Source organism: Desulfonauticus sp., from assembly GCF_055126295.1.
In genome coordinates this window covers 1-57,406 of the sequence record NZ_JBSRHE010000012.1, presented here as the reverse complement: position 1 = coordinate 57,406, position 57,406 = coordinate 1, and the positions used below count along the sequence as shown (strand labels likewise).

General features: G+C 37.5%; 56 protein-coding genes and 2 pseudogenes (1 of these 58 cut by a window edge). 33 read left to right on the top strand and 25 right to left on the bottom strand.

All coding sequences use genetic code 11. The features are described from left to right. A protein-coding gene (gene hydE / locus ACTCIM_RS08295) for a [FeFe] hydrogenase H-cluster radical SAM maturase HydE (protein ID WP_472314955.1) crosses the window boundary here: on the top strand, positions 1-546 show its 3' portion. It extends 492 nt beyond the left edge of the window; the window shows 546 of its 1,038 coding nt (coding positions 493-1,038); the start codon falls outside the window, past its left edge; it ends in the stop codon at positions 544-546. Between the two features lie 45 nt (positions 547-591). On the opposite strand, the gene ACTCIM_RS08290 is transcribed toward hydE, so the two are convergent. The 6 genes from ACTCIM_RS08290 to ACTCIM_RS08265 are packed head-to-tail and all read right to left on the bottom strand — an operon-like array spanning position 592 to position 4,636. After that, positions 592-1,149, bottom strand: coding sequence for a TIM44-like domain-containing protein (locus ACTCIM_RS08290; RefSeq protein WP_472314954.1), 558 nt, complete (start codon positions 1,147-1,149; stop codon positions 592-594). Between the two features lie 18 nt (positions 1,150-1,167). Continuing rightward, positions 1,168-1,887, bottom strand: a complete 720-nt coding sequence (locus ACTCIM_RS08285; protein ID WP_472314952.1) for an energy-coupling factor ABC transporter ATP-binding protein — start codon at positions 1,885-1,887, stop codon at positions 1,168-1,170. Continuing rightward, complete coding sequence (locus tag ACTCIM_RS08280; protein WP_472314951.1) at positions 1,888-2,619, bottom strand: energy-coupling factor transporter transmembrane component T family protein; 732 nt, start codon at positions 2,617-2,619, stop codon at positions 1,888-1,890. It abuts the gene before it with no gap. Continuing rightward, entirely contained in the window at positions 2,609-3,226 is a 618-nt protein-coding gene (locus tag ACTCIM_RS08275) for a hypothetical protein (RefSeq protein WP_472314949.1), read from the bottom strand. Before ACTCIM_RS08275 ends, ACTCIM_RS08280 begins: the two co-directional genes overlap by 11 nt. A 1-nt stretch (position 3,227) precedes the next feature. Then, complete coding sequence (gene cbiM / locus ACTCIM_RS08270) at positions 3,228-3,824, bottom strand: cobalt transporter CbiM (protein ID WP_472314947.1); 597 nt, start codon at positions 3,822-3,824, stop codon at positions 3,228-3,230. A 56-nt stretch (positions 3,825-3,880) separates the two neighbouring features. Next, on the bottom strand, positions 3,881-4,636 hold the full coding sequence (locus tag ACTCIM_RS08265; RefSeq protein WP_472314946.1) for a DUF4198 domain-containing protein: 756 nt from the start codon (positions 4,634-4,636) through the stop codon (positions 3,881-3,883). A gap of 269 nt (positions 4,637-4,905) precedes the next feature. Here ACTCIM_RS08265 and ACTCIM_RS08260 point away from each other — a divergent pair, with 269 nt between their 5' ends. The 11 genes from ACTCIM_RS08260 to thpR are packed head-to-tail and all read left to right on the top strand — an operon-like array spanning position 4,906 to position 14,900. Then, positions 4,906-6,546: a YeiH family protein gene (locus ACTCIM_RS08260; protein WP_464279475.1), complete on the top strand. Its 1,641-nt coding sequence runs from the start codon at positions 4,906-4,908 to the stop codon at positions 6,544-6,546. 21 nt (positions 6,547-6,567) lie between these two features. Continuing rightward, a complete protein-coding gene (locus tag ACTCIM_RS08255; RefSeq protein WP_464279476.1) occupies positions 6,568-6,723 on the top strand; it encodes a hypothetical protein in 156 nt (51 codons plus the stop codon). 60 nt (positions 6,724-6,783) lie between these two features. Then, complete coding sequence (locus tag ACTCIM_RS08250; RefSeq protein ID WP_464279477.1) at positions 6,784-7,236, top strand: universal stress protein; 453 nt, start codon at positions 6,784-6,786, stop codon at positions 7,234-7,236. A gap of 17 nt (positions 7,237-7,253) precedes the next feature. Further along, positions 7,254-7,781 carry a hypothetical protein gene (locus ACTCIM_RS08245; protein ID WP_464279478.1) on the top strand — a complete coding sequence of 176 codons (528 nt, stop codon included), beginning with the start codon at positions 7,254-7,256 and terminating at the stop codon, positions 7,779-7,781. Positions 7,782-7,783: 2 nt separating this feature from the next. After that, the gene (locus tag ACTCIM_RS08240) at positions 7,784-8,095 is read left to right on the top strand and encodes a hypothetical protein (RefSeq protein ID WP_029968212.1); all 312 of its coding nucleotides are present in this window, start codon (positions 7,784-7,786) and stop codon (positions 8,093-8,095) included. Beyond that, entirely contained in the window at positions 8,096-9,409 is a 1,314-nt protein-coding gene (locus ACTCIM_RS08235) for a protein kinase domain-containing protein (RefSeq protein ID WP_472314944.1), read from the top strand. It begins immediately after the preceding gene. Further along, entirely contained in the window at positions 9,409-10,119 is a 711-nt protein-coding gene (locus ACTCIM_RS08230; RefSeq protein WP_464279479.1) for a metallophosphoesterase family protein, read from the top strand. Before ACTCIM_RS08235 ends, ACTCIM_RS08230 begins: the two co-directional genes overlap by 1 nt. A gap of 51 nt (positions 10,120-10,170) precedes the next feature. Next, positions 10,171-12,474 (top strand): c-type heme family protein, encoded by a 2,304-nt coding sequence (locus tag ACTCIM_RS08225; RefSeq protein ID WP_472314942.1) that lies wholly within the window; start codon positions 10,171-10,173, stop codon positions 12,472-12,474. A gap of 5 nt (positions 12,475-12,479) precedes the next feature. After that, a complete protein-coding gene (locus ACTCIM_RS08220; RefSeq protein ID WP_029968680.1) occupies positions 12,480-13,856 on the top strand; it encodes a sigma-54-dependent transcriptional regulator in 1,377 nt (458 codons plus the stop codon). Further along, complete coding sequence (locus ACTCIM_RS08215) at positions 13,849-14,343, top strand: CinA family protein (protein ID WP_472314941.1); 495 nt, start codon at positions 13,849-13,851, stop codon at positions 14,341-14,343. Before ACTCIM_RS08220 ends, ACTCIM_RS08215 begins: the two co-directional genes overlap by 8 nt. Positions 14,344-14,348: 5 nt before the next feature. Next, entirely contained in the window at positions 14,349-14,900 is a 552-nt protein-coding gene (gene thpR / locus ACTCIM_RS08210) for an RNA 2',3'-cyclic phosphodiesterase (RefSeq protein ID WP_029968685.1), read from the top strand. Here thpR and ACTCIM_RS08205 read toward each other — a convergent pair. Beyond that, positions 14,897-15,325 carry a hypothetical protein gene (locus ACTCIM_RS08205; RefSeq protein WP_472314939.1) on the bottom strand — a complete coding sequence of 143 codons (429 nt, stop codon included), beginning with the start codon at positions 15,323-15,325 and terminating at the stop codon, positions 14,897-14,899. The genes thpR and ACTCIM_RS08205 overlap by 4 nt on opposite strands. Positions 15,326-15,374: 49 nt before the next feature. On the opposite strand from ACTCIM_RS08205, the gene ACTCIM_RS08200 reads away from it, so the two are divergent. The 8 genes and pseudogenes from ACTCIM_RS08200 to ACTCIM_RS08165 all read left to right on the top strand — a co-directional run bounded on the left by ACTCIM_RS08200 (position 15,375) and on the right by ACTCIM_RS08165 (position 24,617). Next, complete coding sequence (locus ACTCIM_RS08200; RefSeq protein ID WP_029968695.1) at positions 15,375-16,040, top strand: L-threonylcarbamoyladenylate synthase; 666 nt, start codon at positions 15,375-15,377, stop codon at positions 16,038-16,040. Positions 16,041-16,443: 403 nt separating this feature from the next. Continuing rightward, positions 16,444-20,058: a PEP/pyruvate-binding domain-containing protein gene (locus tag ACTCIM_RS08195; protein WP_472314938.1), complete on the top strand. Its 3,615-nt coding sequence runs from the start codon at positions 16,444-16,446 to the stop codon at positions 20,056-20,058. Between the two features lie 105 nt (positions 20,059-20,163). Continuing rightward, on the top strand, positions 20,164-20,601 hold the full coding sequence (locus tag ACTCIM_RS08190; RefSeq protein ID WP_472314936.1) for an MOSC domain-containing protein: 438 nt from the start codon (positions 20,164-20,166) through the stop codon (positions 20,599-20,601). A gap of 27 nt (positions 20,602-20,628) precedes the next feature. Continuing rightward, positions 20,629-21,099, top strand: a complete 471-nt coding sequence (locus ACTCIM_RS08185; protein WP_472314935.1) for an HAD family hydrolase — start codon at positions 20,629-20,631, stop codon at positions 21,097-21,099. A gap of 198 nt (positions 21,100-21,297) precedes the next feature. Beyond that, positions 21,298-22,134 (top strand): annotated as a pseudogene (locus tag ACTCIM_RS08180) (phosphate ABC transporter substrate-binding protein). 20 nt (positions 22,135-22,154) lie between these two features. Further along, complete coding sequence (locus tag ACTCIM_RS08175) at positions 22,155-23,012, top strand: PstC family ABC transporter permease (protein WP_472314933.1); 858 nt, start codon at positions 22,155-22,157, stop codon at positions 23,010-23,012. Further along, positions 22,993-23,868 (top strand): PstA family ABC transporter permease, encoded by an 876-nt coding sequence (locus ACTCIM_RS08170; RefSeq protein WP_472314932.1) that lies wholly within the window; start codon positions 22,993-22,995, stop codon positions 23,866-23,868. Before ACTCIM_RS08175 ends, ACTCIM_RS08170 begins: the two co-directional genes overlap by 20 nt. Further along, positions 23,865-24,617 carry a phosphate ABC transporter ATP-binding protein gene (locus tag ACTCIM_RS08165; RefSeq protein WP_472314930.1) on the top strand — a complete coding sequence of 251 codons (753 nt, stop codon included), beginning with the start codon at positions 23,865-23,867 and terminating at the stop codon, positions 24,615-24,617. The genes ACTCIM_RS08170 and ACTCIM_RS08165 overlap by 4 nt, the downstream gene beginning before the upstream one ends. Positions 24,618-24,636: 19 nt before the next feature. Here the strand turns inward: ACTCIM_RS08165 and ACTCIM_RS08160 are convergent, their stop codons facing one another. Beyond that, positions 24,637-26,343, bottom strand: a complete 1,707-nt coding sequence (locus ACTCIM_RS08160) for a YcaO-like family protein (protein WP_472314928.1) — start codon at positions 26,341-26,343, stop codon at positions 24,637-24,639. Positions 26,344-27,007: 664 nt separating this feature from the next. Between ACTCIM_RS08160 and ACTCIM_RS08155 the strand changes: the two genes are divergently transcribed. The 3 genes from ACTCIM_RS08155 (at position 27,008) to ACTCIM_RS08145 (ending at position 29,634) form a co-directional block, all read left to right on the top strand. Continuing rightward, complete coding sequence (locus ACTCIM_RS08155) at positions 27,008-27,241, top strand: N-6 DNA methylase (RefSeq protein ID WP_472314970.1); 234 nt, start codon at positions 27,008-27,010, stop codon at positions 27,239-27,241. Continuing rightward, positions 27,234-28,661, top strand: a complete 1,428-nt coding sequence (locus tag ACTCIM_RS08150) for an RNA-binding domain-containing protein (protein WP_472314926.1) — start codon at positions 27,234-27,236, stop codon at positions 28,659-28,661. Before ACTCIM_RS08155 ends, ACTCIM_RS08150 begins: the two co-directional genes overlap by 8 nt. Positions 28,662-28,932: 271 nt before the next feature. Beyond that, positions 28,933-29,634, top strand: a complete 702-nt coding sequence (locus tag ACTCIM_RS08145) for an ATP-binding protein (protein ID WP_472314925.1) — start codon at positions 28,933-28,935, stop codon at positions 29,632-29,634. Positions 29,635-30,212: 578 nt separating this feature from the next. On the opposite strand, the gene ACTCIM_RS08140 is transcribed toward ACTCIM_RS08145, so the two are convergent. The 3 genes from ACTCIM_RS08140 to ACTCIM_RS08130 form a co-directional block, all read right to left on the bottom strand. Beyond that, positions 30,213-31,142 carry a spermine/spermidine synthase domain-containing protein gene (locus ACTCIM_RS08140; protein ID WP_472314924.1) on the bottom strand — a complete coding sequence of 310 codons (930 nt, stop codon included), beginning with the start codon at positions 31,140-31,142 and terminating at the stop codon, positions 30,213-30,215. Next, positions 31,121-31,543, bottom strand: coding sequence for an adenosylmethionine decarboxylase (gene speD, locus ACTCIM_RS08135; protein ID WP_472314923.1), 423 nt, complete (start codon positions 31,541-31,543; stop codon positions 31,121-31,123). The genes ACTCIM_RS08140 and speD overlap by 22 nt, the downstream gene beginning before the upstream one ends. Before the next feature lie 334 nt (positions 31,544-31,877). Then, entirely contained in the window at positions 31,878-32,666 is a 789-nt protein-coding gene (locus tag ACTCIM_RS08130; RefSeq protein WP_472314921.1) for a CsgG/HfaB family protein, read from the bottom strand. Between the two features lie 287 nt (positions 32,667-32,953). Between ACTCIM_RS08130 and mutT the strand changes: the two genes are divergently transcribed. Then, positions 32,954-33,340 carry an 8-oxo-dGTP diphosphatase MutT gene (gene mutT, locus ACTCIM_RS08125; RefSeq protein WP_464279497.1) on the top strand — a complete coding sequence of 129 codons (387 nt, stop codon included), beginning with the start codon at positions 32,954-32,956 and terminating at the stop codon, positions 33,338-33,340. A 39-nt stretch (positions 33,341-33,379) separates the two neighbouring features. Next, positions 33,380-34,585: a type II secretion system F family protein gene (locus ACTCIM_RS08120; protein ID WP_464279498.1), complete on the top strand. Its 1,206-nt coding sequence runs from the start codon at positions 33,380-33,382 to the stop codon at positions 34,583-34,585. A 329-nt stretch (positions 34,586-34,914) separates the two neighbouring features. On the opposite strand, the gene ACTCIM_RS08115 is transcribed toward ACTCIM_RS08120, so the two are convergent. Together ACTCIM_RS08115 and ACTCIM_RS08110 are read right to left on the bottom strand one after the other, a co-directional pair. Then, complete coding sequence (locus tag ACTCIM_RS08115; RefSeq protein WP_472314919.1) at positions 34,915-35,415, bottom strand: DUF6414 family protein; 501 nt, start codon at positions 35,413-35,415, stop codon at positions 34,915-34,917. Between the two features lie 2 nt (positions 35,416-35,417). Beyond that, positions 35,418-36,086 (bottom strand): DUF5714 domain-containing protein, encoded by a 669-nt coding sequence (locus ACTCIM_RS08110; RefSeq protein ID WP_472314918.1) that lies wholly within the window; start codon positions 36,084-36,086, stop codon positions 35,418-35,420. Positions 36,087-37,026: 940 nt separating this feature from the next. Between ACTCIM_RS08110 and ACTCIM_RS08105 the strand changes: the two genes are divergently transcribed. After that, positions 37,027-37,413 carry a tyrosine-type recombinase/integrase gene (locus ACTCIM_RS08105; protein ID WP_472314916.1) on the top strand — a complete coding sequence of 129 codons (387 nt, stop codon included), beginning with the start codon at positions 37,027-37,029 and terminating at the stop codon, positions 37,411-37,413. Positions 37,414-37,484: 71 nt separating this feature from the next. Here the strand turns inward: ACTCIM_RS08105 and vapC are convergent, their stop codons facing one another. From vapC to ACTCIM_RS08070, 7 genes and pseudogenes are all read right to left on the bottom strand, one after another. Continuing rightward, positions 37,485-37,874, bottom strand: a complete 390-nt coding sequence (vapC, locus tag ACTCIM_RS08100; RefSeq protein WP_472314915.1) for a type II toxin-antitoxin system tRNA(fMet)-specific endonuclease VapC — start codon at positions 37,872-37,874, stop codon at positions 37,485-37,487. A gap of 10 nt (positions 37,875-37,884) precedes the next feature. Further along, positions 37,885-38,112 (bottom strand): antitoxin, encoded by a 228-nt coding sequence (locus ACTCIM_RS08095; RefSeq protein ID WP_472314914.1) that lies wholly within the window; start codon positions 38,110-38,112, stop codon positions 37,885-37,887. Positions 38,113-38,503: 391 nt separating this feature from the next. Beyond that, positions 38,504-39,091 (bottom strand): DJ-1/PfpI/YhbO family deglycase/protease, encoded by a 588-nt coding sequence (locus ACTCIM_RS08090; RefSeq protein ID WP_029969608.1) that lies wholly within the window; start codon positions 39,089-39,091, stop codon positions 38,504-38,506. A gap of 21 nt (positions 39,092-39,112) precedes the next feature. After that, the gene (locus ACTCIM_RS08085; RefSeq protein ID WP_472314912.1) at positions 39,113-40,465 is read right to left on the bottom strand and encodes an aminopeptidase; all 1,353 of its coding nucleotides are present in this window, start codon (positions 40,463-40,465) and stop codon (positions 39,113-39,115) included. A gap of 4 nt (positions 40,466-40,469) precedes the next feature. Beyond that, positions 40,470-41,442 (bottom strand): annotated as a pseudogene (locus ACTCIM_RS08080) (UDP-glucuronic acid decarboxylase family protein). A gap of 10 nt (positions 41,443-41,452) precedes the next feature. Continuing rightward, entirely contained in the window at positions 41,453-42,841 is a 1,389-nt protein-coding gene (gene selA / locus ACTCIM_RS08075) for an L-seryl-tRNA(Sec) selenium transferase (RefSeq protein ID WP_029969598.1), read from the bottom strand. Positions 42,842-42,883: 42 nt separating this feature from the next. Continuing rightward, positions 42,884-44,071, bottom strand: a complete 1,188-nt coding sequence (locus ACTCIM_RS08070; protein ID WP_472314910.1) for a bifunctional folylpolyglutamate synthase/dihydrofolate synthase — start codon at positions 44,069-44,071, stop codon at positions 42,884-42,886. Between the two features lie 229 nt (positions 44,072-44,300). Here ACTCIM_RS08070 and ACTCIM_RS08065 point away from each other — a divergent pair, with 229 nt between their 5' ends. The 5 genes from ACTCIM_RS08065 to ACTCIM_RS08045 all read left to right on the top strand — a co-directional run bounded on the left by ACTCIM_RS08065 (position 44,301) and on the right by ACTCIM_RS08045 (position 49,490). After that, positions 44,301-45,824 carry a glutamate synthase-related protein gene (locus ACTCIM_RS08065; protein WP_472314908.1) on the top strand — a complete coding sequence of 508 codons (1,524 nt, stop codon included), beginning with the start codon at positions 44,301-44,303 and terminating at the stop codon, positions 45,822-45,824. 7 nt (positions 45,825-45,831) lie between these two features. Further along, complete coding sequence (locus ACTCIM_RS08060) at positions 45,832-46,272, top strand: 4Fe-4S dicluster domain-containing protein (RefSeq protein ID WP_029969592.1); 441 nt, start codon at positions 45,832-45,834, stop codon at positions 46,270-46,272. 17 nt (positions 46,273-46,289) lie between these two features. After that, entirely contained in the window at positions 46,290-47,573 is a 1,284-nt protein-coding gene (locus ACTCIM_RS08055) for an NAD(P)/FAD-dependent oxidoreductase (protein WP_029969589.1), read from the top strand. 79 nt (positions 47,574-47,652) lie between these two features. Continuing rightward, positions 47,653-48,723, top strand: coding sequence for a class II glutamine amidotransferase (locus ACTCIM_RS08050; RefSeq protein WP_472314969.1), 1,071 nt, complete (start codon positions 47,653-47,655; stop codon positions 48,721-48,723). Between the two features lie 17 nt (positions 48,724-48,740). Continuing rightward, positions 48,741-49,490, top strand: a complete 750-nt coding sequence (locus ACTCIM_RS08045; RefSeq protein WP_029969585.1) for a GltB/FmdC/FwdC-like GXGXG domain-containing protein — start codon at positions 48,741-48,743, stop codon at positions 49,488-49,490. A gap of 75 nt (positions 49,491-49,565) precedes the next feature. On the opposite strand, the gene tmcB is transcribed toward ACTCIM_RS08045, so the two are convergent. From tmcB to acs, 5 genes are read right to left on the bottom strand one after another with little or no spacing between them, the layout of a single operon-like run. Next, positions 49,566-50,882, bottom strand: a complete 1,317-nt coding sequence (gene tmcB / locus ACTCIM_RS08040) for an electron transfer complex ferredoxin TmcB (protein WP_472314907.1) — start codon at positions 50,880-50,882, stop codon at positions 49,566-49,568. Between the two features lie 11 nt (positions 50,883-50,893). Then, a complete protein-coding gene (locus ACTCIM_RS08035; RefSeq protein ID WP_464279509.1) occupies positions 50,894-51,559 on the bottom strand; it encodes a hypothetical protein in 666 nt (221 codons plus the stop codon). After that, entirely contained in the window at positions 51,560-52,819 is a 1,260-nt protein-coding gene (gene tmcD, locus ACTCIM_RS08030; protein WP_472314906.1) for an electron transfer complex subunit TmcD, read from the bottom strand. A 19-nt stretch (positions 52,820-52,838) separates the two neighbouring features. Then, positions 52,839-53,909: a phosphotransacetylase family protein gene (locus ACTCIM_RS08025; RefSeq protein ID WP_472314904.1), complete on the bottom strand. Its 1,071-nt coding sequence runs from the start codon at positions 53,907-53,909 to the stop codon at positions 52,839-52,841. A gap of 21 nt (positions 53,910-53,930) precedes the next feature. Further along, the gene (acs, locus tag ACTCIM_RS08020) at positions 53,931-56,033 is read right to left on the bottom strand and encodes an acetate--CoA ligase alpha subunit (protein WP_472314903.1); all 2,103 of its coding nucleotides are present in this window, start codon (positions 56,031-56,033) and stop codon (positions 53,931-53,933) included. Between the two features lie 272 nt (positions 56,034-56,305). On the opposite strand from acs, the gene ACTCIM_RS08015 reads away from it, so the two are divergent. Together ACTCIM_RS08015 and ACTCIM_RS08010 are read left to right on the top strand one after the other, a co-directional pair. After that, complete coding sequence (locus ACTCIM_RS08015; RefSeq protein WP_464279512.1) at positions 56,306-56,890, top strand: FAD-dependent oxidoreductase; 585 nt, start codon at positions 56,306-56,308, stop codon at positions 56,888-56,890. A gap of 30 nt (positions 56,891-56,920) precedes the next feature. Further along, positions 56,921-57,406: 4Fe-4S binding protein (locus ACTCIM_RS08010; protein ID WP_472314902.1), on the top strand; the 486-nt coding region annotated here is incomplete at its 3' end.

Genomic DNA, 57,406 nt, shown 5'->3' with positions numbered 1-57,406 from the left:
AGGTTTTTATTAAAGCATGAAACAATAAATAATGCTCTTTTTAGTTGGTTAAAGCCAGATACTTCCTTGGAGAAAAGGCTTCGTTGTTTAAACTGGTTGAAGGAATTTGGTTATGAAGTAGGTGTTGGTTGTATTGTTGGTATTCCTAGACAAAAGTTGGAACAGTTCATTGACGAATTACTTTTTTTACAAGATTTTAAACCTCAAATGGTAGGCCATGGTCCTTTTATTCCCCATCCTCATACTCCTTTGGCTACCTTTCCTTCAGGATCGGCGCTATTAACTCTTAAAATGCTTGCCTTAACAAGGATAGTGCTTTCAGATGCTAATCTTCCTATAAGCACAGCTTTAAGTGTTTTAGCCCCTGAGTTAAGGATAAAAGCTTTTTTAGCAGGGGCTAATGTTTTTATGCCAGACTTAACTCCAATAACATATAAGCGTTATTATGATCTTTATCCTGGAAAGGGAGAATATCAGCCTGATTTAGAAAATTTACTTAATAGGCTTCAAAAAGTCGGCTTAAAAACAGATTTAGTGGAAAGTTAAAAGATTGTTTAGTTATTGCCAGGTATGGGCTTAAATTTTTTGTACTTAATTTGCCAATACTTCCAACTCCATAAGTTTCCAGGTAGAGTTGGCTATCTTGGAGTGACGAGAGAATTTCCAGAGTTCTTCTTGGGTTTTGGGGTGAGGGTCTGTGTTTTCTTGTAAGAGTACCTGAAAAAGGACAGTGGCTACTTCCTTTTCCCCTATGTTTCTTATTTCTTTTACAGAAGCTTCTAGTTTTAAAATTTTGGGTGGAGAACTTGGTGGGTATTTGGATAATTGGGCATAAAGCTGATTAAAAAGTTCTGGGGTAAGCAGGTCTTGTAATAAATTCCAATCCTGTCTGCTTAGGCTTTCGCTTATCTTCAGGTAAGCCAGTTTAGCTCCTTTTAAAAATTCCTCTTCCCTGCTAAGGGCGGAAGTAGGAGTAGTGGCAGGTGTGCTGCGCAGTCTTGCCCAGAGTTCTTCTACCTCTTGAGTACTTAGCGGAGAGGAGGAGTCATTTTTTTCAGGGGATTTTATGAATTTAATAAAAAAGTAGATGGCCAAGCCTATTAAAAAAATATCTAAAATATTTAAAAAAGAAGGACCACCTGGGTACATTTTTACTCCTTTTAGGGGTTATTTGTGGGTATGATAGACATAGCCCAAGGGATGAGCATGCTCGTGTTTGTGTAATACCACAGAAGGATCATAAATGATTTTTTTATCTTTTAAAATAAGTTGCTTGTCTGTAGTCCTGGCCAAAAAGTCATAATCATGGGAAATAATTAAATAGGCTAGCTCCAGATTGTTTAAGATTTCAATGAGCTTGTCTCTGGAATTTTCATCCAGGCCTACAGTGGGTTCATCTAAGATGAGCATCTGGGGTTCCATGGAAAGCACTGTGGCAATGGAGACAATTTTTTTTTCTCCTCCAGAAAGATTAAAGGTGTTTCTGGAAGCTAACCTTTCTATATTGAGTTGTTTTAATGTCTTTTTTGCTTTTTCCAGGGCCTGTTCTGGCTTGAGTCCCTGGTTTAGAGGACCAAAGGCTACGTCTTCCAGGACTGTGGGAAATATGAGTTGGTCATCTGCATTTTGAAACACAAAACCAATTTTGCTTCTTATTTTTTGAAAATCCTTTTCTTCTTTGCATACCTGCCCCAAAACTTCTATTTCTCCCTGCCAGGGCTGGATAAGGCCTGTGATTAAAAAGGCCAAAGTGGTCTTACCTGCTCCATTGGGGCCAATAAGGCCAATTTTTTCCTGAGGAAAAAGTTGCAGGTTTATCTCTTGTAAAAGAGGCTTTTCCCTTTTGTAGCCAAAGGAGATATTTTTTAGACTGACTAATGGTTTCATCTAGGTTAGCTGCAGATATAAAAGTAAAAGAAAATTTAACCCTGAAAAAAGGGAAAAGTAAAGGTCTTTTTGCGTGAATTTAGGGGAATAAAGAGAGGGAAACTTTCCCTGGAACCCTCTTAGCACTAATGCCTTATGGACCCTATCTCCTCGTTCGTAGGCCTTAAGCAAGATAAGCCCTAAGAGATAGGCATAGGTTTTATAGGTAAAGAGATTGGTTTTGGGTTTAAAGCCTCTTATTTTTAGACTGCGTAAGAGTTTGTCCTTTTCCTCTTTGAGTAAAAAAAGATAGCGATAGGCCAGGAGAAAAAGATAGACCAGTTTTTCGGATATTTTTAGAGATTGTAATCCAGAGGCTAGTTGGGAAGGGGACAAACTTAAAAGTAAGCAGATAAAAATGAGCATCAACAGGTTGGCTTTTAAAGTAATTAGCAGGCAGAACTTTACTCCAGCAAGGGTATAGGCGTATTTCCCCAGGGAAAATAAAGCTTTGCCCTGAAGACTAAAGGGGATAATTAACCAAAAAAATAGGAGAAAAAAATTAACAGGCTTTAATTTTTTTAAAATTTCTTTGCAGGAAAAGGGAGTAAGTACAATATAAAAGAGAACAATAAACAAGCTGGCCAAAAGGGGTAGAAAGCTTTTTTGAGCAGCTAGAAAAAAGGCATACACCAGACTCCAGAGGATGACAGTTCTGGGGTCAAGTTGAGCGATGGCCAGGTTATTTTTCATTTTTTTTAGCTAAAAAATAAAAACTTATCCCCATTAAACCTAAAATATAGCCAAGTCCAGCTAGAATGTCTGGAAGGGAAATTTTTCTTTCCTGGAGTAAAGTGAGTTTTTCCAATACAGGATGTAGTTTTTTATCCATTATTTTGGAAATCAGCATTTCTAGTTCTTGTTTATCCACACTGGTAGCAGAAGCAGGGGTGGAGGTATTGCTTTCCCAGGGTAGAGAGGTGTTAGAGCCAGTGTTTTCTTTACTTGAAATCTCTGAACTCTCTGCGTTTAGGTCAGAATAAGGGATAGTCCAGGTATTTCTATGTCCCATTCCAGCTAAAACTTCTGCTTCTAAGTCTTTTTTCCTGGCTAGAATATCTTGGGTAATTTCAAAGGACGCTTTTCCTTCTAGGTCTGTTTTTTTACTGGCTAAAGTTTTTTGCGTCTCAGCTTCCTTTAGATTAATGGTGCCATGTTTTACTTTGTCTCCAGAAGGGTAGTTGGCCTCACAAGATATTTTTTTGCCTTCCACAAAGCAGAATATATTTACTCTATGAGCACTTGCCAGTGCAGTGAAACCAAGGATTAAAATAATGGTAAAAATAGCTTTCTTTAACATTTTAGCTTTTACTCCCCAAGTTGTTTAAAATAAGTTCTGGTTTGGTTTTAAAAATAAAAAGTAAGGTAAAATACCCTATAATGGTTTCAATAATAGCTATAGGTAGATGGGCTATTAAGATAAGCTTTGCTACTTGCAAAAAAGCTTCTCCTGAAAAACTCAAGACTAAAGCTGCAATAACTCCACTTCCCAAAACAGCAAAACCGCTTAAAATTCCTCCCCAAAGGCTTGAGGGTTTTAATTTAAAAATAACTCCAGCTAAAATAGCTGGCAGGGACATAAGTAAGGTATTTATGCCCAGGACAGTAATCCCTCCAAATTGGAATAAAATTGCCTGTAAAAAAAGGCTAATAAAAAGTGTAGGAAGGGCTAAACTTCCCAAAAGTACTCCAATAAGGCCATTTAAAAGCAAATGCACACTAGATGGCCCTAGAGGTACATGAATAAGAGAGGCTACAAAAAAGACAGCTGCCAAAAGAGCCATTTTGGGGACATCATTGGCAGAAAGTTTTTTCAGGGTCCAAAAAAGCCCTCCACCCGTGTATATCCAACCACTTAAAAGCACTGGAAAACTCAAAATGCCTTCTGAAATATGCATATTTCTTTCCTAAATTTTTTAAGGAAGGGACATAGCCCTTCCTTAAGGTTTAATTATTATTTTCCAAAAGGGGCAAAATAGAGCCACAAAACAGCACCCAATTCCACATCCTTTCCCTTTAACTTATAATCAGCTGTATTTAAAGCAGAAAATCCCCACCATCCAGGTGCTGGGGGAGTATAGGTGAAAATACCGTTTTTATCTGTTTTTACCACCTGGGTGATGTAGTATTCTCCAGGGGCTTTTACTTTTTGTTTCTGGTTAAAAAATTCTACTTCTACTTCACAGTTGGCTACAGGTTTACCCTTTAAAAGTACCTGACCCTGAAAAGTATTGCCTGCATATAGACCAAAGGGACGGGTTAAAGGAATGATTTCCGTAGGTAAACCTATAGCTTCATCCCAGCCTTCTTCTGCTCCATAAGCAGCTACATAAGTTTTGGTGTAGTGAAGGATATAGATGTCTTCAGCTGGTTCAAAATAGGGAACTGGAGAGCTAAAAAATTGATATACTCCAGGCCTTTTTAGAGTATAGCTGCTGGTCCAGGCCTTATGACCTAAATAGGTGAAGGGTTTGAGGGTGGCAGTTAAATTTTCTTTTTTGCCTGCCACAACCACTCCAAATTCTTGAGGCTTTTCCATGTCCATGCCTTTCATTTCCATGGGATGAATAAAACCAATAAGTAAGTTTAAGTTCTTGTCCTTACTGCTTTCAGCTGTGTTTTCAGAAGGAATAACCAGACCAAAATGGGCAAAAGCAGAAAGAGGGATTAAGAGTACCACTAAAGTTAAAAAAAATTTTACTAAGCGCATAAAAGATAACCTCCTTTTTAATATTGTAGCAACAAGTGTTATTAAACATAAAATAGTGAGAAGTGTCAAGGGTAAGGTGATTTAAATGGGGTTTTAACTATAACCTTTTTGAGAAAATTGCTAAAAATCCTTTTCCTGGTGTTAACTTTAGTTAGCACCCAAAAAGGGGTGTTTTGATTTTTTTTATTTATATCAGATAGTTAAGTGGTTAGCGAGGTTGGTATGTATATTGAAAGGGGTGGCTCACAAAATTAAAAAGGAGGTTTTTTATGGCTAGTGGAGATGTGAGTAGACCTAGCAATACACCCTTGTGGGTGTTGAGTGTGATCTTGTTGTGTTATGCTGGTATGGTTAAGCTTGGAGTTTTTGATGGAGTGGCCAAACTTTTCCATACCCACAAGTCCTTAGACCTTCAGTTTATTTTGAGCTTGATTGCTGGGGGTGTTGGTTTCGTAGCTGCCTTTTTAAGGCAAGTTAGAATGGGCAAGCCCCAAACCAATTTTGATAAGTTTGTCCTGGAAACCATTCCTGGAATTTTATTTATTTTACTTTTGGCCATGTTTATTCGCTGGTATCTAGAGCCAGTAGTTATTATTCTAAGTAAAAACATAGAACCTGTTATTGGTTTTAGTATCTATAAAATTTTAAATTTAAACTATGTAGTTTTGGGTATTTTGGTTGGTATTATTGTTACCAATACCTGGGGCATTCCTGTTTTTGCTGCTTCTGGAGTAAAGACAGCCAGGTTTGTCCTAAAAATGGGAGTTATCCTTTTAGGTGCCCGTTATTCTTTTGCTGAGTTGGCCAAGCTGGGTATGGTTTCTGTTTGGATGATTGGCTTCTTTGTTTTGGGAACAGTATTTTTGGTACTTTGGTTGGGTGGTATTTTTAAACAACCCAAATCTATGACTGGTGTACTTTCTGCTGGTATGGGGGTTTGTGGAGTATCTGCCACTGTTGCTTGTGCTCCTGTAGTAAGAGCAAAAAGTTCTGAAATGGCTTATACCATTGGAACCATTTTAGGGTGGGGTGTGTTGTGTATGTTCGCCTTTCCCACCATTGGTAAGATTGCTGGAATGAATCCTACTCAATTTGGTGCCTGGGCTGGAACAGGTATCTTAAACTCTGCACAGGTAGCTGCTGCAGCTTTGGCCTTTAATGCAGTGGATATTCATACCCTTAAGGTCGCTGAAATTTTTAACATCACCAGAGTACTCTTTTTGCCCATTATTGTGCTTATTTTAGCTGCTTGGTATGGAAAATCCAATGGAACAAAACTTTCTTTTAAAGAAGTTGTTATTGATAAATTCCCCATTTTTGTTTTAGGCTTTTTGTTGTTGTTCTTTTTGTCTTCTATTGGCCTTTTTAGTCCTCCAAGCCACTATAAAGGAAAATATTTAGATTTTTCTTACAATAAAAGAACTGAGATAACCCCTGCTGAATTAGCCGTTGTAGGAGAGGCTTTAAACAAGGGCATTCCTGGGCTCAGTGCTGAAGAGTTAGCAGCTTTACAAGACTTATACAAACAAAGACAAATTGCAGGTGACTTTGAAGTTAGAGACAATAAAAAGCTTTTTGACTCTCAGGCCAGAAAAAGAATGGAAGCCTTAGAGTCTATTTTGGCTAAGGCTAAGGCTGGTCAAGTTGCTATTTCCAAGGAACTAAAGAGTGCTATTTCCCACGCAGTAAAACAAGTACATAAAAAATCTAAAACTATTGTAGTACTTACAGATGCCATGATTTGGTTCTTTGCCTATGGTTTAATTGGACTTGGTATGCAAATTACTAAGAAAGCTTTAAGTCAGGCAGGTGGATGGCCCTTGGTAATAGGAGCTATCTCTGGTACAGCTAAAGCTGTACTTTCCTTTATTGTGGTTATGTGGTTTGTAAAGGATGTAGTTTTAAATTAATAAACCAAAGGAGTTACAGATATGGCTGAGAATATAAACCATGTAGATGAGCAAAAAAAGATGGAGGAAAGAGCTCTTTCTGTTTTTGCCAGTGAAAGGAATGAAGATCTGGTGGCTTTGGGCCTGGTTTTAATAGTTGTTCTCTTGGTCTTGATTTTTACTAAGTGGTTGGCCTAAATCGCCTTAGGCAGGGTGAGTTGCCTCACCCTGCCTATATCTTTTTAAAAAGGATAAGTTATGTTTAACAGAATTTTATTAGCTACTCATGGAACTCTAGGAGCTCAAAAAGCAGAAGATTTTGTTTTAAAATATTTACAAGAAGATAATTCTGTTGAATTAGTAATTCTTAGTATCATTAACAAAGATTGGCAATTTATGATGGGAGATGATTGGTTAAATACTTCTGCAACCAGGAACAAATTTGCTTCCTATGTAGAACAAGAAATTAATGAAGAGATAGATCTTCTTTGGCAGAGACTTAAAAATAAGTTTAAATCTTTTAAGGTTAATTATACCAGAAAAGTAGGCAGTTTGGAAGAAGCAATTAAAGAAGCAGCTCTGGAAAATAAAGTTGAAGCAATAGTTATTGGCAGCAGGCAAAAAAAAAGATCCCCAGGTTTTAAAGCTAGGCTGGACTATAAAAAACTCCAGGACAATTTACCCTGTCCTTTAATCATAATTCCAGGATAGTTGGGAGTATAGTTAAGATGGACTTTTTATCTCCCCATATCTGGCATAAAACTAATTTAACTTGGACTACCAATATTTATTCTAGTTTTTCTCCTTTTGTGCTTGCCAGTTTAAATCCACACTGGGAATTGGAGCAAAAAGAGAAGAATTTGTTTTATGTAAAAGATTTACTTACAGAAAAAGAATATGAAGCTAAGATAAATATAAGTCTATGGCCAGAGAAGTTTGAATTGGAATTGGAAAATTTGGTTAAAATAGAAGGTCAAAAACAGAATAATAAATTGGAAATAAGATACATCCCTTATGTTGATGATGAACTTTTTTTAAAGAATTTTAGTTATTGGATTTTAAGTATTAGAGAATATTACAGATTGTTTACGCAAATAAATATATTTAATAAAGTTTGGCTCTGGCTTATGAAAAGCATTTGGTTAAAGATGTCTCCAAAACAGAGGAGAATTAGTCATTTAATTATTAAAGCAACTTTTGTTGAAATTATTCTAATCGCAGCTCTTATTATAGGATATTTTTATTTTGGGAGGTAATTATGTTATCTAAAGGTAGATTGTATAACTTCTTACGTCATTTTATTATCTGTTTTGGTGGATTGTTTTATGGATTTTCTCCTTTATTTTTTTTATATCAATGTTTTGGTTTATTTTTTGAGCTTCCAGGAGTGTTTTTGCATAAAATAACTACACCTACGGGACAGTGGTGGATAGAAATTAATTTTAAGCATCAAGTATTTATATCTTTTTGGATATTTTTGTTTTTGATTTCTTTTATTTATGCTTTGTTCAATTTAAATAATTTTAGACCTTATGCAGACTCTAAGATAAAAAGTTTACCAGGATTTTAAATGTGGGTTCCCTTTAAGGAAATTAAATTTCCATCAGATATTAAGGTAGAGAATAATAGTTTTTTAGGAAAATATTTAGTAAAAAATAAAATTTATAGAGGAGTTAATTCTGATTTATATTTGTTAGAAAAAAAAGGTAAGTTTTATGTTTTAAAAACTCAAAATAATTTAGATATAGATGGTTTTCTAGCTTGGCAAAATGAAGCCAGATTTATCAATTTTAAAGATGATAATAGATTTATATTTCCCTTAGAAGAAAATAACCTAGGACTTATCTTTAAATATTATCCACTGAAAGATTTAAGATGGTTGATTAAAGATAAAAATATAGGCTTAGCTCAGAAATTAAAATTTCTTGCTTCTTTTTTGTATTTGATAAGTTGTCTACATACTTTAGGTATAGTCCATCATGATTTAAAGCCTGAAAATATTTTGTGGAATCCCCAGAATAATGAAATTAAATTGTTGGATTTTGGTTTTGCTTGGCTAGAAGGAAGAGATGATTTTTGGAAGGATACCAACTTACCTAAAGGCACTCCCGACTATATTGCTCCTGAATGTTTGAAAGGCATAAGAGGTTTAAAGAGTAGTGATGTATTTTCCTTTGGAGTGCTTGCCTATGAATTTTTAACAGGTAATCTTCCCTTTATTAAGGCCAAGTCAACTTTGGGAACCAGTTTAAGAAAGTGGCAAAAAATTAAGCCTCTTTCTCAATATGACTTAGAGTTATCTCCCAAGCTAATAGAAGTAGTTGAGGGTTGCTTAAAGGAAGATTATAAACAAAGACCCGAGATACTGGAAGTAGCAGAAGCTTTTTCTCAGTTTTCCCCATATGACCTGCTTGCAGATAAAGAAGTTTTTACTTGTAAATTACAGGCCGGGGGTGACCCGTTAGTGCGCAAAGGATATCTAGAAGGAAAGCCCCTGGTTTGCTGCTTTGTGCGACCTGATAGCCGTTTGTCTTTATTGCTGGAAAAGGGAAAAGCTTTGGCTCAAGAAGGATATGGGGTACTTTTTATTTCCTTTATTCCAGAAACCCTTACTGAATTTGAAAAGGAAGAGTTTAAAGCCAAACTTTTTGGAAAATTAGCTGGTTTTCTACCTCTTTTAAGACAAGAAAAGCTTTGCTTTGGTATTAGGCTCTGGAGCACTCCTACTTATACCAATGCTGCTTTGGAGGTTTTAAGAAAATATGAACCTAAAGTAATTTTGCTGGGAAAATCTAAGCGAGGAAATATTAGTAGTTTTTTTAAGCCTGGGTTGAATAAAAAAATAGGTAAGAGTGAGTTTGCATCTAATTTACTAGTGATTTGATGAAAATTTTAATTTTTGGGGACTTACACGCCAATTTTGCCGCCCTAAAAGAGGTTTTTACTTTTTATAAAGAAGTGAAACCTGATAGGGTTTATTTTTTAGGAGATTTGGTGGGATATGGCACTGAGCCAAAGGAGTGTTTGGATTTTACTTTAGAATGGAAAAATATTAATTTAATCCAAGGCAATCATGACCGAGCAGTTGCTGGAGATTTTATTGGTTTAGATAGATACTCTTCCTTTGCCTTTAATTCTTTGTTATGGACTCAAGAGGTGCTAGAAGATTACTATAAAAAATTTTTAAATTCACTCCCTCTGACTCTTACTTATGAAGATATGGGCTTTGTTCACTCCTCTTTTTTAAATCCTAAAAAATTTCCTTATATTAAAACCAATATAAGAGCTTGGTATGAACTTTTTAGAACAAAGCAAAAAATAATTTTCACTGGACATACCCATAAAGTGAAAATATGGGAGAAATATGGCTATAAAATTAAATTTTTGGGAAAAATTCAGCCAGAAAGCAAAATCTTTTTAAATAAGAAAAATAAGTACTTAGTTCAATGTGGTAGTTCTGGGTTTCAGATTGGATTTTCTGATGTGTTTGTTTTTGATGTTAAAGAATATAGTTTACAATTTTTTAAACTTAGATACAAAGCTAAGAGAAATAAAAATATTAATTTTAATATAGAAGTTCCTACTTTAATTTAAATGAAGTTAAGTTTGCAATCTAAATTTTTCTTAGGAGTTGCTTCCTTCTGTTTGTTTCTGTCTATCATTTTTATTTTAACTTTATATTTTCATATGAAAAATATAGCTTTAGAAGAGGTTAAGGATAAAGCTAATTTAACTATTAGCTATGTAGAAGCTACACAAAAATATGTAAGGTCAGTTTTGCGTCCTAAAATGTTTAATATACTAGGAAGTAATCAATTTATTATAGAAGCTATGTCTTCTTCTTATATAACTAGAAAAATAGCAGAAAATTTTAATCCCCAAACTGGATATTTTTATAGAAGAGTATCTATAAATGCCAGAAATAAGAAATACGAAGCCAATGATTTTGAGCGGAAATTAATCGCAGAATTTAAAACAAACAAACTTAAGGAATGGGAAGGAATAAGAGAAATTGATCATTCTAGCTATTATCTTGTAGTTAGACCTGTTATTTTTGAAAAAAGTTGTCTTAAATGCCATGGCTTGCCTTCGAAAGCTCCTTTGGAACTTATTAAAAAGTATGGAGATAAGGGTGGATTTTATAGAAAGGAAGGAGAGATTGGAGGAGCTGTAGTTGTTGGTTTGGCTATAGATGATATTATGAATAATATTAAAGATGTAACTATTGGCTATATATTTATTTATTCATCTATTTTTTTAATATTTGCTTTTTTAGTTTCTATTTATTTTAGACAAATAATTATTGTTAACTTTAACAAGATAACCTCTATTTTTAAGAAACTTTTTGTTGAGGCTAATATTCAGAACAATACAAAGACAGATTTTAGAGACGAAGTAGAAGAAATGGTTTACAATATTGAAGTTATGGCTACTGAAATATATAAAGCAAGAGAAAAATTAAGGGAGTATGCCAATACTTTAGAGGATATGGTAAAAATTAGAACTAAAAAATTAGAAGAAGAGATAATTTCTAGGAAAAAAGATATAGAGTTATTTATTAAGTTTGTGGATGTACTTAGTAAAAGTAGATCCAATGAAGATTTAATCTTCAATATTTTAAAAGCTATAGCTGATAGAATGCAAATTGAAGAAGCTGCTTATGTTTGTATGCTTTATTCTAATAAAAAAATGGTATGGTCTAAAACAAATAAAGATATTAAATTCTCTTTACTACCTATAGAAAATTTAAAAGAAGACACTATAGTTCTAGAAGATGGGTGGATTTATATTTTAGTCCACTCTCAAGACAGGAGATGGGGGACTCTAGTTATTCCAGAAACCAAGTATGCTACTCAAAATAAAGACGTCTTAATTGCCCTTGGAAAACAGATGGGTATGGCTTTGGAAAGTATTCAGTCTGTAAATGAACTTATTTATCAATATAAAACCCTTCAGTCTTTATTTGATGGTATTGCTGATCCTCTATTTTTAATAGATGAAAATAAAAATATTATTATTCAAAACATTGCATCGTTAAATCTGGATAAGAAAATAAAAAAAGATTTTTGGAAATTATTTTTGAATTCAGAAAAGATAAAAAAGGAATTGGACAAACCCTTAACTAACGGAACTTCATCTACTATAAAATGGAATGTAGATAACCTATTTTTTGAAGTAAGTATGTACCCATTGATAGAAGATCAGCATGGACTAAAAAGGATGATTATTTATATTAGAGATATAAGCAAAGAAGTAAAGATGCAAGAACAAATTAGAAGAACAGAAAAATTATCAGCAGTAGGTAAGTTAGCTGCAGGTCTTGCCCATGAAATTAATAATCCTCTAGGAGTAATTTTATGTTATGTTGATTTACTTCGTGAAAGCATTGTAGATGAACAGGGTAAAAAGGATTTAGAAGTCATAGAAAAACATACCAAACAGGCTCAAAAGATCTTAAAGGATTTGCTTAATTTTGCCAGGCCCAAGAGTTATTTTGGTGTGTGTAATTTAGAAGAATTACTTAAAAATATAAGTGAGGTTTTTAAGGTACAGGCCAAGAAAAAAGAAATTGATTTTCAGGTAGAGATAAAATCTAAATTACCACTTTTAAAATATGATAGTTCTATTTTAGAGCAAATATTTACTAATTTAATACTTAATGCCTTTGATGTAGTAGAAGAAAAACAAGGGAAGGTAAAAATTTCTGTGGATGTTAAAGAAGAATTTGTAGTTATTGAGGTGAGAGACAATGGACCTGGCATTCCAGACACAATTGCCAATTTTATCTTTGATCCATTTTTTACTACAAAAGAGGTGGGCAAGGGAACAGGCTTGGGTTTAGCTGTGGTTTATGGGCTTGTGGAAGAGTTGAAGGGGAAGATAGAATTTTTTAATGATAAGGGAGCGGTATTTGTAATTTATCTTCCTTTAAATACAAGTGAGGACTAAAGGAAATGAATAATATATCTGTTCTGTTAGTGGATGATGAAAAAGATTTTGTAGATGGTTTGGTTAGAATTATTAATCGTTATTTTAAGGTGAGGTGTTTTAAGGCCTATTCTGCTCAGGATGCCCTGGAAATTATAGATAACAACAATATAAATATTGTGCTCACAGACCTTAGAATGCCTGGTTTAAGTGGCTTAGATTTAGTTAAAAAAATTCAGAGTAGAAATAAAGATATTACCTGTCTGGTACTCACAGCCTATGGCAGTATTGAAAGCGCAGTGGAAGCCATGCGAGCAGGTGCTTATGATTTTTTGACCAAACCCATTTCTCCTGAACAATTAAAACTGGTTTTGGGCAAGGTTTTAGAAAGAAGCAAGATTTTAGAGGAAAATAGAAGGTTAAGGAAAAAAGTTTTTGCTTCTTGTTTAGGTGGGGAGATTGTAGGCGAGAGTAAGGCCATTCAAACTCTAAAAGAACAGATTTTAGCTGTTGCTGAGACTGATTTTACAGTGCTCATTCGGGGAGAATCTGGCACAGGAAAAGAATTGGTGGCCAGAAAAATTCATGAATTAAGCAAAAGAGGAAAAGAAAACTTATTTACAGTGAACTGCCCGGCTATTCCAACTACCCTTTTAGAGAGTGAACTTTTTGGTCATGTAAAAGGAGCTTTTACTGGTGCCCAGCAAAATTACGAAGGATTACTTAAAAGAGCAGACGGAAGTACAGTGCTTTTAGATGAAATTGGAGATATTGGCCTGGAGGTTCAGGCCAAATTGCTTAGATTTTTACAGGAAAAGGAAATAAAACCTGTGGGAGGCAGTAAAAGTTTTCAAGTAGATGTGCGAATTTTGGCCTCTACCAATCAGCCTTTAGAAGAAAAGATAAAAGAGGGTACTTTTAGAGAGGACCTTTTTTATCGTTTAAATGTGCTGGAAATAAGAGTTCCTGCCCTAAGGGAAAGAAGAGAGGATATTCCCCTTTTGGCTACCTATTTTGTGCAAAGGACCTGCACAGAATTACAGTTGGAAGAAAAGGAGCTTTCGCCAGAAGTCCTCACTTACCTGACCAACAGAGATTGGCCAGGCAATGTGAGAGAGCTGCAAAACTTTGTACGGCGACTGGTGGTTTTTTCTAAGAATAAACTTATTTCTGCTGAGGTGGTTAATCTGGTAGAGATGGATACCAAACTGGATAAGGAAGATATACTTCCTTATAAGGCCTATAAAAAGAAGGTACTGGATGATTTTACCAGAACTTACTTTCAAAAGGTATTGGAAAAGACCAGAGGGAATATTTCCCAGGCTGCTAGATTGAGCGGGATTGAACGGGTAAGTTTGCAAAAGATAATTAAAAGAGTGGGATTAAAGGTTTCTGATGAATAAGCAAAATATAACTATGGACCAGGAAAAAGTGTTAAAGTTAGCCAGCTATTTACAGAGCAATGGTTTAAAACTGGGAGTGGCAGAATCCTGTACTGGAGGACTCCTTGCTCATACTCTAACAAATGTCTCAGGTAGCTCTTCATGGTTTATGGGAGGTGTTGTGGCCTATGCCAACTCAGTAAAAGAAAAGGTACTGGGGGTCTCTGCCCATACCTTAGAAAAATTTGGGGCAGTAAGTACAGAGTGTGTGCTGGAGATGGTAAGAGGAGTGGCAAATCTTTTAGAGGTAGAGGTGGCGGTTGCCATTTCTGGAATAGCTGGCCCCACTGGAGGCACACTTGAAAAGCCTGTTGGCACTGTGTTTCAAGCCTACTTGGTAGGAGATAAGCTTTGGTCCAAAAAATTTTTGTTTTCAGGTTCAAGATATGAAATAAAAGTCCAGAGCGTGCAAAAGGCCTTGGAAGAACTTATTGGATATTGGGAGTAAAGAATATGCGAGTTTTTTTAGGCTTGCCCCTAAATACTTACTGGCTGGAAGAAATAAAAAAGATTCAAGCTGAGTGGAAACACAAGTTTCGTTCCAGAATTTCCTGGCCTGCACCGGGTAATCATCATATTACTTTAAAGTTTTTAGGGGAAGTGGAAGAGGAAAAAATAGCAGCTATTAAAGAAGTGCTTTCTGCTTTAAATTTTCCCAGGTTTGAACTTGAGTGGGAAGGTTTGGGATTTTTTTATGCTCAAAAACAAGTAAGGGTGATGTGGCTGGGCTTTAAAGTTCATCCAGTGTTAAGTGAGTTGGTAGAAAAGCTGGAAAAAGAGTTTTTAGCCCTGGGTTTTCCTCCAGAAAGGAGAAAGTTTGTTGCCCATTTGACTTTGGGAAGAGTTAAAAAATTTGAACCCCAGGACCCCTGGACGAATTTTAAGAAAAATTTGGAACAAAAGAGCTGGGCCCCTTATCCTGTGGAGAAAGTAGTCCTCTGGCAATCTTTCTTAAGACCACAGGGCCCCTTGTATAAACCTTTATTTTCTAAAGAAGCCTTTTAAGTGTAATCACCTCTGTTGATTTTTATTTCTTCTGTAGTGGTTAATACTTCCAGCTCGTTTAAGATGTCCTTAAGAGGTGAGGGCTGGTTTAGGTAATCTCCGCTGTTTTTAAGGTGCTGAACCTTTTCTTTAAGGGTGCTTAAAAGCCCATAGATTTCTTTGAGGTTGGCTTGTTCACTGTTGAGTTTCTGGGCATAATCTTCCCATAAATTTAAGAGGTTATCCATTTCTTGCATAAAGTTAAACTTAAGATTATTTAAGTTAAGGTTGAGAGGGGTAATAGAGGATACTGGCTTGGCCTGCGCAGAAGAACTGCTTTCCACCAGTTCCTTTTCTAAAAACTGGGCAAAGTCAGTTTTACTTTGCTGTTTGTTTTTTTCCTGATTGGCAATGAGGTGATTTTGGTATTCTCCTTTGATTTTCATCGAATACTCCTTAAAGTAGGTAGGCAAAATTTTCCTTTTTTTATTTACTATGTCAAATAATAGCAATAACCTTACCAGAGTAAAAATTTTACCTCCAGAGAAAATAGAAGAAGCAGCTAGCAGGCTCAAGGCTGGGGAAATAGGCCTTATTCCTACAGAGACCTTTTGGGGGCTAAGCACCAATCCTTTTATTTTAAATTCTGTTTTACGTCTTTTTGCCATAAAAAAAAGACCCTTGAACAAAACCGTGCCCCTTATGGCCTCTAGTATAGAGCAGGTAAAAGAAGTTGCTTTTTTGGATAAAAAGATAGAGCCTCTGGCCAGGGACTTTTGGCCAGGTCCCTTATCCTTGCTTTTAAAAAGTTCTTTGGACTTTCCTTGTCCTCAGGTTAAAAATGAAAAAAAAGAGATTTGTATTCGAGTAAGTTCCCATCTTCAAGCCAGAGAACTTGCTTCTCTGGTTAATTTACCTTTAGTTGCCACCAGCGCCAATTTAAGTGGAGAGCCGCCTCAAATTAGGTGGCAGCAAATATCTTTGAGTGTACTTAATAAAGTGGATTTTATTTTAGATACTCCTTTATTACCTGCAGGAGGCAAAGCTTCTACAATTCTTCGCCTTGAGGATAAAAACATTCACTTTGTCCGCAAAGGAGCTTTACCTGAAAAAGAAATTTGGGCCAGGTGGGAAGAGTTAAAAAAATTGAACCTTCTTTAAACTTTTTTTTCCTGAATTTCTTATTTTTCAATTTTCTCCTTTTTTAGAGTATAAAAATTTTAACTAAATATTTTTTTCAGTTTAAATTTTATTTTTTTAACTATCTATAATTATTGTATATTCCTGCTTAAGAAAAAGTGGCCTATTAATTGCTAGGAAAATAATAAGTTCCTCCTTTTGATAAAGCCAGGTCCTTGAAGAGAGGATAACTTCAGGGACCTGGTTTTATTTTTTCTAAAGATAATTTTTTGAGTTTTGTTCTGGTCTAAAAGTAATCTTTTTAGTTAATTTTAAAGTTTTCTTAAAGAAAAAAGCGTTTTTTCCTTTGTTGACGAGGTGTAGCTTTTAAGTTTAATATGCTAAAGAGTTAGCACTTAATTAAATCAATTTTAGGGGAGAGGAAATGGGAAAAAAAGGAGATAAGGGGGAGGTTAAAGAGGCCAAAGAGGTAAAAGTAAAAGAAAAATCTACTTTGCAAGTTGAGGTCTCTACTTCTGAAATAGAAGCTTTAAAGCAGAAGTTGGTGCTTACAGGTGAAGAAATTAAAAAGATTGGCGTGGAAGCTGAACTTTTGGTTGGAGGTAAAAATTATAACACTGCTATTATTAGCACCATTGAAAATGTAAGAGCTCCTCAGTTTAGAGCTATTTCTTCTGTTGCCTTTCATAAACTCTTGGATGAGACCAAAGTCAATGCTTCTGTGATTAGAAGGGTTGTGGATAAAGAATATGATGCTATAGATTGGAATGACAGTGAAGTAAACAAGGATCCAGAGTTTTTGCGTAAGTTTGTCCGCAACCTGGCCAAAAAGATAAAAGAACATCCTGAGCGCAATGCTTCTCAGGTTAAACTGCGTACTTTTATTAACAATGTGGTAGATGGTTTTGCTACTTCTCCCGAAGGAATAGATCAACTGCGTAAACGCTCTGTAATGGTTCAGGTAGCTATTTTATCCGTAGATTTGCCCAAGGAGGTAGAAGAGGAAGTTCGACAGGCTTATAGAGATATTTGCAAAGAAGCTGGAGAAGAAAATGTGCCTGTAGCTGTGCGTTCTTCTGCTGCAGGAGAGGATAGTCGTAAAAAGGCTTTTGCTGGTCTTCAGGATACTTATTTGAATATTGTAGGGGAAAATGAGGTTGTTGAGGCCTATCACTGGGATTGTGCTTCTGCTTATAATCTGCGCAGCATGACCTATAGGCGAGAAGCTATTCTGGATGCCCTGGCTAAAGCTGAAGCCACAGGAGATGAAAATCTTGCCTTGGAGGCCAAAAAGGAATGGGCCATTGAAAATACCTCTCTTTCTGTATGTATCATGCGAATGATTAACCCGGTGGTCTCAGGTACTGCCTTTAGTGCAGATACTGCCACTGGCTGTAGAGGTACTGATCGTAAAGACCTGGTTTCCATTGATGCCAGTTATGGTCTTGGAGAAGCTGTTGTAAGTGGTATGGTTACTCCTGACAAATTTTATGTTTTTCAACGAGATGATGGCGAAGAAGTGGTTATTCGCTTCATGGGATTTAAAGATAAAAAGATAGTGTATGATGAAAGTGGTAGTGGAACCAAGGTGGTAAAAGTGCCTGAAGATATGGCTTGCCGTTGGGCCTTGTCTTTGGCTCAGGCTGAGATGGTAGCCAAAGGCGTTAGAGCCATTAGCAAGGCCTATGGCGGCATGATTATGGACACTGAATTTTGTATAGATGAATATGATAGATTGTGGTTTGTACAGGCCAGGCCAGAAACTCGCTGGAATGAAGAACTGGAAAAACATCCTCACACCATTTTTATGCGTCGTTTAGAAGTGGACCCCAAGTTTTTAAATAATGTGGAAGTGATTTTAGAAGGTAATGGCGCATCTAGAGGAGCTGGTCAGGGCGTGGTGAAGTTCTTACGCTCTGCTTTAGAACTCAATAAAATTGCCAAAGGTGATGTATTGGCTGCAGAGCGAACAGATCCGGACATGGTTCCAGGGATGCGAATAGCTTCAGCTATTTTGGCTGATGCTGGTGGAGATACCAGTCATGCTGCTATCACTTCCAGAGAACTGGGTATACCTGCTATTATTGGAATTCAGCGTCTGGAGGTCCTGCGTTCTTTAGATGGCCAGGAAGTTACTGTAGATGCCTCAAGAGGCAAGGTGTATAGAGGCCTTATCCCCTTAGTGGAAGTAGGTGGAGAGATTGATACCAGCAAGTTGCCTGCGACCAAGACTAAAGTAGGTCTTATCCTGGCTGATGTGGGCCAGGCCATGTTTTTATCCAGGTTAAGGGAAGTGGAAGACTTTGAAGTGGGCCTTTTAAGAGCAGAGTTTATGCTGGGCAATATTGGAGTTCATCCCCTGGCCCTGGAAGCCTATGATCAGGGAAGACTTAATGGAATTGTCCAGAAAAAATTAGAAGAACTGGAAAATAGATTAACTAAAATTATTAAAGAACAGTTAGCCAGTGGTATTGTAAGTCTGGATTTAAAATTGCGGAAGTATGTGGGCATAATTACTGGTCTTAAACAAAAAGTTAAAGAACTAAATGAAATAGAAGGTGGCAAAGGCACAGAAGAAGTGCTGGCCATTCATCGCCAAATTAGGGAACTGGATCACAAATGGGATCAATACCTGGACAAGGCCACCAAGTACTTAGACCTTTTAAAAACTTCCACAGACTTAAAAGAGCATATAGCTGCTATTTTAGGATATAAGGAAGAATTGGTTACTTTAGTGGGTAAAGAACCCGAGATGGAGCAGAGAAGACAGGAGATTAAAGAGGAAGTAGAAGAGATTTATCAAAAAATAAAAAGCGATCCTTATGTACTGGAAGTGCAGGAAAAAATCAGGTCCTTGCGAGAGGAGATTGCACTTAAAAGTGGTCTTAAAAAAGAAATGGATGAGATACGGGAGCTTCCCTCTAAGATTAAATCCATACTCAAGGCAAAAGGATACAGGACAGGTAAGGAACTATACGTGCAAACCCTGGCTCAGGGATTGGCCCTTTTTGCCATGGCCTTTTATGGAAAACCCATTGTTTACAGAACCACTGACTATAAGAGTAATGAATATCGCAACCTGGTGGGAGGAAGTCTTTTTGAAGAGCACGAAGACAATCCCATGTTGGGGTATAGAGGAGTTTCCAGGGGAATTCATGACTGGGAACTAGAGGCCTTTAAACTGGCCAGAGGTGCTTATGGCGGCAAGAACCTTCAACTTATGCTTCCCTTTGTGCGCACCTTAGAAGAAGCTAGAAGTATGAAACGCTATTTGGCTGATGTGCATCAGCTAAAGTCTGGAGAAGATGGCTTAAAACTTATTTTAATGTCTGAAATTCCCAGTAATGCCATTTTGGCTAAACAATTTATTCAGGAATTTGATGGCTTTTCCATTGGTTCCAATGACATGACCCAGTTGGTTTTGGGCACAGATAGAGACAATGCCAGATTAAGACATATTTATGATGAAGAAGATCCTGCAGTGGTATGGGCTATTTTAGTGACCATTTTTACTGGGCAAAAATATGGCAAAAAAGTTGGTTTTTGTGGTCAGGGCGTATCTAATAGTAAAATTATTAGAGGCCTGGTCTGTATTGCAGGTATTGTTTCTGCTTCAGTAGTACCTGATACTTATGCTCAAACCAAATTTGATATTGCTGAGGTTGAAAAAGAAAATATTGAACTGGAAAATCTGGGTAACTGGCTGAAAGAGCAGCATCTGGCCAGATTAAGAGGCTTACTCAAAGAAAATGGCTATGAGCATATTGTAAAAAAATGTCCGGAAGCCAAGGACCTTTTGGAATGGTACGAAGGAGAGCTGGCCAGATTGCATGAGCAGGTACATTCCAACCTGGGTGATGAGAAAGAAGGCTTTTATCGGCAAGAGCTGGATAAGTTTAGAAGGACTTTTCATAAGCCAGTTATTTACGCCAATTGGGATTGGAACAGGACAGTCTTGGATGCCTTGCATCAGGCAGGTTTTAGTTCCTTTGAAGAGCAGAAAAAAGCCCTGGAAGAACAACGCCAGAAGGTTTGGTAGGGTTGAAGGGATAAAGCAGTCTTTTCAAGAGGAGGAAAGAGGTAAGTCTTTCCTCCTCTTTTATTTTATTTAGGTTTCAGTTTGCTTGAAAAAAGGAGTGATTTTATGCTTAAGGGAAAAATAGTGGCTATTTCTATAGCTTCTCAAAAGGGAGTTAAAAAGGAAAATGTGCAGGAAGCCTTGCTTAAAGAAGAGCATGGATTGGTAGGAGATGCCCACGCTGGTCCCTGGCATAGACAGGTTAGCTTGTTGGCTTTGGAAAGTATTGAAAAAATGCATCGCAAATTACCCCAGTTAAAGCCTGGAGATTTTGCTGAAAATATAACTACCTTAGGATTGGATCTAACTTCACTACCCCTGGGCAGTAAGCTTAAAATTGGGGAAGTGCTTCTGGAAGTAACTCAGATTGGGAAAAAGTGTCATCAAAAATGTAATATTTTTTATTCAGTTGGCTTTTGTGTCATGCCCAAGGAAGGAATTTTTGCCAAGGTATTAAACGGTGGAACAATTAAAGTAGGTGATTGTATAGAGGTTTTATCTTAGTTGCATTTATATAACAAAGAGGAAAATATGCTGGTTTTAGATATTCCAGGAAGAGAGAAACTGGTTTTAGAGCACTTAATAACAGATTATAATGGAACTATTGCCCTGGATGGCAAAGTTATTCCAGGTGTTATTGAATTGTTTAAAATTTTGTCTAAGGATTTAAAGATACATATTATTACTGCAGATACCCATAACAACGTTAGTTCCCAGTTTAAAGGCCTGGATTTTACAATTCATATTATTGATAAGAAAAATCAAGACTTGGAAAAGTTAAAGTATATTGAAAAAATTGGGCGTGAAAAATGTGTATGTTTTGGGAATGGAGCAAATGATTGTCTTATGTTGGAAAAATCTGCTCTGGGTATAGCAGTTTTACAAAAAGAAGGTCTTTGTTCTTCCCTTTTATTTACAAGTAAAATAGTTGTATCCAATATACTGGATGGTTTAGAGCTTTTATTAAATCCCTTAAGATTGGTAGCTACTTTGAGAATATAGTTTTTTACAACTAGTTGTTTCTTAACCCTTAAAATTTCCCCTTCTTATTTAGCAGTTTTCCTTCCTCACCTCTTCCTATTGATAAACATAATCAAAAACAACAAAAAGTATTATTAAATAGAATTAGATGTTTAGGTTTTATTTGGATATCTAATAAATATTTTTTATAACTATTTATTATTAAGGAGGGGACTGGTCATGAAAAGGATTTTGTCTTGTTTAGTATTGGTACTGGGTTTTTTTGTTTTTAGTAGTTATGCTTTGGCTGAGAGTGATTATTTAAAACCTTTTAAAGGCCTTAAGGGTACAATTGATATTGCTGGTGGTACTGCTCATATACCGGTAATGAAAGAGGCAGCTAAAAGGATTATGAGTTATAATCCTGAGATTAGGATTTCAGTAACAGGAGGTGGTTCTGGAGTTGGAGTGCAAAAGGTTGGAGAGGGCTTGGTAGATATTGGCAATACCGGTAGGGCTCTAAGCGCTGAAGAGATAAAAAAATATGGACTTAAGTCTTTTCCCTTTGCCATAGATGGGGTGGCCGTGTGTGTGCATCCTGATAATCCTGTAACTTCTCTTACTTCCAAACAGATTCAAGAAATATTTGCTGGTAAAATTCAAAATTGGAAAGAGGTTGGCGGCAAAGATAATCCTATCCATCTTTACACCAGAGATGAAGCCAGTGGCACTAGAGCTGTGTTTTGGAAAAAGCTTTTACAAAAAGGAGTTATTGCTCAAAAAGCCAATATTATTCCTTCCAATGGGGCTATGAAAATAGCCATATCCAGAGATGAAAATGCAATAGGCTATTTAAGTATTGGGCATATTGATAATACTGTAAAACCCCTTGAAATTGATGGAGTTTATCCTTCTTAGGAAAATGCTAAGAACGGTGTGTATAAGGTGGTACGTAAACTTTACATGAATACCAAGGGTGAGCCCAATAAACTGGTTAAAACCTTTATTGACTATATTTTATCCAAAGAAGGAGCAGAGATTGTCCAAAAGTATGGTTTTATTCCTTTAAGTAAGTAAAAGGTAAAAGAGTAAGAAAAATGCCAGGGAGTAAGGCAGACCAGAGATTTATTTTTTGCTTAAAGTTGTGCGCTATTTTTTGTGCAGGGGTAGTAATGGCTATTTTGGGGTTTCTGCTTTACTTTACCTGGCCCATTATTCAAAGAGGAGAAATAGTTGCGGTTTTTTCCCTGCACTGGCAGCCCTATCAGGGTCAATTTGGCATCATTCCTATGCTTATTGGCTCTTTATGTCTTGCCTTTTTGTCCATGCTAATTGCCTATCCCTTGGGGATAGGCATAAGCCTTTTTGTGTGTGGCTTGGGCCCGAGGTTTTTAACTAAACCCATATCCAGGCTTGTGCAGTTTATGGCTGGAGTTCCTACAGTGGTCTATGGTTTTGTGGCTGCCTTTTCTTTAGTACCCTTTTTACGCAAAAGCTTTCCCTACGGTACTGGATTTTGTCTCTTAGCTGCTTCTCTTACTTTGGCCTTGCTTTTACTTCCTACCATTGTTCTTGTCTTAATTACAGGCTTAAAACCTTTACAAGATAGGTTAAGACTTACTTACCTTGGACTTGGCTTAAATACCAAACAGGCTTTGCTACATATAGTTTTACCTTCTACTAAAGGTTGTTTTTTAGCTGCAGGAATACTGGGGTTTGGACGAGCTTTGGGAGATACTTTAATTTCTCTTATGTTAGCAGGCAATGCTCCTCAAATTCCTTCTTCTTGGTTTGATTCCATTCGCACCTTAACTGCCCACATTGCCCTGGTAGTGGCTACAGATAGTCAAAGTGCTGCCTATAATTCTGTGTTTACAGCAGGTTTAATTTTATTTTTGGTTTCTTTAAGTACTAATCTTATACTTTATTATCTTCATGGAAAAACAAAAAATTAAGTTAAAAGAGATATTGTTTACTGCGCTTTCTTGGTGTGGCCTTGGCTATCTTTTGTCTGGCTTGGCTATCTTGGGTTATTTTTTAGCTACTAAAGGAATCCTGGCCTTAAATAAATCACTTTTTTGGGGAGATGCTCCCATTTATCTGGCAATTGTGGGTAAATATCCTGTTTGGGATGGTATCTGGCCAGCTATGGTAGGTACTTTTATGCTTGTTTTTATTTCTACTTTAATCTCTGTTCCTTTGGGAATTGGTTGTGGAATTTACTTAACCTTTTTTTTAAAAGGAAGATTAAAAGCTATCTTTAATTTTTGCCTGGATCTTTTAGCTGGCATTCCTTCTATTGTAATGGGACTTTTTGGTTTTGTTTTGATTTTATTTTTGCGCAGGACTATTTTCCCCAGAGCCAATACTTCTCTTTTATTGGCAGGGTTTTGTCTGGCTTTACTGGTTTTGCCTTATATTATTCGAACTACACAAAATGCGTTTTTGTCCTTAAGCGAAGAACAAAGGCTTATAGGACCAAGCCTGGGCTTTTCTTATTGGCAAAATTTTTGGTTTGTTTTACTGCCCCAGGCAAGCAAAGGAATTTTAAGCGGAATTATTTTGGCTATGGGCAGAACTGCAGAAGATACTGCAGTCATACTTTTAACTGGAGTAGTGGCCAATGCTGGCATGTTTCAAGGATTAACCGATAAGTTTGAAGCCCTTCCCTTTTATATTTATTACACAGCAGCTGAATTTCGTAGCCCAGAAGATTTGCAAAAGGGTTTTGCCAGTTGTATTATTTTACTGATCTTAACTTCCATGTTGTTTCTGCTGGCCAATACTTTACAACGCTGGATAAAAAAATGAATCTTGAGCCTATTGTAACAGTAAAAGACTTATCTATAGAGTTTAATAGAAAGCAGATAGTTAAAAATATAAATCTCAAACTTTATCCTAATAGGATAAATGTATTTATAGGAGCATCTGGAAGTGGCAAAACCACTTTTCTTAGGAGTTTGAATAGGTTAAATGAAGAACTTGGAGCTAAAACATCTGGTAGGGTAATAATAAAATTTAAGAATAAAAAAATAGATATATACAATTTGAAAACAGATGTTAGTTTGTTGCGCAGAAAAATAGGTATGGTTTTTCAAGTACCCAATTTACTGCCAGGCTCTATTGCTGATAATATCTTGTTGCCTTTAAAACTTTTATTTCCTTATGATAAAGAGACAAGAGAAAGGCAACTACTGGATTCTTTAAAAAAAGTACATTTATTAGAAGAAGTAAAGGACCGCCTACATATGGAGGCGAGTATTCTTTCTGGAGGGCAGCAACAAAGACTTTGCTTGGCCAGAACTCTGGCTTTAAAACCAGAAATACTTTTACTAGACGAGCCAACTGCTTCTCTGGATTTTCAATCTTCGAAAAGGATAGAAGAACTTATTTTAGAGTTAAAACAAAATTATACTTTGTTAGTAGTTTCCCATAGTCTATCTCAAGCCAGAAGATTGGCCGATTGCTTGTTTTTGTTTAAAGAAGGTAAGATTGTAGCAGAGTATCAGGATAAGAAGGCCATTGAATCTGGTTTCGCAGAGTTGCTGGAGATGTTTTAAAGCTCTGGTAAAGATATTTTTACTCTATTAAATCCTTTTTACTTAATTTTAAATATTGTTCCCACATTCTGGGCTTAATTGTAGTGGTTTCATCAAAACTCAACAAAGATTCAAAACCAGGAATTATAGCTTTTACTACAGGTAAACCTATATCTTGTCTGGTCAGATTTACATATATGGGATGATAACCATTGGCAGTAAGTAGATATTCCAATTGATATAGATTGGCTTCTATACTTCCCAGGCAATAGTTGGGAAACTCTTCCAGGGTCTTTCCCTTGAGATTTGCAGGCCAGTTTTTGGTTTTAGGACCATGGGGAAAGGGGTAAGGTACTTCTGTAAGGGCAGCAACAAGGGCTTTTTGGGCATCTAAATTGGCACCTGTACCTTTAAAGATTTCACCCTCTAAAGTTTCTACAAAGGCCTTGTAACAGGGTATTCCCAGTTCAGTGGTTAAGTCTTGAAAGGTCACCTGGATTCCCGCTTGCTCCAGTTTGCTCAATAACTTGGTAAAAGGAGTTGATGCACTTTTTTGAGGATTCAGGCGAAAACATTTTTGAGGAAGGTAAAAGCCCAGGGCTTCAGAGTCCCTTTCTATTACTTCTAATAAGGCAGCCAATTTAGCCTGGGCTAGAGTAGCTCCAGCTGCCAGACCTGTGGAGCCCAATCCATCAAAGAGGTCTATTTCATCTAAGTTACTGAAGAGATAGACCACCTGAAGAGGAACTAAAATCTTTTCTCTTTGCTCTGGCCTAAGGACCTGCTCTCCATAAATCCAGTGCAGAGGTTCTTCCTGGTAAGTAAAATCCAGACCTAATTTTTGAGGTGAAAGACAGTTAAGCCCTTGTTTTTTAAGGTTAGAATAAGTCCCAATATAGATTGGCTTAGATTCTTTTAAGTCCAGGACTTGATTATCCTTTATGCTGGCAAAAGAAGAAAACCTTTCCACTATCTCCATATAAAGTCCTACCCTGGCTTGATCCAGGTTAAATCCTCTACCATAGCTGGTTTGCAAAGAATTAAGAGAATAGTTTAGAGATGGAGTATTAACCTGACGCATTAGTTTCCACTGTCTAAGCAACCCAATGGGGCTTAAGGAGCTTTGGTGGCGCATTTCAATGCTAGCAAAGATGTTTTTGCTCTGGAGGATTTTATAGGCTTTTTTAGCCAATTCATAACTAGAAGGTAGTGGTGTGGGAGAAAAGGATTTAACAGCAATTTGAGAATGAATTTTGGCCAAAGAAGATACTTGGGGATTGATTGGGTTGAGTTTTATAGGAGAAGGAAGATTAATTTTTTCTCTTAAAGGCAAAGGTTGGTGGTGGATTAAATTTTGTTCAAAGATTTTTAGCCATTGCTGGTGTAAGCTTTGTGCGGGCTTGCTTAACACCCGGCTGATAATCAAAGGAGTATGTTGTTGAAGGCTTTTCAGGTCAGTAGATGGAAAGAATTTTTCCAGTTTTTTAAATTTGGGAGATAATAAAGAAAGCTCATAAGCCAGAGATTGTAAAGGTAGAGGCAGGGGAGAAAAGCTCTGTAATTTTTTTTTTATCTCTTCTATTGTTAAAGAACCTAATTTGTGAATTATATGCTTGCGCATAAAAGTATCTAGAGGATGCTTTAGAAGATAATTTAGACATTCTGTCAAAGAAAGCTCTTTGATAGGAGTGGCAGCAAAAAAACCAGTAGTTTCAGTGGTATTTATCAATTCTAATTTATATTCCATAGAAAAATCCTTTTTAAATAAACTTGAGTTAGTGATTCGATTTTAGCTAAAAGTAGTAGATTAAGCAATGGAGGTCATTAGCTCAAGTTTATTCAGGGGGCTAAGGAGGGATAAAAAATATGGGGTTTGATACTTAGAAGATACATAGGCTTGGCAGGAGAAGATTATTTTGAGAAAGGTTTACAGGACTACAAGCTAAGTTTTTAAATTCATTTAAAAGAAGAGAAAAAGTTGAATAAGTTTATCTTTAGAAACCCAGGTAAAGTTAAAATAACGGCGGAAGATTAAGCAATGAAAGATGAAAATAAGCTTATAATTTTTGAAGATAGAGATTCAGCTAACAGAAGGAGAAATTTGGCTTAGCTTAAATCAAATGGCTTATTTATTTGATGTTCAAAAAGAAGCTATATAAAATTATATTAAAAATATTTTTGATTTTTGTGAATTTGAATTAGATTCAACCGTTTCCAAAATGGAAACGGTTCAAATTAAAGGTAAGAGGAATGATTTTAAATTCACAACAACAAGAAATTTGGCAGTTTTTAATTGAAAATTTTAGTTGTTTTTGGTAGAGATAAAAGAGAGTTATATATACATTGAGTCAAAAATAGCGCAAAATAACCCAAAATAAGCCAAAACAAAGGAAGATGAAAGTTATGAAGACATAAAAGGGTTTTGTAAATCTGCTACCATAGAGGAAGTCAGAGAGCTTGATTATGTTTTAACACCCGGTCGCTATGTGGGGTTTGCTGAAGAAGATGATGATTTTGATTTTGAAGAAAGGTTTACAAAGCTAAAAGCCGAGTTTTTAGAGCAGTTAAAAGAGGAAGAAAGGCTAAATAAGCTCATTCTTGAAAATTTAGAAAAAATTAAAATAAAAAAGAAGAGTGATGATTGAAAAAGACATATTTAAACTAATAAAAACTGGGGAAGGGATAAATATTGAATTCAAAGAGAGTACAACCTCTCCAACAAAGGATATTTATCAAACAATCTGTGCATTTCTTAACCGTATTGGTGGATATATTTTATTAGGTGTAAAAGATAATGGAAAAATTATTGGAGTTAATCCAGAGCACATTTCAAAAATAAAAAAAGAAATTGTAACATCAGCTAATAACCCTCAAAAAATTAATCCACCAATCTCCCTTATGGTTGAAGATATTCAGGTTGAAGGAAAAACAATAATATTGGTTACCGTACCAGAAAGCTCGCAGGTTCACAGATGTAATGGTAAAATTTACGATAGAAATGAAGATGGAGATTTTGATATTACCAACAATAACGATGCTGTAGCAATGCTTTATATGAGAAAACAAACAAATTTTTCAGAAAATAAGGTTTATCCTTTTTTAACATTAAAAGAATTAAATGAAACAGTGATAGAAAAAACAAAAAAAATGATAAAATCTTTAAATCCAAATAGTCCACTGCCTGAGATGGATAATTTTTCAATGTTAAAAAGTCTTGGCTTTTATCAAGAAGATGTTACTACAGGCAAAAAAGGATTTACACTTGGAGCATTACTACTTTTTGGAAAAGATGAAATTATTTATTATACATTAGCTTATTATAAAACAGATGCAATTTTAAGAATTGAAAATGTTGATAGGTATGATGATAGAGAAATTGTAAATACAAACCTTATTGATGCATTTGAAATTCTAATGCAGTTTATAAAAAAACATCTTCCAGATCCTTTTTATCTTGAAGATAATATTCACAGACTCTCTTTGAGGGATAAAATATTTAGAGAAGTTATTTCAAATATTTTGATGCATAGAGAATATTTAAGCCCACTTCCTGCAAAACTTATTATTGAAAAAACAAGAGTTGTCACTGAAAATGCAAACAGAGCTCATGGATATGGGCATATTACTCCAGATTCTTTAGTTCCTTATTCAAAAAATCCTAAAATTGCAAGAGTATTTAGAGAAATTGGAAGAGCAGATGAACTTGGTTCTGGAGTAAGAAATATTTTTAAATATACTCCCATTTATTCAAAAGGCGGCACTCCTCAACTTATTGAAAAAGATGTATTTAAAATTATCATTCCTCTTGTGTCTGATAATCTAAATGAAACCAAGGAGAAAAGTTCGGAGAAAAGTTCGGAGAAAAGTTCGGAGAAAAGTTCGGAGAAAATACTGGGTTATATGAAAGAAAATAAAAATATTACAATAGCGGAACTGTCTCAAAAACTTGGAATTTCAACTAGAGCAGTAGAAAAACATATTTCCAAACTCAAACAACAAGGAAAAGTAAAAAGAATTGGCCCTGACAAGGGCGGATATTGGAAAGTTGTGAAAGATGAAGGATGAATGTTGAAGGATGAACAGTGAAAATCAGTTAGTAATTTTAACTGATACTGTTTCGATTGTGGAAACAGTTGAAGTTTTATAAAAATTCAACTGTTGCAAAATTTGCAACAGTTCAAACAGATGACAAAAAAAGAAAAATAAATTTTATAGCTTTTGAAGGATAAAAGATGAAATCAGAAATAAACTTTTCCCATACGCAAAAATTGAGTGTGCAAGGTTTAAAGGAACTATACCCGGAGATTTTATTGACCAAAAGACTATTGATGAGCCTTTGAGTTTTCAGGCAGAAGAAGCCTATAAATTTGTTTTAAGGCATATTTCTCAGGGTTCAATCTATGAAGGAGTTTATAGAAAAGACAGATGGGAGTATCCGGTTATTGCCATTCGTGAAGTTATAAGAAATGCTGTAATTCACAGAGACTATTCTTTAAAGGGCAAAGACATAAAAATTGCCATTTTTGACGATAAAATTGAAATTACAAGCCCGGGTAAATTAATGCCTACTATTGATTTTGACGATATGGAATCCGGTCAGTCAGACATAAGAAATAAAGTTCTTGCATCCGTGTTTAAAAAACTCGGTATTATAGAACAATGGGGAAAGGGATTAAGATTAATTGCTGAGGAGTTAAGAAAGTATCCGGAAATAAAATTTGAATGGAGTGAGCCGGGAATTTCTTTTAGGATAACATTTAGAAAAATAAACCATAATCCAGAAATTCAAAAGGGGGAGGATATACAAACTGCGACCGATTACGACCGATTGTCCGTAGAAGAAAAAAAGGTGTTGTTGTTCTTATTAGACAATGAAAAAATTTCAAAAAAAGAAGCAATGAATTTAATTAATGCTAAAGAAACAAAAACCAAAGAGGTTTTAAAAAGTTTAGTTGAAAAAAAACTTATTCAAAGACAAGGAAAAGGAAGAAGCACTTATTATATTTTGAAAATTGAAAAGAGAAAAAGCCATGAGTGAAAATATCATTAATTCAGAAGATTATAAGAATTTCATAACACAGATAAAGAACAAAATACACTCTGCGCAGATAAAAGTTGCTATTTCTATAACTCAACAGATGCTTAAACTTTATTGGTTTTTGGACTCAGAAATTGTAAAAAAGCAAAAAATAGCGAATTGGGGCGACGGCCTTTTAAAACAGATAAGAACCCTGTAACATTATTTGTGTAAATCCGTATTTTGGTTTAAATTAGGATTTAAAGCAAGATTAATTCTATCCTCAAAATAGATATAGAGCTGAGGATAGATTTTTGACCAATTCTTTATAGTACCAGTGATTTTGTTCTTGTTGTAAGTGTAAGTTTTAGAGAATCTTTTTTAATATTAAGTGAATTAGACAATATTATCTTTCTGGCTTTACTATTAATTTTAGATCTTATAACATTGATAATTAGTTTTATATTTTCTTTTATTTACGATTTTTTAATTGGTTAAAAAATGTTTAATATTACAATATACCAATTTAAAATATTAGTAGTAGAAAAAACCAGGTAGGAAGTTTAAAGAAAATTTCCTACCTGGTTTAAAATTGTTTTTTATGTTGGGTTAGTAGAGAACCAGTTGGGTTGATTTTTTAGGGAATAGACGGTTTTTTCTTCTTTTAAGGCTTGCTTAAGATACTTGGGAAGTATGGTAGAGCTAAAAAAGGTTTCTGAATCCAGAAACTTTAACTCGCCCTTTATTTGTTCGTTGATTAAGGTATCTATTTGTTTTGCTGAAAACGCTTTAAACTCCTTTAAGGAAACTAGAGAAAATCCTAGAGGAGTTAAATAACTCTGGCAAAAACAGAGACAAGCCTTAAAATAAGGGAATACCTGTTTTAGGGTATGGGCTACCCGGGTGAAGCAATAGTGATCAGGAGGGGCTGCTGGTCCTGACTGAACACTGATAATTCCCTCAGAAGAAAGTATCTGTTTTAGTTGAGAGAAAAATTCCACTGTAAAAAGAGCCAGCGAAGGCCCTTTTTCTATGGGATCTGAAAGGTCACAGATTATTACATCCCAGAGAGTTTGATTTTCTTTAATAAATTTAAAGGCATCTTGAATTATAATTTTGGCTTTGGGATGTTCTAAAGAATTTTGGTTTAAATCGCTTAAATAGGATTTAGCACATTCTATCACTTGTTTATCAATATCCACCAGAACCACTTCTTTTACACTTTGCCAGCGCAAAGCCTCCCTTAGTGCACATCCATCCCCTCCACCCAGGATAAGTACTTTTTGGGGATTGGCGTGATAAAGGCAGGGTAGATGCACCAGTAGTTCGTGATAAATAAACTCATCAGCTTCACTTATTTGGCAGATATTGTCTAAAAGCAGCACCCTTCCTAAAAGAGGCGATTTGATTAGAGCCAGCTGTTGATATCTGGTTTTTTCTAGACAGAGTATATCTTCTGCTGCATGCAGAAAAATATCTCCACCTGTGATGACCTCGGAAAAATAGTCTAGTTTCTTCTGGCCTGACATGCTGAGCAACCCTCTTGTTCTAAGTTTGGAAAGTAATTATCTTTTTTTACTCTGTTCCCCCGAGGAATAGTAATTAAATCATAATCTTTGGCTTTTAGAAAGTGTACTAAGAATTCGCAGGCCTTATGGGGATCAGAATGTTCCCCACAGGTGAAGATATCTATGGCTGCATAGCCTAATTCTGGCCAGGTATGAATGGAAATATGGGATTCAGCTAACAGGGCCAGAGCTGTTACTCCCATGGGATGAAATTTGTGACTGGTTAGGTTTAAAAGCGTGGACATGGACTGTTTGGAAGCTTGGGTGAGGGCTTCGCGGATGAGTTTTTCGTTATCCAGGATGTCAAAGGGACAATCCTTTACCTCTAAGACAAGATGAACTCCACAGATCTTTTTTTTCAATGGTCTTCCCTCCTTATGGTTAAAGGTTACGCTAAGTAGGTGCCATACTTTCGGGCACTAATACCTTTTCTTTAATTAACGGTTCATCACTACTCATAAAAACCCCTGGGTTAATGGTTAAACTTAGATCCCCTTGAAAAATAAACAGGGAATTGGACATTATCCCTTAAACTTCAGTTTAATTGAGGAAAAAAATAGGGAATGTCAAGCCATAGATAGGCTAAAGAAGAAGTGGTTTATTGGCTTACTAGAAATTTTGAATAAATTGTTTTGGACTAGAGATGACTCAAATAAAAAGGCCTCAGCAATCTGAGGCCTTTTTTAAAGGTTAATTTTAGTACTTAAAATACTCTTTTGGGGTCTCTTCAGCCAAAAATTTTACTGCTTGGTAAATACAGGTCCTAATGGCCTTTTCCATAGGAGTTTTGGCAAAAGCACCCAATTCTCCTCCCATGGAGCCTCCACCTGTAAGTACATTTAAGGCACTGCCAATATTAACATCTTTTGATTCACCTTTTACAGTTGTAGCTGCCAAAATTTCTGTAGTGTTAGCATCAATAATTCTAATATCCATAGCCATAGAAGATTTTTTGAAACTTCCTTTTACACTTTGAAACCATTTCCCATAATCACCAAATAAGCTACCTCCGCCACCAGAGGTGCCAGGCTCCCAGCCGGTTACAGCAGCTACAATAATAAGATCAGCACCTTTAAATTTTCCTTTTTTTATACCGCTTTTATCTGTCCAGCCCTTTTGTTGCAATTGAATTTCCTTGGCCAGGACATCTAGATTTTGTCTTTCCAGGACCTTAAATCTTTTACTTTGGACCATAGCAGTGGTGAGCATATCCCTTAGGGCCTTTCCATATCCAGACTGTTCAGGCGTTTCTTTGATGGCAAAACTTCCCATAGGTCCACTAATGGTAGTGGTTTTGCCCCCGCTTTCCCCCACTGCCCACTCAAACCTGGCCACAGCAACCTTGGCTTTAGGGCCGTGATAGGGAGGTAATAATTCCTCCATTTTGTTTTCTGTTTTAGCACTTGGCTCTACAAGTTTTTCCATACATCCACTTAAAATAAACATTAACAAAACTACTAGCCATACGTATAATTTACGCATCATTCTCACCTCCTTTATTTTTTGGGTTTTAATTATTAAAAAAATAAAATATTTTTTTTAATCTTAAAATTACATATATTTTTTAGTGCATCAATAAATATTTTAATTTTTCCAGGTTTCTTTGTCTAAAAAAATTTTAACATTTTTAAGTTGTTAAATAAAAAAAGAGGCTTATTTTTAAAGTAATAACTAAAAATACGAAGTTGCTTTTATTTTTTAACTTTTTATCTTGAGGCTGGTTAAAATTTTAGTTATAATCACAAGTTAGATTGTTTTAGTTTTGGGAAATTATGTTGAAAGTTGTAGCCGGGATATTATTGCAAAATAATAAAGTATTGATTGCCAAAAGGCAGGCAGGTAAAGAGTTTGCCCATTTTTGGGAATTCCCTGGGGGTAAGGTGCAGGAGCAGGAAGGTTTAGAAGCAGCTTTGGCCAGAGAATTCCAGGAAGAACTGGGGATAAATCCCCTTGAGTTTTACTTCTGGAAAGTGTTAAGGCACAAATATTCTAAGTTTGAAGTAGAGCTTTATTTTTACATAGTTAAAAAATGGCAGGGAATAGTAGAGGCAAAAGAAGGTCAGGTGGTGAAGTGGGAATTTGTGCTTGATTTAAATCCAGAGATATTTTTACCAGCAGACAGAAAGGTAATTTATTGGTTAAAAGAGGAGTTTAACTAAAGGTTTCTAATTATCTTATTAATTCAGGGAGGGAAGTGGATGCCAATATTTATTTACAAGGCCAAAAACAGGGCTGGAAGAAGGGTCAAGGGAGATTTTGATGCGCCCAATATAGACCTGGCTCTTATGGCCCTGAAGAATAAAGGCCTTACAGATATTAAAATTAAACCCAAGCCCAAGGACCTGTTTGAAGGAACTTTTTTAGAAGGCAAGGTAACCACCAGAGATATGGTTATCTTTAGCCGTCAGTTTGCCACCTTGATTAATGCCGGTGTTCCTATGCTCCAGGCCCTGCAGGTTATGTGTGAGCAAACCCAAAATAACAAGCTCAGAAGAAAGCTCTATCAGGTAAGAAATGAAGTAGAAGCAGGCTCTTCTCTTTATATGGCTTTATCCAAGCACAAAGACGTATTTGATGATTTATATCTCAATATGGTGCAGGCAGGTGAGGCTGGTGGTGTTCTGGATGAGGTTTTACTTAGACTGGCAGAATATATTGAAAAAGCAGCCAAACTTAAGTCTAGAGTCAAGGGAGCACTTACTTACCCCGCAGTAGTTGTAACTGTAGCTATTGCTGTAGTAGCAGTTATCCTGATTTATGTTATTCCCACCTTTGAGTCCATGTTTGCCGATATGGGAGGAGCTTTGCCCTTGCCCACCCAATTGGTTATCAACTTGAGCCGCTTTGTAAAGGCCAAGTTTATGTATATGGTGGGAGGGGTAGTTGGAGCCTATATTTTATTTAAGTTTATTTATCGCACAGAAAAAGGTAAGCTATTTTTTGATCAGGTCTTTTTAAACTTACCCATTTTTGGAGACTTGCTGCGTAAAGTAGCTGTGGCCAAGTTTAGTAGAACCTTAAGCACCATGATTAGAAGTGGAGTGCCTATCCTGGAAGCCCTGGATATAGTGGCCAAAACCAGTGGCAACAAGGTAGTAGAAGAAGGAATTATGAAAGCTAAATCCAGTATCTCTGGCGGTAATACCATTGCTGAACCTCTGGATGAAACAGGAGTATTTCCTTCCATGGTAATACATATGATTTCTGTAGGTGAGTCCACAGGTTCTTTGGATACTATGCTGGAAAAGATTGCTGATTTTTATGATGATGAAGTAGATGTGGCAGTAGAAACCCTTACTTCTCTTTTAGAGCCAGTAATGATTGTCTTCCTGGGTACGGTGGTTGGTGGCCTGGTTGTTAGTATGTATCTACCCATATTCAAGATGGGAGAAGTTGTGGGTTAATCTTCTGGATTTTAATATTTTTAAAAAGCCCCTGACTTAGGCAGGGGCTTTTTTATTTATTGAAAAAGGGGACAGGAGAATAATGCTACTCATTGCAGTCTTTCGAATTAAGCTTATGGCATCATCTGAACCAATTACTCTTATTACTTTCCCTAGAATGTTAAATTGCCTATCCACAAGATCTGACATAGTTTGATCATTTAAGAATTCTTACTCTAAGGTTATTACTGTCTTAAAACCACAGACTAATTCGTTTGAAACGATATCAATCGTTCCCTATTTTCAGAGCTTTCAAGAATCGCTCCATTTGTTTTTTTATAAGTTTATTATCATTTGTCTCGCAATGCTTTCCTTTGTTTTTTAACTATTTGGTGAGGATTAAATAGAAGAGCCATTTTCATCAAGCCTACTAATGTATACATAGTTTGGACTATCGGATTTTTTCTAAGTTGAGCAGTAGATTCTATAAAATTTCTAACGTTGGGCTTATATTCTGAGTCGACAATTTTTAAATCACCTTTATCAATGAGGATTTCACGAAGAGTTTGAAACATGGGAGCCGATGTATGCGCTCTTCTGATTTTTGTAGTCCAGATGATGCTTCCACTGTTTTTTACTACATCCTGAAGGGTCGATTTAAGTAGCGTAGAAAATGACTTGTTTAGTCCAAATTTGGCACTGTATTGTTGTTGGTCTTTATCTAATTGAGATTTTGAAGCGCTGACACGAGTTACCGTAGAAATGCCTCCTTGGAGCATATCAATCAGATCAAAAACAATTCTTTGATTTAAATAAACAGGAATAATTAATTCAGTGATATCAATACTCATTATTAGTTTTTATTTTTTGAATAATATGGACACCTTGCCTGTCTGCAACCATGCGGATGGAATGAATCAAAATAACAAATAATTTTTTCCATTGATCCTGGAAGTGAAATGTTAAATTCCTTCTTTAACCACTTCTGTGCTATTCTCAGTGATTCCCATGAATAAGCCTTACAACAGCTTGGACCTGTAAGATTAGCTATGGCTTTGCAGACTTCAGATGTTATCTCCATTACTGTCTTTTGTTCTTGATCTGTTCCACATTTTGAGCCAAGCAAATAAGCAAAACAGGCTCCCACTGCTGGTACAATACCACATATCCCGGTTAGACCACAATATCCTCCTATGGCTTGATTGGAAATTCGGGAAAATACTTCATCAACAATTTTGTCAGTGATTTTAACAGACCCTTCTTTTTTCAATGCTCCGAGCAAAGCTCCTGCAACCATAAAGGCATGATGACATCCAAGCATTGGGACATATAGCTGTTGTAACATTTGGTCAAATATAAAGTACGGATCCATTGAACTGGATTTAAGATAAATTTCTCTAGATTTATCTATTATAGGTTTATTATGACATTCTTCACAGATAGAATGCCCATCGGGACATAAAACATAATTATTAAATTCTTTCCCACAATAGAAGCATTTGGATTTTTGAGCTTGAGTCAAATATTCAAGTGGACTCCCACACACTAAACAATTTTGTAGCTCAATCTCTTTGTTATTTGGTGCAAGTCTCTTTTTCGCCTCACTGGGCGAATTGTTTTTTGTATTTCAACATCCGCCAGATGTAGAATTAATCTTTTTAGTTTCCATAAATTGACCTTTGTCTATATGTCAAAATAATATCAAGGTTATTAAAATTAATACTCATTGCATATTATTGCATAGCTTGAATGTAGTATTTATTTTTTGATATGATCCTTGACTAAAATGTTAAGACTTTATCACTTTCCATGATTAGCCTATATAAGTCTTTCTGGGTTCCCCTCTTGTGATATTCTTCCTTCACTTCGTGAAGTTCCATTAACTTGCCTCAGGCAAATAGTTGACCCTCAGAAAGAGTAAAAGTTGTTGCTAATTTTTTTAAACTCCTTTCTAGCAAAAACTCCCTAAATTGTCAAGCAACTCAGAAAGAGTAAAAGTTGTTGCTAATTTTTTTAAAGGGAATTTATCCGAATCTAATTCCTCATATTTAACAGAGGAACCATCTAAAAAAAGTAGCGTAATTCATTTCTTTGAGCGTAATGTTGGCTAATCTGAAGCAATTCCAAAGTACCTCTGGAATATCTTAACAAATAAAACTTTCATATCTATATTTCATCGCTATCTAACTTAGAATTTATTAACTTACTTAAGTTCCAAACTACCCAAAGAAAAATCATATGTCAATAAATACTCAAAAAATATTTATGCAAAATTTTACACTTTGTAACTTGATTATTTTATTAATATTTGTTAAATTTTACTATACAGATTTTAACCTACTCATAATATATTAAAACAGTTTTTTTGACATATTTAAGGATAAAGTGACATAAGATATATGTCAAATTTTTTATTTGATTGATATATAAATTAAAATAAATTTATTTTAAATATTTATAACTTGGCATATTTATATGATGTAGTCAGGGCAAAGCAGAATAGACGACTACCAGTAGCTCTCACAAAAAGAGAAGTAAGAAAGATTTTTAATCACGTGCCAGATGACCAGAAATTTATGACCATGTTAATTTATGGGAGCGGGATGAGGGTAAGTGAATGTGTCCGACTGAGAGTTAAGGATATAGACCTGGAACAGAATATTGTTATTATTCGTTCAGGAAAAGGGGACCAGGACAGAATTACTATTTTACCTGAAAGATTAAAAGATGGAATGATCAGGTATATTGAAAGATTCCGTGAAATTTATACAGATGACCTCAAGAAAAATATTGCTGGAGTAGTTATGCCAGGTGGCCTTGGTAGAAAATATTCAGATGTAAGAGAGTAAAAAGGAGACAGGCGAATAATGCTTAACTAGATATATTGGTGTAGGTTATTGAGAGTTTATTTTTTTACAGTCTACATCCAATTTTCTATCTTTAGTCTTTTTATCCTTTTAAACTCTTTCTCGTTGTTTGTCACCAGAATAGCTTCTAAGGATATTGCATGGGCTGCTATTTGCATATCATATGCACCAATTGGCAGGCCTTGTTTTTCAAGCTCTGACCTTAGTATGCCATATTCTTTAGCCGCCTCTATGCCAAACTCGTATATCTCAAAGCTGTCAATAAATAGCTCAATAAGGTTTATCAATTTTTTTGAGTCTTTTTTGTAGGCACCATAAAAGAGTTCTGACACAACAATAGAGGATAGAGCTACTGTGTTTTCTCTGGATATCTGCTTTAGTTTTTCCTTTATATGAACTGGATGTTTTCTAATGATATAACTACATATATTTGTATCGAGCATGTAAATCATCTTAGAAAAGCTCTCTTTCTTGAGGTCCTGGTTGGCTTCTGTCTTTTAGGAAGTCTTGTTGATCTAATTTCTCAAGTTCTTCAAACAATTCATCCCATTGGTTTTCAACAGGCGTTATTATTATTTTGTTTTTCTCCTTTCTTATAAAGGCCTTTGTGCCTTTGAGTTTGTATTTTTTTGGTATTCTAACGGCTTGCGAGTTACCGCTTTTAAATACTCTTGTTATCATTTTTTTGCTCCCCAGGTTAAGTTTGTTACTACAAAAAGTATATACTAAGATTATAAAAAGTCAAGAGGGGAAAAGAAACCTGGCGAATAGTGCCCTTATTTCTCCTTTAGAGCCGGTAATGATTGTCTTCCTGGGTACGGTGGTTGGTGGCCTGGTTGTTAGTATGTATCTACCTATATTCAAGATGGGAGAAGTTGTGGGTTAATCTTTTGCTACTTAAAAACGCCCCTGACTTAGGCAGGGGCGTTTTTATTTATTTGAATTGGAATTTCCAAAAGAATCAGGATGTAATTAATTAAAAAATTATTTGAATTTACTGGTTATATTTTATTGTTTCTTTTGGGGCAAGTTACTTTTAAAAGTAACTTGCCCTTTGATTTACATATTGGAGCTAGGCTTCTATCTTACTTCCCAGAAGTTCTAAGAATTTCCTCATCCATTCAGGATGGGCTGGCCAGGCTGGGGCTGTGACAATATTGCCATCTACGTAAGCATTGCTAAAGGTTTCATTTACTTCTCCCCATTTGGCGCCAGCTCTTAAAATATCTGGCATGACTGCTGGATAGGCAGTGCAGAGTTTGTCTTTAATAACATCAGCAGCTACTAGAATTTGTTGGCCATGGCAGATGGAGGCAATGGGTTTGTTGTTGGCAGCAAAGTGTTTAACTATTTCAATAAGTCTTGGGTTTAAACGCAAGTATTCAGGAGCTCTTCCGCCAGGAATAACCAGGCCATCGTAATCTTCTGGATTGATTTTCTCAAAGTCAGCAGTAATGGCAAAGTTGTGTCCCCGTTTTTCGGTATAGGTCTGGTCTCCTTCAAAGTCGTGCACTGCGGTTTTTACTGTTTCGCCTGGTTTTTTGCCAGGACAGACTGTATCTACCTGGTGACCTACCATAAGGAGCATTTGATAAGGTACCATAGCTTCATAGTCTTCCACAAAGTCACCTACCAGCATTAGAATCCTTTTTTGAGCCATTTCTTCCCCTCCTTTTGCATTTTAAGTGTTTAAAAAGTATTTATAGGCTAGAAAAGTAGCGTATAAGTCAGCTTTGCTACTCAGTTCAAAGGGACTATGCATACTAAGTACTCCTGGGCCAAAGTCAATTATTTCCAGACCATAAATGGCCAGGTATTTGGCTACTGTGCCTCCACCGCCCAAATCCACCTTGCCCAATTCAGCCATTTGCCAGGGAATTTGTTGTTGATTTAAAAGGTTTCTAAGCCAGGCCACATATTCAGCGTGGGCATCATTGGCCCCATACTTACCTCTATGGCCTGTAAACTTACACATTACCGGTCCCTTGCCCAACAAAGATGCGTTTAGTTTTTCATGTACTTCCTGGTAATCCGGGTCCATGGCAGCGTGCACATCCGCAGAGATGGCTTTAGAGTTTAAAAGCATTTGAGCAAAGGAAGTATTTTTTTCTTCCCAGGCTAAGAGTAAGTCCTTTAAGCAATATTCCAGAAACAAAGACTTGGCTCCACTGGAACCTTCAGAGCCTATTTCTTCCTTGTCCCAAAAGACCAGTACCTGGGTATGCTCTGGAATCTCACTGGCTAAAAAGGCTTCCAGGGCCAGAAAAACACAGATGCGGTCGTCCTGTCCATAGCCACCAATAAGGCCTCTGTCCAAACCTACTTCTCTGGCAGGTCCTGCTGGTACTGCCTGTACCTCTGCACTAAAAAAATCTTCTTCTTTTAGGCCAAAACGTTCTTGCAGTAATTTTAACAAATGGTTTTTTATCTTTTTTTCCTTGGCCTGTTTTAAGGGAATGTGCCCCAAAATTACATTTAACTTTTCTGCTTCAAAGGCTTCACTTACCTTTTTTTCTATTTGTTTGTAAGCTAGATGTGGAAGTAGGTCTGCAATGGTAAAAACAGGGTCTTCTGGGTGTTCTCCAAGGTTGATTTCCACTTTTTCTCCACTGGTCTTTACTATGACTCCATGTAAAGCCAGAGGCCTGGCCAGCCATTGATGTTTTCTAATCCCACCGTAATAGTGGGTTTTGGCCAGGGCAACTTCACATTCTTCATAAAAGGGATGTTGTTTTAAGTCCAATCTGGGAGTATCTGCATGAGCGCCAATAAGCCTTATTCCTTCTTGTAAAGGCCTTTTGCCTTTGCGAGCAATAAAAATGGTTTTGTGGTGTAAAATGCGATAGACCTTTTCCTGGGAGAAATCTTCGGAAAATCCCTTTTCCTGCAGGATTTGCCTTACATAATTTATGGTCTCTCGTTCAGTTTTGTTTTGAGAAAGGAATTTGAGATATTTTTGAGCCAGGGAGTTTATCTTTTTTTCTTGCTTACTATAAACTTCCCAGCAATTTTGGGTTTCAAACTCTAAGTTCATGGGGTTATTTCCTCCTTAACCACTCTTCAAAATAGGCAATGGTTTTTTTTTAATCCTTCTTCTAAAGGGACTTTAGGTTCCCAGTTTAAAGTCTTTTTAGCTAAAGAAATATCTGGACGCCTTTGTTTGGGGTCATCTTGAGGTAAAGGCCTAAACTCTAGCTTGGATTTGGAATTGGTAAGTTCAATGATTTTTTCAGCCAACTCCAAGATAGTCATTTCTGCTGGATTACCCAGGTTTAAAGGCCCGGTTATTTCTTCTGGGGTTTGCATAAATTTACATATGGCTTCTACTAAATCGTCTACATAACAAAAGGAGCGGGTTTGCTCCCCCTGACCATAGATGGTTATAGGTTTGTTTAAAAGGGCCTGAAGGATAAAATTGCTTATAACCCTGCCATCATTGGGATGCATTCTCGGGCCGTAGGTGTTAAAAATCCTGCCCACTTTTATTTTTACTTTGTGTTGGCGATGATAATCAAAAAAAAGGGTTTCTGCACAGCGCTTTCCCTCATCATAACAGGAACGAGGACCTATGGGGTTTACCTTTCCCCAATAGCTTTCTGGTTGGGGATGCACCTCGGGGTCTCCGTAAACTTCAGAGGTGGAAGCTTGAAAAATAGTAGCTTTGACTCGTTTGGCCAGCCCCAGCATATTGATAGAGCCATGTACGCAGGTTTTAAGGGTTTGGACCGGGTCAAATTGATAGTGAATGGGTGAAGCCGGACAAGCCAGATTATAAATTTCATCCACTTCTAGGTACAGGGGAAAGGTTATGTCATGTCTTAACACTTCAAAATTGTTGTAATCCAAAAGGTGATAGATATTGCTTTTTTGTCCAGTATAAAAGTTGTCACAGCAAATAACTTCTTTTCCTTCTTTTACTAACCTTTCACAGAGATGAGAGCCAATAAATCCAGAGCCTCCTGTTACCAGGACTCTTTTGCTTAAAAGGTCTTTTAATTCACCCTGATACATTTTTGGTCCTTTATTCTTCTAAATGTTTAAATATGTGGTAGATAAGATTTATTTCTGCAGGCAAAATAGTTCTTACATCTAGACAAAACCAGTCTTCTTCCACCCGGCCAATTAAGGGTGGGTCTGTTTCCAGCAGTTTTTTTCTCAATTCTTCTATACTAAAGTTTTTGGGTTTTAATTTTACTACATAAGTAGGTATTTCTCTTTCGGGCAAAGAGCCTCCTCCCACCTTGGAAGAAGACCTTTCTTTTTTTACCACTAGATTGGAAAGGGTCTTTAGTTTTTTACTAAGGGTTGCTGCTCTGTTATTTAAAGTGCTTAGAGGAGTAAAAATAAGTTTTAAAGTGGGGATATTTTGGAGCGCCTTTTCTTCATCCAGGTATAATTTTAGAGTTGCCTCTAAGGCAGCCAGGGTCATTTTATCTATACGTAAAGCGCGGTTTAGAGGATTTTTCTTGATTTTATCCACAAATTCCTTTTTACCCACGATAATACCTGCCTGTGGACCTCCCAGGAGTTTATCCCCGCTAAAAGAGACTACATCCACGCCTGTTTTGAGAATTTCTTTGACAGTGGGTTCGTCAAAGTGAGTTAATCCATATTGGCTAAAGGAAATCAAATTGCCACTACCCAAGTCCTTGATTACTGGCAGATGGTATTTTTTCCCCAGAGCTACCAGTTCTTTTAGACTGACTTCTTTATGGAAGCCTATAATTCTATAATTGGAAGTGTGCACTTTGAGCAGGGCACCTGTATTTTCACTAATGGCCTGCTCATAATCTCTGAGATGGGTTCTGTTGGTAGTCCCTACTTCCTTTAAGATGGCACCGCTTTTTTTCATTACATCTGGTATTCTGAAAGAGCCACCTATTTCCACCAGTTCTCCTCTGGAAACTATGACCTCTTTATTTTGAGCCAGGGTTTCTAGAGTAATTAATACAGCTGCTGCATTATTGTTGACCACCAGAGCAGATTCACTACCGGTTATGGTACATAGAATTTCCTCTACATGAGAATAGCGAGAGCCCCTTTTCCCTGTTTTTAAGTCCAGTTCCAGATTGGAATAATGCAAACAGATGTCTTCAACCGCTTCTACTGCTTCTCTGGCCAGTAAAGAACGTCCCTGGTTGGTATGAACCACAATTCCAGTAGCATTGATTACTCTTTTAAGATGGGGTCTGGTATTTTTTTCTAGAATTTTAGAAAGTTTTTGCAACAGAGCATTGGGCTCTAATTCCTGTGCCTGGATTTTGTTTTCTTTTATCTGAGTCCTTAGCTGGTCTAAAAAGTTATTGATGTGTTTTTTTAAAAGCAAAATGGGTTCTTGAGGAAACCTTTCTTGCGCCCAGGTAAGAAGTTTGTCAGTTGCGGGTATTTGAGAGAAAAGATGTGAGTTCAAGAGAAGACCTCCTTAATTTTTTTACTTAATTTAAACTATTTTTTAAGGGTTTAAAAGATTTTTATTTAACCACTCTGGTTGGTGGGCATAGATTAAAGCCAGAAGATAAAAAGACCCACAAATAAGGGTGGGTTTATTTAAAGAATTTAACTCCTCTAAATCCGGGAGAAGTTTTACTGTAGGATAACTCTTTTTTACTTCCTCCCAGCTAAGCGCCCTTGGGTTTGAGGTTAAAGGGTAAAAATAAAGAGTAGCATTAAATTCTTGCAGGATGCTTAGCATTTGCTTCCAGTCTTTGTCTTTTAGACAGGAAAAAATAACCATTTGCGGAAAAAAATTTAATTTTTGCAAAGATTGTTTTAAATGTTTTAGTCCGTGAGGATTGTGGGCTACATCCAGGAAAATCTCTGGTTGCGAACTGACTTTTTGAATCCTTCCAGGCAGGAAAAAAGAAGAAATTCCCTGGCTAAGCAACCCGGAATTAAAGGGTAAATTTAGCTTTTTCCGTATCAATTCCCAGGTGGCTAGGGCCAGTTTTAAATTGGTAGTTTGTGGTTCAAGATAAGGGGAAAGGGAAATTTTAAACTCTGGATTGGTTAACATAAGGCTATTATTTTGTTCTTTGAAAAAAGAATTACAAAAAAGTAAAGTAGCTTGTTTTTTTTGGGCTTCCCTGGTCAGAACCTTTACCACCTCTTGGGTTTGAGGAGCACTAATTAAGATTTGTTTTGACTTGATTGCTCCTGCCTTGTCTGTGGCTATTTGCGTTAGAGTTGAGCCTAGAATTTGAGAGTGATCCAGATCTATGGAAGTAAATACCAGAACAGGGTGAGGTAGGACAGTGGTGGCGTCAAAACGTCCTCCCAAACCTGCTTCAAAGATAGCCAGGTCTACCTGGTGTTTGGAAAAGAGATAACAGGCCAGAAGAAAAATATATTCAAAATAGGTAAGATGAAGGTTTTTACAAAAATGATAAACATAATTAAAACCTTCTACCCACTCCCGGGAAGGTAGTTCTTGCTTATTTATCCTTATTCTTTCACGTACACTTACCAGATGAGGAGAGGTAAAAAGGCCTGTTTTTAGTTTATGGGCAGAAGCCAGGCTTTCTAAAAAAGCAGAAGTGGAGCCTTTACCATTGGTCCCCACCACCTGGATGGACAAATAAGAAGGGGAAGCTAATCCTAGGAGCTTTAGACCTTTTTCCACCCTGTTTAAACTTAAATCCATGTGGAAAAGGCCTAAACCTTCTAAAAAAGTATTTACTTCTTTAAAATTGTTAAATTTTTTCAAATTTGTTAAAAAATCTTTTTTTGAGTTGACAATTTGGGCTCAATACCTCTAGCTTGTTACCTAAGCTAAGAGTAACCTTTTTAAGTAGGGTTGCTCTATAGCTTAGCTTAGATAGATTGTAAATTATTTAGGTAAAAATAAACTTTTAATAGTTAGGAGAAGCGCCTTGCTGTACAGACCTATTAATCAAAACTATCATGATTTTATTGTGCAAAGGGATAGAGAGCTTTGCATCAACTGTCGGGTGTGTGAGCGACAGTGTTCTTATCTGGTGCATTATTGGGATGAGAACAGAAAGCAAGTAATGCACGACAATGCCAAGTGTGTGGGGTGTCATCGTTGTGAAGCCCTGTGTCCTACTGGAGCCATAGTTATCAGGCATAATCCCTCCCAGTTTAGAGAAAATTCTCACTGGAAACCCTGGTTTATCAAAAATGTATACAAGCAGGCAGATGGGGGGGGAGTGCTTCTGGGAGCTATGGGTAATCCCCAGCCTTATCCCATTTATTGGGATAGGTTGCTTTTGGATGCCAGTCAGGTGACCAATCCTTCCATTGACCCCTTGAGAGAGCCCATGGAACTCAGGACCTATCTGGGCTCTAAGCCAGATAGTTTGGAATTTGAAGAAAAAGAGGGCAAGCCCAGCTTAAAGACCAAACTTTCTCCGCAGATAAAGTTAAATTATCCCATTATGTTTTCTGCCATGTCCTATGGCTCCATTAACTTTAATTTACATATTGCCATGGCCAGGGCAGCTACAGAATTGGGTATAGTTTATAACACTGGTGAAGGTGGTCTACATCCAGACTTATATCAATATGGCCCCAATACCATTGTGCAGGTGGCTTCTGGTCGTTTTGGTGTACATAGGGATTATTTGAATGCTGGTTGTGGAATTGAAATTAAAATTGGTCAGGGAGCCAAGCCTGGAATTGGTGGGCATTTACCTGGAGAAAAGGTAGATCATGGCGTTTCCATTACCAGAATGATACCTGAAGGTTCAGATGCGCTTTCTCCTGCACCTCATCATGACATTTATTCCATAGAAGACTTACGGCAACTAATTTACGCTTTAAAGGAAGCTACAGAATATAGGGTTCCTGTGTCTGTAAAGATTGCAGCTGTGCACAATGCCGCAGCCATTGCTTCTGGTATTGTCAGGGCTGGGGCAGATATTGTGGCTGTAGATGGTTTTAGGGGAGGCACTGGAGCTGCTCCCACCATGATTAGGGATAATGTGGGTATCCCTGCAGAGCTGGCTTTGGCAGCCATAGACCAAAGACTTAGAGATGAAGGTATACGCAACAGAGCCTCAGTGGTCATTGCTGGAGGTATTAGGTGTAGTGCAGATGTGGTCAAGGCCATCGCCTTAGGTGCTGATGCGGTTTATATTGGTTCAGCTGCTTTGGTGGCTGTGGGTTGTACCATGTGTCAGCGTTGTTATACAGGCAAATGCCCCTGGGGAATTGCCACCAATGTTCCTTCTTTGGCTAGAAGGCAAAATCCTGAAATTGCCAAGCAAAAGTTGGTGAACCTGGTGCGGGGTTGGGCCCATGAGATAGAAGAAATGCTTGGAGGTATGGGCTTAAATTCCATTGAAAGCTTACGGGGTAATAGAGAAAAATTAAGAGCTGTAGGCTTAAATGAAGTAGAACTGGATATTTTTGGAGTAAAACCTGCAGGAAGGTAAGAATAAAATGAAAAGAGTTTATGTAAACCCAGAAGTATGTATAGGCTGTAAACTCTGTGAGCTTGCTTGTCTTACTGAGCACTCTCAGAGCAAGGATTTAATTATAGCTTACCGGGAAGAACGCATGCAAGGTCTTTTACCTCGCAATACAGTGGAAGAAAGTGGCTGGATTACCGCGTCCTTGAATTGCCGACATTGTGCTGAACCCTATTGTATTCAAGCTTGTATTTCTGGAGCCCTGACCAAAGATGCAGAGTCTGGACGGGTAGTTTATGAAGAAGAGCAGTGTGTAGGCTGCTGGTCCTGTTTGATGGCTTGTCCCTTTGGTGCTATTAAACGACATCCCATTAAAGAAAAAATTGTCAAATGTGATTTATGTCCAGAGAGAAGTATACCTGCTTGTGTCAGTGCATGTCCTAACCAAGCTTTAACCTTTGAAGAAAAATAGATTTTGGGGATAAGGTCATGAAATATTTAATTATTGGTAATGGCGTAAGTTCCATAGGAGCCATAGAAGGAATTAGAAAGCTGGACCAGGAAAGTGAAATCCTGGTGATTAGTGAAGAAGAATTTCCCACTTATGGTCGGCCTTTGATTTCTTATTACCTGGCAGGGAAAATAGGAGATGATAGGGTCTGGCTTAGAAAAAAGGATTTTTATAGCAAAAACAAGGTTACTTTAAAGCTCCAGCAAAAAGTAACTGCACTTAAACTTGCGGAGAAAAGGGTGGTACTCCAGGGGGGCGAAGAGGAAAGATATGATAAGCTATTAATAGCTACAGGGGGTACACCCTTTTGTCCACCTATAGAAGGATCTCAAGGAGAAGATGTTTATTTCTTTACCACTTTGGCCCATGCCAAAAAACTGGATGCCAATTGTGCTAACTTAAAGAAGGTGGTTGTAATTGGAGGTGGTTTGATTGGCTTGAAGGCAGCAGAAAGCCTTTTTGACCGAGGAGTAGAAGTAAGTATTGTAGAGCTGGCTCCTAGAGTTTTAAGTGCTGCCTTTGATGATACAGCTGGAAATATTGTAGCCAAGAGATTGAAAGAACTTGGCTTTAATATTTACTGTAATACCACAGCCAAGGAAATAAAAAGGACTGAAGAAGGAAGAGTAAAGGGCGTCCTGTTACAAAGTGGCGAATTTTTAGAAGCTGATGCTGTGGTCATTGCCATTGGAGTTGTCCCCAATCTTACTTTGGCCAAAGAAGCAGGCCTTAAGGTGAATAGAGGTATTTTAGTGGATAAAAAGCTTCAGACCAGTGAAGTAGATGTTTATGCTGCTGGAGATGTAGCTGAAGCCTATGACTTTCTGGTGGGAGAAAATAGGGTGGTTCCCATCTGGCCCAATGCCTATTCGCAGGGCTTTATAAGTGGTCAAAATATGGCAGGAGCCAATAGAGATTATACAGGTGGAATTCCCATGAATTCCATTGGTTTTTATGGCCTTTCTACTATTTCCATTGGTTTAGTAAATCCACCAGAAGGGCAGGGGTTTGAAATAAGTACTTATGTGGATGAAGAAGAAGAAATTTACCGTAAGCTGGTGTTTAAGGATAACTTTCTGGTGGGGTGTGTTTTGGTAGGTGATGTGGATATGGCTGGTCGTTATGCAGGTTATATTCGCTTTAAGGTGCCTATTACTGAGGACAAGGTAAAAGCTCATCTGATAAATAATCAGCCCACTTATCTGGAATGGCCAGAAGAAATGTTTCAAGCCCAATGGAATAGTGCGGCTAGAATAAGATAAAGGGGATACATAAATGTTAAAAGAGCGTATTTACTCTATAAGTGAGTACAAACAAAAGATTTTCAGCCAGAAAGAATATATGCGGGAAAAGGATATCTCTGGTTGTGGTCTTTTTGGAGTAATTAATAAAAAAGGCCAGCCCATTTCTGGTTGTGTGCCTGTAGAAGCCATTGCTATTCAGCATGATCGAGGAAATGGTCTTGGCGGCGGTTTTGCTGCCTATGGCATTTATCCAGACTTGGCAGACAAATATGCCTTTCATTTGATGTGTGATGACCAGCATTCCCTGGACCAGGCTGAAAGCTTGCTGAAAAAATATTTTGATATCCATCTTTCTGAAGCCATACCAACGCGTAGGACCTTAAATGTAATGGATTCCCCAATACTGTGGCGTTTTTTTCTCACGGTAAAAAAGGATAGGCCCAGCTGGAATTTTTTAAGTGAAGAAGATTATGTGGTAGCTGTTGTTATGCTGGTCAATAAGAGGGTTCCAGGGGCTTACATCTTTTCCAGTGGTAAAAACATGGGAGCTTTTAAGGGTGTGGGCTTTCCCGAAGATATAGGAGAGTTTTACCGCCTGGATGAATACAAAGGACATATCTGGACTGCCCATAACCGCTTTCCTACCAATACTCCAGGCTGGTGGGGAGGGGCTCATCCCTTTACCATTCTGGATTGGTCCATTGTCCATAATGGAGAAATTTCTTCTTATGGCATCAATAAGCGTTATCTTTGCGAACACAAGTACGAATGTACTTTAATGACAGATACCGAGGTGGTGGCCTATCTTTTGGACCTTTTGATTCGTAAGCATGGACTGAGCAAAAAAATGGCCTGCAAGGTTTTTGCACCTCCTTTTTGGGATGAAATAGATAGAATGGAAGCAGAAGAGAGAGAAGCTTATACTGCGCTTAGAATGGTCTATGGTTCAGGGTTACTAAATGGTCCTTTTGCCATTTTATTTGCTGACCATAAGAGTTTGGTGGGCTTAAATGACCGCATCAAGTTAAGACCCCTTATTGTGGCTGAAAAAGGTGATGAAGTCTTTATGGCCAGTGAGGATTGCTCCATTAGAAGTGTTTGTCCTGATCCTGAAAAACTTTGGGCTCCTAAAGCAGGAGAGCCTGTTATTGTAGAACTTGAAAATTAAACAAAGGGTAAATTACTATGAGTAAGTTAGTAATTGATGCCAAAGGCATTTACTATCGAGACTTGAATGCCAAGATAAGAGAGGCTGTACGAGAAGGCTATAAGGAGTTTGAACTCCTCAATGTGAGTGGGCAGCGCTATATTGCTACTGGCCTGGAAGGTGATTTAAAGTTTTTAATTAAGGGTGTGGCTGGCCAGGATACAGCTGCTTTTATGCGTGGACCTTACATTAGAGTCAAAGGCAATGCCCAGGATGGCTTGGCCAATACCATGGATGAGGGAAGAATAGTAGTGGAAGGTATGGCTGGAGATGTTTTGGGATATGCCATGCGTGGTGGTGAAGTCTATGTCCTGGAAGATGTGGGATATAGGGTCGGGATTCATATGAAGGCCTATAAGGACAAGTTGCCTGTAATTGTAATTGGCGGCAAGGCAGGGGATTTTTTGGGTGAATATATGGCCGGAGGAGTCATTATTGTTCTGGGCCTTTTTAGCAAACACCCAGAAGCTCCCATTACAGGTCGTAGTTTAGCCACAGGTATTCATGGCGGAAGTATTTATGTGAGAGGCGGAGTCCCAGAATATCAGCTTTCTTCCAATCTTTTAGTAGAAGAAGCAACAGCAGAAGATATGGAACTTATAAGCAAGTATGTGCACAATTTTTGTAAAGAGTTAAATAAAGACCCCGAGCCTATTTTAAAGGAAAAGTTTATTCGCATTCGTCCCAAATCCCATCGTCCCTATGGTAATCTTTATGTGCCCAATTAAAAAACCTTAAATAAAAAAACATACAAAAAAGCCCCTCTTTAAGAGGGGCTTTTTTGTTGGTAACCTATTTTTAAACTATTCTTCTGGGTGAGTGCTTTTGTCCATGCATTCGTAAATAATGTCTCCCAGGAATTTTATTTCCATGTTTAGTCCGTAGTGGTGAATGATGTCTTCCAATCCACCGTGACAGTTATGGCATGGCGCAATAACTACTTCTGCTTCAGTACGCTTTAATTGTTCTGCCTTTACCTTGTTTCCCTTTACTCTTGTCTTTTTATAAGGAGGTCCACAATTGATAACTCCGCCTCCAGCTGAGCAACAGTAGTTGTGCTCTCTATTGGGATGCATTTCTACAAAGTCAGGGCAAAAGGCCTTGACCACAGTTCTGGCCATTTCCTGCAATCCCATGCCTCTTACTATATTACAGGGGTCGTGGAAGGTGACTTTTTTGGGATAGGTTTTGCCCACTTTAATTTTACCCGCCTTAAAAAGTTCATAATAAAACTGGACAGCATGGATTATGGGTAAAGGTGGCTCTTTCCAGCCCAGCCATCTGGTGCCAGTGTCATACACAGAACGAAAGGCATGCCCACATTCACCCATGACGATTTTTTTACATTTGAGCCTTAAGGCTGTTTCAAAGTGGATTTTTTTGAGGCGCCCCATAAGTTCGTAATCGCCCACATACATGGCCATATCACTATTGTCCCAGCCAGGGGTAGCTGGCATGGTCCAGTTTACTCCTGCTACATTCATAATCACTGCTGCCTGATAGATAAGCTGGCTTCTAAACTTGGGCTCAGGTCCAATCACAGAATAAAATACATCAGCTCCATATTTTTCCAGAGGAATTCTCAAATAGGGAAGTTCTTCTCTGGCTTCTTCTTCCTGCCATTGTACGCTATCTATCCATTCATCTTCCTTAACCCACATTTGATTCATGGTAGCTGCATGACTGTGGGCTGTATCTTGAATATACTGGGGAGTGACTCCAATGAGATGGCAGAATCTTCTCACCATAGCCATTTGATAGGCGATATCAATGCCAAAAGGACAATACATAGAGCAACGCCTGCACAAATTACATTCAGTATAGGCTATCTGGGCAATTAGGGCCAAGTCCTGATTATTGATGTTTTCGCCTTCTTTTAAGAGCTTCCAGATGGTATTTTGAACTTTGGCAATGGGCATATAGGAAGGGTCTTTATGGGACATGTAAAAATGACAGGCCTCTGCACAAAGACCACAGTGAATGCAAGTGGAAGTGTATAATTTTAATCTGGTTTCAGCCTTTTTGGTAAAAAGCAGGTCTATGGCTTTTTTTATTTTTCCCCTGTCAATCCTTTTTATGCCTTCTCTTAATCCTATATCTTGGGCTAACTCTCTTTTCATGGCTTTCCTCTTTACCAGTCTTTGGCGTGTCTGATGGCCCCAAATTCAGAGCCAGTATAACTTCTGGAAAATAACCCTAAAAACATGTGCATAATCCGAGTAAAGGGAAGAATAAGCAGGAGTAATTCTGCACTTAAGACATGTAAAAATAAAAGAAAATCTCCCCCTATTCCTCTTACAGCCAAAAATCCAGTTAAAAAGGGTATAAGTACCAGTAAAAGTAAGCCAAAGTCCTTGCTGGAAGAAACATAACGGGCAGGAGGGTAAATTATTCTTCTTAAGAGCAGAAATATACCGCTAACTAAAGCCAGAAAGGTAAGTACATCTGAGAGTATATCCGGAAGCATGGGCGGTTCAAAGGGAAGGTCTATATATTCTTCTAAAATAAAAATATGGCCTGAATAGAAAATAGGAACCAGAATAATACAGATGTGAAATAGATAGGAAACAAAAAAGGTAATGGGATTTAAACGCATATTCCTGGCCTTGAAGGGAATTGTCCAGTTGATAAGAGAACGAAGGGCATATTTAAGGTTAAAAAATTTAAGCACAATAGGATCATTTTGCAAGGAGTGAAGAGTGAAGTAGGCTAATCTAAAAATAATAGCTATACAAAAAAAGCTAAAAACATAAAAAAAGGCCTTTTCTACTAAAAAGGTGTAAATGGAATAAAACATTTATCCCTCCACTGGAATTACTGCTCGTAAGTATTGGTTTTCAGTAATGCCTCTTAAAAGTATCTTTTTGCTATCCGGGCTGAATACAGGCATCCAGAGTTGGTCAAAGCTGTGAGGTAAGACTTTGCCATCAATGGCATAGGTATAGGCGCCCTTTTTTTCCACTTTCACGGCCAGATGTTTGCTATCAGGGCTGAAAACTGGTTCAAAGACCATATCAAAGCTTTCATTCCAGACTTGGTCGTCCACTAATACAAACCACTTGTCTTTATTTTTCCCGGCAGCAGCAATTCTCTGACCATCTGGGCTAAAGGTAATGTCGTAAACCAGGGTTTCAAAGTGGGTTTTCCAGGTAGAGCCATTGATGCATACAGTCCATTTGCCTAAATCTGTGGCCACAATAGCTGCCCAGGAATCTCCCAAGGGTGAGAAGATAAAATTCCACATCTGGTAAAACCGGGGAGTGAGAATAATTTCTCCGTCCTGGGCTAAACCCCATTTTTTGCCTATTCTCACCGGCGCCATACAGGACCTGGTAGCCGGGTTAAAGGCAGGTCTCCACACACTGGAAAACTCTTTGTCCCAGACCTTCCCATCTACCACAATGGTGTAGGTGTAAAGAGATGTCCTGCACTGGGCACAGATGTGTTTGCCCTGGTGGTCAAAAATAGGAGTCCAGATATTTATCAGGTTGGTGTCCCAGGCCTGTCCATCAATGGCTACGCTAAATACACCTTCCTGGTACTTAAAGATATCTCCCTGACTTAAGTTTTGGGTCTGAATCACGGCTGCACTGTGATTGCCTTTGGGGCTTAAGGTAAAGTGGTTGGCATTGGGATATAGGGTAGGCCAGAGAACATCATTTACAGCCATGCCGTATTGTTGTTCATTTTGAATGGCTACTCCTATTTGACTTCCATCTGTAGAGAATTGCAGTTCCCAGGCAAAGTCAAAACTGTTTTCCCAGGGCACTTGCTCTGTAACTACTGTCCAGCGACCTTCATCTGTGAGCGCCAGTACAGATAATCTGCCATCTGGTCCATATTTTAAGCTCCAGACTTTATCATAGGCTTCTTCCCAGTGAGTTTTATTTTGACAAACACTAAATTTATTTTCTCCTTCATTGATAATAAAAGCAATCTTTTCTCCATCAGGACTTACTTTGGGTTCTTCTCGCCAGATATAACGCAGAGGACAGTCCAGAAGTTCTACAATAACCCTGCTTTCTATCTCCCAGTCCCAATCCTTTTTTTCTACCATACCAGACTCCTTTAGCTCTTTAACCCTTTAGCCCTAGACTGGATTCTAGGCTTTTTAAATCTAAACAACTCTGGACCAATTTACAGGCCTGACTGAGTTTTATGGGTTCTCTTAGTTTAGAACGGAAAAGGATTGTTTCCACTTTTCTAGCTACAGTAAAGGTATCGTCTCTAACCACAATTATAGGGATACCAAGAACTTCCGAGCGAGTCAAGATAATATCATTGGGATATAAATTTCCAGTTAAAATCAAGCAGGGGCTATTTCCTTCCAGAGCTACCAATTGTACATCTGACCTGTCTCCTCCTACAATAATAGCTGCATCTCTATTTTTTCTAAAATGAGTCAAAAAATTTTCCAGTTGCATGGTGCCAATTAAAAAGTTTTTTACCACCCTGTCCCCTTTGGAACGCATGGAAATGATTTTCCCTCCCAGTTTATCTGCCAATTCCTGTACGGTAATGGATTTGAGAAGAGGGTCAGAAGGGATAGCTCCTAACACCCTGACTTCGTTTCTCTCCAAAAGAGGGATGATAAATTCTTCTGTTTCTTTCCAGTAATAATCAGGAATGTCGTTTAAAACTACCCCCAAAAGATTATCCCCCAGAACTTCTTTGGCTGCTAAAAGGTAGTCATAGTTAAGTTCGTTTTTAAAACGATCTACCAAAATTACCCTGGCCTTTAATAAAGAAGATATGTTTACCCCATCCAGTCCACAATATTTGCCAGAGTAGAGAAAACTTCCAGACCCACCAATAAGAACTATATCTTTATCTTTACTTATTTTGGTAAAACTTTCTTTAATGGTATCTAAGTAGTGATAACATTCCCCTTGATAGGACTTGATTTTAAAATCTCTAGTAATAAGCACTGGTGTGACTACTTCAGGTTCTTCTTTAAGGCCAAAGAAATCCAGACTCAAATAAGCGTCTTCATCCCAAAGTTTATCTTTGATTACTTTGGGCATAGCTCCCACTGGCTTAAAATAGCCAATCTGGTAATTTTGTTTTTGAAAATAATTGCCCAGGGCGAAAGTAATGAGGTTTTTTCCAGCAAAACCTGTGGTAGAACCTATATATATGGCCTTCATCTTTTACCTCCCCTTGTCTGGTTAATCCAGGGTTAAACGAACATCAGCCACAAGGGCCTGTTTATGGTTGACTAAAATGGGATTAAACTCAGCTTCATAGATCTGTGGAAGGTCTAAAGAAAGCTGAGACATCTTTAAAATAATTTCTTCTAGGGCCTGGAAGTTAATGGCTGGCTCTCCGCGAAACCCTTTTAGGAGCAGATAGGATTTTATTTCCCTAATCATGTTTTGTGCATCTTCTCTGGTCAAAGGAGCAAGTCTAAAGGAAATGTCCTTTAGGACTTCTACATAAATTCCTCCCAGTCCAAACATGAGTAAAGGACCAAATTGGTCGTCTCGCTTAAAACCCACAATAACTTCCTTACAGCCCTTGGGTGCCATTTTCTGGACCAGACAACCTGTAATATGGGCTTCTGGCCTTAACCGCTGCGCCCTGCTGGTGATTTCTAAAAAGGCCTGTTTTACTTCTTCTGGTGAATTAAGATTGACCAGAACACCTCTCACATCAGTTTTATGGGAGATATTGGGAGAGGCAATTTTAAGCACCACAGGAAATCCCATATCCTTAGCTATTTCTACTGCTTCTTCACTGGAACGAGCCAACTCGGTTGAGGGATGGGGAAGGTTGTAGGCCTCTAGAATTTCCATGGCCTGAAATTCCACTATTTCTCTTTGTTGTTTGGCTTGAGCCTGCAGAATAACTTCTTTTGCTCTGGAAAGATCTCTATCCATGATTTCTGGTTTAGAAACAGGTTTATTGCGCCACTCAGCATGTTCAAACATGGACTCTAAGGCATGGATGGCAGGTTCAGGGAAAAAATAGCAGGGAACTTTATGGTCTAGAAGTATTTTTTGGGCTGGCCGTACATGTTTTCTGCCCATAAAGACACAAAAAAGAGGTTTGTCTATAGTTTTACTAAAATTAGCTATGCCCAAGGCCAGGTCTTCCAGATGCGGTACAATTGCTGAAGTGGGAGTCAGGAGAACTAAAATGGAGTGAGTATTGGGGTCATCCTTGATAACTTCCAGGGTGTCTAAATATCTTTTGGCATCAGCATCTCCAATAATGTCTATGGGGTTATACAGAGCTGCGTAACCAGGAAGGATTTTCTGTAAGTTTTCAATGGTCTTAGGTGCAAGCCTGGTCATATTTAGCCTGGAACTTTCACAGATGTCTGCAGCCATAATACCTGGTCCACCAGAGTTGGTAATAATGGTAAGGTTGGGCCCCTGGGGTAAAGGCTGATTGGAAAAGGCCAGGGCCAGGTTAAAAAGGGATTCTACATCCAGGATGCGAATTATACCTGCCTTTTTAAAGGCTGTGGAATAGGCCTGATCTGAGCCAGCAATAGCACCAGTATGGGAAGAGGCAGCCCTGGCACCAGCAGCTGTCCTGCCTGATTTTATAAGCAAAATAGGTTTTTTGCGGGTAACCTTTTGGGCAGCTTGAATAAATTTTTCTCCAGCACATACATTTTCTATATAACCCAGGATAACTTTGGTTTCCTCATCTTCACCCAAATATTCTATCATATCAGCTTCATCTAACACTGCTTTGTTGCCCAGGCTGATAAATTTGGAAAAGCCAATATTTTCTCCCAAAGCCCAATCTAAAATGGCTACACATAAGGCCCCTGACTGGGAGAAAAAGCCAATGCTTCCCCTTTGAGGGATGCCCGCAGCAAAGGTGGCATTTAGGTTGGCGTGGGTATTAATTAGTCCTAAACAGTTGGGACCAAGCAAGGCAATGTTATATTGGTTGGCTATAGCGATAAGCTCTTGTTCTAAATGATAGCCTTTACCGCCTATTTCTTTAAAACCTGCTGAGATAACAATAGCTGCCTTAAGCCCCTTAGCTCCCAGCTCAGCCAAGGAAGAGACTGCAAGGGTACGGGGGACAGTAATAACTGCCAAGTCCAGATTGTTGGGCAACTCCTGGATACTGGAAAATACTTTTTGCCCAAGGATTTCCTGGGCTTTGGGATTTACAGGATAGATTTTTCCCTGAAAACCAATTTGAAGCAGGTTATTTAATACAATATGTCCGATTTTTTCTGGATTGGTAGAAGCTCCAATAATAGTAATGTTTTCCGGGTAAAAGAGCGCTTTTAAAGGTTTGCTCATTTCTCCTTTTCCTTTTTGTTGAAATTTTCTCCTTTTATAAACCAATTTTCAAATTAGTCCAATAATTTTTTGTGGTTTGCTTATTAACTTAGATAGTAAAAGGTTTTTTTATTTTTTTTAAGTTTCTGTTAATAATCCTTTGACAAAGATATTTTTTTTCGATTATAAGCCAGAGTGAAAAAAATAATATCGTTTTTTATCAAGGTTTTAAGCCCTTTTACCGAGAAAGGGCAAACAAAATCGAGGTTTGCCAAAAAATTAAGGAGGTAGCAATGGCAAAGGTAGGAGTTTATGTATGTCGCTGCGGCACCAACATCGCTGGTGTTATTGATGTTGAGGCCGTAAGAGAATTTGCTGAAGGTCTGCCAGATGTTGCAATAGCAAGAACTGATGTATTTATGTGCTCTGATGCTGGGCAAGAAGTCATAAAAAAAGACATTCGTGAAGGCCTGGTAGATAGAGTAGTAGTAGCTGCCTGTACTCCCAGGACTCATGAGCCCATTTTTAGGGCTGCTTTGGAATCTGCTGGTCTCAATAGATACCTCTTTGAGCTAGCTAATATTCGTGACCAGGGTAGTTGGGTTCACCCTCATGAGCCAGAAGCTGCTACAGAAAAGGCCAAAAAATTAGTGGCTTCTGCTGTGGCCAAGGCAGCAAGATTAGAGCCTCTAGAAGATAAATATGTAGATGTAAAACAAGCTGCCCTGGTAATTGGCGGTGGTATTGCAGGTATGTCCTCTGCTCTGGAATTGGCAGAGATGGGTTATAAAGTTTATTTGGTAGAACAAAAACCTTCCATTGGTGGGGTTATGGCACAGTTGGATAAGACCTTTCCCACCAATGACTGCTCGGCGTGAATACTCACACCCAAGATGTCCCAGGTTGGGATGCACAAAAATATCGAGCTTCTTACTTACTCTGAAGTAGAAGATGTGGATGGATTTATAGGTAATTTTAGAGTGAAGATTAGAAAGAAACAAACTTATGTAGATTGGAACAAGTGTACTGGTTGTGGAGATTGCGCCGAGGTTTGTCCTGCTAAAGTTCCAGATGAGTTTAATTGTGGTCTGAATACCAGGGGAGCAGCCTATATTATGTTTCCTCAGGCAGTGCCCAAGAAGGCTGTGATAGATATGGATAATTGCCGTAACTGTGATGGCCGCAAGCAAGGAGAAGAGCCCAGGATAAGCAAGAAGACAGGTAAGCCCATTTTAGCTCCCTGTGAGAAGGCCTGTCCTGCAGATGCAATAGATAGGGGATTGAAGTTAGATCCCGAGGGAGAGATTTTGGAAGTGGAAGTTGGCTCTATTGTAGTGGCCACTGGTTTTAAGGTAATGGAAAAGGATTGGTTCAAGGAATTTGCACCCAAATCT

Excerpts from the sequence above, each read along its gene's own strand:
- acs (WP_472314903.1), bottom strand. The coding sequence starts at position 56,033 with ATGAGCAAACCTTTAAAAGCGCTCTTTTACCCGGAAAACATTACTATT.
- ACTCIM_RS08095 (WP_472314914.1), bottom strand. The coding sequence starts at position 38,112 with ATGATAACAAGAGTATTTAAAAGCGGTAACTCGCAAGCCGTTAGAATA.
- ACTCIM_RS08055 (WP_029969589.1), top strand. The coding sequence starts at position 46,290 with ATGAAATATTTAATTATTGGTAATGGCGTAAGTTCCATAGGAGCCATA.
- tmcB (WP_472314907.1), bottom strand. The coding sequence starts at position 50,882 with ATGAAAAGAGAGTTAGCCCAAGATATAGGATTAAGAGAAGGCATAAAA.
- ACTCIM_RS08280 (WP_472314951.1), bottom strand. The coding sequence starts at position 2,619 with ATGAAAAATAACCTGGCCATCGCTCAACTTGACCCCAGAACTGTCATC.
- ACTCIM_RS08195 (WP_472314938.1), top strand. The coding sequence starts at position 16,444 with ATGGGAAAAAAAGGAGATAAGGGGGAGGTTAAAGAGGCCAAAGAGGTA.
- ACTCIM_RS08150 (WP_472314926.1), top strand. The coding sequence starts at position 27,234 with ATGATTGAAAAAGACATATTTAAACTAATAAAAACTGGGGAAGGGATA.
- ACTCIM_RS08285 (WP_472314952.1), bottom strand. The coding sequence starts at position 1,887 with ATGAAACCATTAGTCAGTCTAAAAAATATCTCCTTTGGCTACAAAAGG.
- ACTCIM_RS08235 (WP_472314944.1), top strand. The coding sequence starts at position 8,096 with ATGTGGGTTCCCTTTAAGGAAATTAAATTTCCATCAGATATTAAGGTA.
- ACTCIM_RS08120 (WP_464279498.1), top strand. The coding sequence starts at position 33,380 with ATGCCAATATTTATTTACAAGGCCAAAAACAGGGCTGGAAGAAGGGTC.
- ACTCIM_RS08025 (WP_472314904.1), bottom strand. The coding sequence starts at position 53,909 with ATGAAGGCCATATATATAGGTTCTACCACAGGTTTTGCTGGAAAAAAC.
- ACTCIM_RS08200 (WP_029968695.1), top strand. The coding sequence starts at position 15,375 with ATGTCAAATAATAGCAATAACCTTACCAGAGTAAAAATTTTACCTCCA.
- ACTCIM_RS08240 (WP_029968212.1), top strand. The coding sequence starts at position 7,784 with ATGTTATCTAAAGGTAGATTGTATAACTTCTTACGTCATTTTATTATC.
- mutT (WP_464279497.1), top strand. The coding sequence starts at position 32,954 with ATGTTGAAAGTTGTAGCCGGGATATTATTGCAAAATAATAAAGTATTG.
- ACTCIM_RS08185 (WP_472314935.1), top strand. The coding sequence starts at position 20,629 with ATGCTGGTTTTAGATATTCCAGGAAGAGAGAAACTGGTTTTAGAGCAC.
- ACTCIM_RS08130 (WP_472314921.1), bottom strand. The coding sequence starts at position 32,666 with ATGATGCGTAAATTATACGTATGGCTAGTAGTTTTGTTAATGTTTATT.
- cbiM (WP_472314947.1), bottom strand. The coding sequence starts at position 3,824 with ATGCATATTTCAGAAGGCATTTTGAGTTTTCCAGTGCTTTTAAGTGGT.
- tmcD (WP_472314906.1), bottom strand. The coding sequence starts at position 52,819 with ATGGTAGAAAAAAAGGATTGGGACTGGGAGATAGAAAGCAGGGTTATT.
- ACTCIM_RS08045 (WP_029969585.1), top strand. The coding sequence starts at position 48,741 with ATGAGTAAGTTAGTAATTGATGCCAAAGGCATTTACTATCGAGACTTG.
- ACTCIM_RS08230 (WP_464279479.1), top strand. The coding sequence starts at position 9,409 with ATGAAAATTTTAATTTTTGGGGACTTACACGCCAATTTTGCCGCCCTA.
- ACTCIM_RS08245 (WP_464279478.1), top strand. The coding sequence starts at position 7,254 with ATGGACTTTTTATCTCCCCATATCTGGCATAAAACTAATTTAACTTGG.
- ACTCIM_RS08215 (WP_472314941.1), top strand. The coding sequence starts at position 13,849 with ATGAATAAGCAAAATATAACTATGGACCAGGAAAAAGTGTTAAAGTTA.
- ACTCIM_RS08160 (WP_472314928.1), bottom strand. The coding sequence starts at position 26,343 with ATGGAATATAAATTAGAATTGATAAATACCACTGAAACTACTGGTTTT.
- ACTCIM_RS08090 (WP_029969608.1), bottom strand. The coding sequence starts at position 39,091 with ATGGCTCAAAAAAGGATTCTAATGCTGGTAGGTGACTTTGTGGAAGAC.
- ACTCIM_RS08085 (WP_472314912.1), bottom strand. The coding sequence starts at position 40,465 with ATGAACTTAGAGTTTGAAACCCAAAATTGCTGGGAAGTTTATAGTAAG.
- ACTCIM_RS08050 (WP_472314969.1), top strand. The coding sequence starts at position 47,653 with ATGCGGGAAAAGGATATCTCTGGTTGTGGTCTTTTTGGAGTAATTAAT.
- ACTCIM_RS08220 (WP_029968680.1), top strand. The coding sequence starts at position 12,480 with ATGAATAATATATCTGTTCTGTTAGTGGATGATGAAAAAGATTTTGTA.
- ACTCIM_RS08015 (WP_464279512.1), top strand. The coding sequence starts at position 56,306 with ATGGCAAAGGTAGGAGTTTATGTATGTCGCTGCGGCACCAACATCGCT.
- ACTCIM_RS08060 (WP_029969592.1), top strand. The coding sequence starts at position 45,832 with ATGAAAAGAGTTTATGTAAACCCAGAAGTATGTATAGGCTGTAAACTC.
- ACTCIM_RS08035 (WP_464279509.1), bottom strand. The coding sequence starts at position 51,559 with ATGTTTTATTCCATTTACACCTTTTTAGTAGAAAAGGCCTTTTTTTAT.
- ACTCIM_RS08205 (WP_472314939.1), bottom strand. The coding sequence starts at position 15,325 with ATGAAAATCAAAGGAGAATACCAAAATCACCTCATTGCCAATCAGGAA.
- ACTCIM_RS08070 (WP_472314910.1), bottom strand. The coding sequence starts at position 44,071 with ATGGATTTAAGTTTAAACAGGGTGGAAAAAGGTCTAAAGCTCCTAGGA.
- ACTCIM_RS08275 (WP_472314949.1), bottom strand. The coding sequence starts at position 3,226 with ATGTTAAAGAAAGCTATTTTTACCATTATTTTAATCCTTGGTTTCACT.
- ACTCIM_RS08170 (WP_472314932.1), top strand. The coding sequence starts at position 22,993 with ATGGAAAAACAAAAAATTAAGTTAAAAGAGATATTGTTTACTGCGCTT.
- ACTCIM_RS08140 (WP_472314924.1), bottom strand. The coding sequence starts at position 31,142 with ATGTCAGGCCAGAAGAAACTAGACTATTTTTCCGAGGTCATCACAGGT.
- ACTCIM_RS08250 (WP_464279477.1), top strand. The coding sequence starts at position 6,784 with ATGTTTAACAGAATTTTATTAGCTACTCATGGAACTCTAGGAGCTCAA.
- ACTCIM_RS08255 (WP_464279476.1), top strand. The coding sequence starts at position 6,568 with ATGGCTGAGAATATAAACCATGTAGATGAGCAAAAAAAGATGGAGGAA.
- ACTCIM_RS08115 (WP_472314919.1), bottom strand. The coding sequence starts at position 35,415 with ATGAGTATTGATATCACTGAATTAATTATTCCTGTTTATTTAAATCAA.
- ACTCIM_RS08175 (WP_472314933.1), top strand. The coding sequence starts at position 22,155 with ATGCCAGGGAGTAAGGCAGACCAGAGATTTATTTTTTGCTTAAAGTTG.
- ACTCIM_RS08265 (WP_472314946.1), bottom strand. The coding sequence starts at position 4,636 with ATGCGCTTAGTAAAATTTTTTTTAACTTTAGTGGTACTCTTAATCCCT.
- thpR (WP_029968685.1), top strand. The coding sequence starts at position 14,349 with ATGCGAGTTTTTTTAGGCTTGCCCCTAAATACTTACTGGCTGGAAGAA.
- ACTCIM_RS08290 (WP_472314954.1), bottom strand. The coding sequence starts at position 1,149 with ATGTACCCAGGTGGTCCTTCTTTTTTAAATATTTTAGATATTTTTTTA.
- ACTCIM_RS08190 (WP_472314936.1), top strand. The coding sequence starts at position 20,164 with ATGCTTAAGGGAAAAATAGTGGCTATTTCTATAGCTTCTCAAAAGGGA.
- ACTCIM_RS08165 (WP_472314930.1), top strand. The coding sequence starts at position 23,865 with ATGAATCTTGAGCCTATTGTAACAGTAAAAGACTTATCTATAGAGTTT.
- ACTCIM_RS08260 (WP_464279475.1), top strand. The coding sequence starts at position 4,906 with ATGGCTAGTGGAGATGTGAGTAGACCTAGCAATACACCCTTGTGGGTG.
- vapC (WP_472314915.1), bottom strand. The coding sequence starts at position 37,874 with ATGCTCGATACAAATATATGTAGTTATATCATTAGAAAACATCCAGTT.